Source organism: Acidovorax sp. GW821-FHT10A04 (genome assembly GCF_059415825.1).
Genome location: NZ_JBWKNZ010000021.1, coordinates 1 through 57671, shown reverse-complemented (window position 1 = coordinate 57671; position 57671 = coordinate 1). Strand labels below are relative to the sequence as shown.

The following is a 57671-nucleotide window of genomic DNA, read 5'->3' as shown; positions in this document are numbered from 1 at the left end:
CTTGGCAGCATCTAAATTCAAATTTATGCCTTGAACGTTTTCACGCCCGTAATGGCGTTGCGCACCATGAAAATCGATAACGCCAATATTTCTTGGCCGATAAGTAGAAAATATGACCTGAAGGACGGTTGAATTTAATAGTTGAATCTGACCGGCAAGATTTATTATTACTGAACCGATTTGTTCCGGCTGATTTAGTTGCTCAAGCAATGCTGGCAGTTGTGAGTTTAATCGCGATGTTACTTCTGGTTGTCTTTCTCTGAATTGAGTTGCAAATAGGGCTTTTCTATATCCTCCGAATTGAAACGCTTCGGGTAGAACGGATTGCCAAATGGTCTCTTCAAGCAACTCCGCTGCATTCTTCGATATGTAAGACTTTTCTCTATCGCGTAGTTTAAAGTTTGCCCTTATTTCCAATTGTTTTCTTGAGTCGTTGAACAAGCTTTTGAGATTGGTGGATCCGCCATGAGGCTGAATTTGAAATTCATTGAAAAAATGCTGCCACTCATTTTGCTGGTATCCGCCATAAACTGATTTTAAAAGTCGAATTCCGTCAAAAATACATGATTTGCCAGAGCCATTTTGTCCTGCTATCACTATAGTCTCACCAAGCGGCCCTGTATCGAGTTTGCTAATGCCGCGAAAATTTGAGATTATTAAAGAATTAATTTTCATGTCAAAGTGATAGTGATGATGAGCATGAAAAGTTACATTTTTTATCAATCCGTGTCAAGGAATAATTTGCATTTATATTTGGGTCGTATTTTATTTTAATTATAATAGTGCTTATTGGCAGTCTTGGTGCATGTAGTGCTCATCCTATAGGATGCCATGTTTCTGAATTGTGGTAGCTATACCGTTGTAATTGCCAATCGGAATACAGATTAGTCATGTATGTGGCTTGTGTTGAAAATTCTCTAATTTTTTGCAAGGCGATGCGCAAAGAAATTATTCTAAAGTGCGGGGTTTAATTGGGTTTTCCTACTTTTTATACTTCTTGGCACTCCAATCGCTATAAACAGTGTGCGCCGATTGTCTAAAAATAAAAAAGCCGCACCTCGTGAAGGTGCGGCTTTTGTCGTCATGGAGCAGCCCGCTATGCAGGCCTTGTTAATCAATACCCCAACGTCTTCCCATCCGGATTCCGCGGATCCGAGTACCCGTACATCGCGCCACCGCGCAGCTGGATCGTCTGCGTACGGCCCATCGATGGCTTCACCGCGATGTTGTGGCCACGCTGCTTGAGCAATGCCAGGGTGTCGGGCGACAAACCCTTTTCCACGCGCAGTTCATCCGGGGTCCACTGGTGGTGCACGCGCGGTGCGGCGGCGGCTTCAGCAGGGTTCATGCCGAAGTCGATGGTGTTCACCACCGTCTGCAGCACCGTGGTGATGATGCGGGCGCCGCCGGGGCTGCCGGTCACCAGGGTGGGCTTGCCGTCCTTCAGTACCAGGGTGGGTGTCATGGACGACAGGGGGCGCTTCTTGGCTGCGACCGCATTGGCGTCGCCGCCGACCAGGCCGTAGGCGTTGGCCACGCCGGGCTTGGCCGAGAAGTCGTCCATCTCGTTGTTGAGCAAGATGCCCGTGCCCTTGGCGACGATGCCGCTGCCGAAGTTGGTGTTCAGCGTGTAGGTCACGGCCACGGCGTTGCCGGCCTTGTCCACCACCGAGTAGTGGGTGGTCTGGTCGCTCTCATAAGGCTGGGGCTGGCCGGGCTTGATGCTCTTGCCCGTGCGTGCGGTGTTGCCGTCGATGCCCTTGGCCAGCGACTCGGCGTAGCGCTTGGAGGTCAGGCCCTTGAGCGGGATCTTCACGAAGTCCGGGTCGCCCAGGTACTCGGCGCGGTCGGCGTACGCGAGCTTCATGCTCTCGGCCATGTAGTGGATGGTCTGGGCGCTGTTGGGGCCCCACTGGGCCAGGGGCAGGGGCTCCAGCATGTTCAAAATCTGCACCAGGTGCGGGCCGCCGGAAGAGGGTGGCGGCATGGTCACGATCTCATAGCCGCGGTAGGTGCCGCGCGTGGGCACGCGCTCGGCCACCTTGTACTCGCGCAGGTCCTGTAGGCTGAGGGCGCCGGCGTGCGGTGCCATCTCTGCGGCGATCTTCTGGGCGATCTCGCCTTCGTAAAACGCCTTGGCGCCTTGCTGGCCGATCAGGCGCATGGACTGGGCCAGGTCTTTTTGCACCAGCGGGTCGCCCACCTTCAGGGGCTCGCCGTTCTTCCAGAAGATGGCCTGGGTGGCGGGCCATTTGCCCATGTTCTTCTTTTCCTGCTGCAGGATCTTGGCCAGGGTTTCGCTCACGGGGAAGCCCCGGTCTGCCAGCTCGATGGCCGGGGCGATCACGCGCGACAGCGGCAAGGTGCCCCAGGTCTTGAGCGCATGCTCCATGCCGGCCACGGTGCCGGGCACGCCCACGGCGTAGTGGGTGAACAGCGACTTGCCGTCCACCACGTTGCCCTTGTCGTCCAGGTACATGTCGCGCGTGGCCTTGATGGGCGCCACTTCGCGGAAGTCCAGGGCCACGCTCTTGCCGGTCTTGGCGTCGTGCACCATCATGAAGCCGCCGCCGCCCAGGTTGCCCGCATTGGGCAGGGCCACGGCCAGCGCAAAGCCGATGCCCACGGCCGCGTCCACCGCGTTGCCGCCGGCCTTCAGGATGTCGAGGCCGATCTGCGAGGCCAGTTCCTGTTCGGTGGCGACCATGCCGTTGCGCGCCACCACGGGGTGGAACACGTCCATGTCGAAGTCATAGGCGGCGCTGGCGGCCTGGGCCGCTGCCGTCTGCTGTACTGCCGGCGCGGATGCCGGGACGGCAGTTACGGCCGTCGGGGTGCTGCTGCAGGCGGTCAGGCTGGCCAGGGCCAGTGCGACGCTGCTGGCCAGCAAGGTGTGGCGGATGCTCATTGGTAGGTGCTCCTTGGTTATTGCTTTGTAGGATTTTGGAAGTCAGGCCCGCGAATCGGCACGCGAAAGGGGCCCAGGTTAAGTGTAGGGGTGGCCCGGGCGGCGCGTAATCACCGGGTCATGCCGATTGGGTATGCGCCCCATGCGCGCGCGTCATCCCCCGCCGGCAGGCGCTCCCGCCGGTTGCGGGTCGGGTGAAATCGGTCGGGGATGAGGTCATGGCTGCGCAGTCCTGAAGGGCAGGACGAGTGGGTGCAAGCCCATGACTCTAGGGGTGTTGCGGACCGGAAAAAAGGTCCACGGGGGTGCAATCTGATGGTGCCACGGGGCGTGGCGCCTTGCCATCCAGTCCGTCCACCAAGGGATGGACGTTCGCCACCGGTCTACCGCTTGGTGTGGGCGGGGCGGCTACGGGGCCGGGCGTGTGCAGCGCGCCCAGCCCCGAGGGGGCTGGCTTACGCCAACAGGTCCTTCAACGTGCGTGCGATCACCTTGGTCGCACGGCGCAGGTCTTCCAGGTCCAGACGCTCGTCGGCGCGCTTGGCATGCGATTCGAGCACGGTGCGCGGGCCGGCGCCGTAGATCACGCCGGGAATGCCGCGCTCCACGTACAGGCGCACGTCGGTGTACAGGGGCGTGCCCAGGGCGGGCACGGGCTCGCCCAGCAACTCTTGCGCGTGCTTCTGGATGGCATCGACCAGCGGCTTGTTGCCGGCCAGCGGTGTCATGGCGTTGGCCAGCAGCAGGCGGCGGATTTCCACCGAGATGCCGGCGCGCTCGCCTGCAGCGGTCTCGATCACGCGGCGGATAGCGGCTTCCACCTCCACCGGGTTCTCCTCGGGGATCATGCGGCGGTCGAGCTTGAAGCTCACCTTGCCGGGCACCACGTTGGTGTTGGTACCGCCCTCGATACGGCCCACGTTCAGGTAGGGGTGCTTGATGCCGGCCACGTTGGAGGTGACCTTCAAATACTCCTGGTTCTGCGCGTACAGCGCGTTCAGGATGTGCACGGCGCCCTGCAGCGCGTCCACGCCGGTGTGGGGCACGGCGGCGTGCGCCATCTTGCCGTGCACCGTCACTTCCATCTGCAGGCAGCCGTTGTGGGCGGTGACCACCTCGTACGAGAAGCCGGCCGCGATCATCAGGTCCGGCTTGGTCAGGCCCTTTTGCAGCAGCCAGCCGGGGCCGAGTTCGCCGCCAAACTCTTCGTCGTAGGTGAAGTGCAGTTCCACCGCGCCCTGGGCAGGCTGGGCCACGGCTTCGAGAGCACGCAGCGCAAAGGTGAAGCTGGCGAAATCGCTCTTGCTCACGGCGGTGGCGCGGCCGTACATCTTGCCGTCCACGATCTCGGCGCCGTAGGGGTCGTGCGTCCAGCCTTCGCCGGGGGGCACCACATCGCCGTGGGCGTTCAGGGCGATGGTCGGGCCCTTGCCTTCGCTGCCGTACTTGCGGCGCACGATCAGGTTGGTGATCGACTCCATGCCGTAGGCCTGCACGTCGGCGGCGGGCACGGCGTGCTTCTCGGCCTCGTAGCCAAAGTCACGGAGCAGCTCGGCCGTGCGTTCTGCGTGGGGCGCGTTGTTGCCCGGGGGCGTGTCGGTGGGCACGCGCACCAGCGCCTGCAGAAACTGCACTTCCTCGTCGAAGTGCTGGTCGATCCACGCATCCAGTGCGGCGTAGTCGGTCGTTGGGGTGGTGGTCATGCGGGGGTTTCCTCGGAGAGCTGTTGCAGCACGTGCGTGAAGGCGTCCACGGCCAGCTGCATGTCGTTGTTGGTGGTGGATTCGAGCGGGTTGTGGCTGATGCCGGAGTTCAGGCCGCGCACAAAGAGCATGGCCTGCGGCATGATCTCGTGCAGCTTCATCGCATCGTGCCCGGCGCCGCTGGGCATGCGGAACAGGGGCACGCCCTGGGCGTCCACCGCACGTTCCCAGCGCTGCTGCCAGGCCGGGGCGCTGGGGGCGGCGGCCGCGCGCATGGATTCCTCCAGCGTGTAGCGCATGCCGCGCCGCTCGGCAATGCGGGCCAGCTCGGCCAGCACGTCCTTGGCCAGCGCGTCGCGCTGCGGGTCGTTGGGGGCGCGCAGGTCCAGGCTGAACTGGCAGCGGCCGGGCACCACGTTGATGGAGCCGCCGGGCACGTTGAGCAGGCCAATGGTGCCCACCGAGTCGCCGTCCTTGGCGGCGCGCTGCTCGATGTACAGGGCCAGCTCGGCCACGGCCACGGCGGCATCGCGGCGGCGGTCCATGGGGGTGGTGCCGGCATGGCTGGCCATGCCGATCATCTCGCCCACGTAGCGCACGCCGCCGTTGATGGAGGTGACCACGCCCAGCGGCAGGTCCAGCTCGTTGAGCACAGGACCCTGCTCGATATGCACCTCGATGAAGCCCAGGTACTGCGCGGCGTCTCGCTGCAGCTTGGGAATGTCGTCGATGCACAGGCCGGCATGCTGCATGGCCTCGCGCATGGTCACGCCGTCGGCGTCCTTCTGGTCCAGCCAGGCGTGGTTGAAGTGGCCGATGAGCGCGCCCGACCCGAGGAAGGTGGCCTTGTAGCGCTGGCCTTCTTCTTCGGCAAAGCCGATGACCTCGATGCCGAAGGGCAGGCGCTTGCCGGCGCGGTGCAGTTCGCGCACGCAGGCCATGGGCACGAAGATGCCCAGCCGCCCGTCGTACTTGCCGCCGTTGCGCACCGTGTCGTAGTGCGATCCGGTCATCAGGTATTTGGCTTGGTCAGCGCCAGCGGCAGGGTGGTAGCGGCCCACCACGTTGCCCACGGCGTCCACTTCGACCTCGTCGAAGCCGCAGTCGCGCATCCAGTGGCTGATGCGCTGGGCGCAGGCGCGGTGTGCGTCGGTGAGGTAGGTCACCGTGAGCTGGCCCTTCTCGGCAAACCCGGGGTCCGAGTGCTGGGCCAGGTTCTCCTGCCAGTCCCACACGTCGTTGCCCAGCACGGGCTCGGCGTCGAACTTGTCGTTCAGGCGGATCTCGGCAATGCGGTGGATGTTGCGCAGCGCCTCGGCGCGCTCGAAGTCGGGGTGGTTGTCCAGCCGGCGCGCAAAGGTGGCAATGATCTCCTGCCGCGGCAGGCCCGCGCCGCGCGGCCCGCGCACCGCCAGGATGAAGGGGAAGCCAAAGCGCGCGTTGTAGTCCGCATTGAGCTTCTGAATGCGCGCGAACTCCTCGGGCGTGCACTGGGCCAGGCCCGCCTTGCTCTGCTCGTTGGTCGACTCGGCCGTGAGGCTGTTGGCCACCATGGCCTTGCCGGCCAGTTCCGGGTGGGCGCGGATCAGCGCCAGCTGCGCATCCTGCGGCGCGGTGCGCACGGCCTGGGCCAGGGCGTGGCGCAGGTGCGCCAGCGAGCGGAAGGGGCGCTGCGCCAGGGCCTGTTCGGCGATCCAGGGCGAGTGCTCGTACACGCCGTCCAGCCACTGCAGGGCCTCGGCCGGGGTGGCCGCGTTGAGTTGGTCAAGGGTGAGTGCCATGGTGGTCAGGCCTTGCTGGTGACGGTGGTGTCGTTGAAGGGATGCACCTGGGCCCAGTGGCGCGCGATGTCCACGCGGCGCGCCACCCACACCTTGTCGTGCTGGGCGATGTGGTCCAGGAAGCGCTGCAGCGCCGTGATGCGGCCGGGGCGGCCGAGCAGGCGGCAGTGCATGCCGATGCTCATCATCTTGGGCGCGTTGTCGCCGTCGGGGTCGCCTTCGGCGTACAGGGCGTCGAAGGTGTCCTTGAGGTACTGGTAGAACGGGTCGGCGTGCGAATAACCCTGGGGCAGGGCAAAGCGCATGTCGTTGCAGTCCAGCGTGTAGGGCACGATGAGCTGGGGCGCCACGCTGCCGTCGCTGCGCTGCACCTTCATCCAGAAGGGCAGGTCGTCGCCGTAGTAGTCGCTGTCGTACTCGAAGCCGCCGAAGTCGGCCACCAGGCGGTGGGTGTTGGGGCTGTCGCGCCCGGTGTACCAGCCCGTGGCGCGCTGGCCGGTCATGCGCTCGATGATGGCCATGGCCTCGGCCATGTGGGCGCGCTCCACCTCTTCGGGGATGTGCTGGTAGTGGATCCACTTGAGGCCGTGGCAGGCGATCTCGTGGCCGGCCTGCACGAAGGCCTGGGTCAGCTCGGGGTGGCGCTGCAGCGCGCTCGACACGCCGAACACGGTGAGCGGCAGGCCGCGCTTGTCGAACTCGCGCAGGATGCGCCAGACGCCGGCACGCGAGCCGTATTCGTAGATGCCCTCCATGCTCATGTGGCGCTCGGGGTAGCTGGCGGGGTTGAACATTTCCGACAGGAACTGCTCCGAGCCTGCATCTCCGTGCAGGGTGGCGTTTTCGCCGCCCTCTTCGTAGTTGAGCACGAACTGCACGGCGATGCGCGCCTGGCCGGGCCATTGGGCATGGGGCGGGTTGGGGCCGTAGCCGACGAGGTCGCGGGGGTAGGGGTGGGTGGAGTCGTAGATCATGGTGTGTCTGCTCACGAAACGGAGGTCACGGGGGCGAGCGCCATGGCCAGGTCGCTGGCAGGGCGCTTGCGGTCGAAGGTGAGGCTGGCCTCGACATGCTCGAGGTGCGACTGCATGAGGGCCACGGCCTGGTCCTCGTCGCGCGCGGCCAGCGCGGTGACGATCTCGCCGTGTTCTTCGTGCGAATGTTCTGCGGCGCTGGCCGACTGGTACATCAGCGTGATCAGCGCGCAGCGCGAGATCAGGTCGCCCAGCAGATGGGCCAGCACCTCGTTGCCCATGAGCTCTGCCATGCGCACGTGGAAGTCGCCCAGCAGCTCGGTGCGGCTGCTGGCGTCGGCCGTGCCCATGGCGGCCTTCTCGCTGGCCACGTGGGCGCGCAAAGCCTTGATCTTGGCCGGCGTGACGCTGCGCACGAAGGCGCGGGTCATCTCGGTCTCGAGCATGCGGCGCACGGCGAACACCTGGCGTGCCTCTTCCACCGAGGGGGTAGAGACGAAGGCGCCGCGTGCGGGCTCCAGCGTGACCAGCTTGTTCTGCGCCATCTGGAACAGCGCCTGGCGCACCAGCGTGCGCGAGACGCCGAAGTGGTCGGCAAGCTTCTGCTCGGCCAGCTTGGTGCCGGGCTGCAGGCGGTGTTCAACGATGGCGCGGGTCAACGCCTCGACGATGGCACTGGTGGATGAAGATTCCATGGCGACATGATAGGAGGATTGGCGAAAAGTGTATACACTTTTGGTCTACAGATTGCATTTTTCCTATCCCCATCCTTGAGGAGAATCCCTATGGGCTTGAGCACGCATGTTCTGGACACCATGAATGGCTGCCCCGCGGCCGGCATGGAAGTGGCGCTGTATTCCACCCACGGCGACGCCGCCACGCTGCTGCAGCGCCTGGTGCTCAACCACGACGGCCGCACCGATGCGCCGCTGTTCGACAACGCCAGCCTGCGCGCCGGCACCTACCGGCTGCGCTTTGACGTGGCGGGGTATTTCAAGGCCAAGGGCGTGGAACTGCCCGAGCCGAACTTCCTGAACCAGGTGAGCCTGGACTTCGGCGTTGCACACGAAGACCAGCACTACCACGTGCCGCTGCTGGTGAGCCCGTGGAGCTATTCGACGTACCGGGGTTCCTGATCCCCGGTGGCGGTCAGAGCTGGCCTTCGGTGAGGGTATCGAGTTGGAACTTGCCGCTCTTGTCCCACAGCCAGGTCTCGGTGTAGGTCACCTTGCCCAGGCGCGTGGGCACCGGGTAAGGGGCCGCGGCGCGCACGGTGCGCTCGATCTCCTTGACCACCTCGGGCGCATGGCGCGGGGCGCGCAGCCAGTTCACGCGCGTGACCTTGCCGGTGCGGTCGATGTCCACCTCGATCACGCCGATGGCGTACAGCTGCGGGGGCAGCTTGCCCTTGAAGATGCGCTCGGCGTTCAGGCCATAGAGGTGGGTGGCGCCGTCCTGCCGGTAGGCGCGGGGCGTGGCGGCTGCCGAGGGGCGGGCCGAGCCGGCGCTGGCCGGCACGGGGCCCTTGACGCCCTGGATGTCGGTGCTGGTAGGAGGGCGGGTCTCTGGCGTGGCTGGCGCGGGTGCGGGTTCTGGCGCAGACTTGCAGGCAGCGACCAGGGCGGCACCCGCGGCCATGATGCCTGCCAGCAGCCAGTGGCGGCCTTTGCCGGGACGGTGATTTGGCGGGGTATCGGGCATGGTGGGCGGGTGTAACGAAAGGACGGCGGCAGTGGAGAACTTGCGTTTGTTGCTGGAGGGCCTTGCGGCCGAACCGGCATGTCTGGTGAGCGTGGAGTCTACCCAAGGCTCCGTCCCGCGTGAATCGGGCGCGTGGATGGCCGTGTTCGCACACAGGTTGGTGGGCACCATCGGCGGTGGCCACCTGGAGCACCAGGCCACTGCCGAGGCGCGCCGCCGCCTGGCAGACCCTGGCGCCGCGAACGACCCGGCGCCGATGCGCTTTGCCCTCGGCCCGGCCCTGGGCCAGTGCTGCGGCGGCGTGGTGTACCTCGAATTCGAGCGCCTGGCCGCGCAGGACGTACCGGCCCTGGCCCGGCGCCTCACGGCCGACCTGCACCCGGTGGCGCTGTTCGGCGGCGGCCATGTGGGCCATGCCCTGGCGCGCGTGCTGGCGCCGCTGCCCTTTGCGCTGACCTGGATCGACAGCCGCGACGGGATTTTTCCGGACGCGCCGCCGCCCAATGTGCACTGCGAGCATTCCGAGCCCGTACAGATGGCCGTGCCCACGCTGGCGGCGGGATCGCGCGTGCTCATCATGAGCTTCAGCCATGCCGAGGACCTGGACGTGGTGGCCGCCTGCCTCAGGCGCCAGCGCGAGCAGGGCGACCTGCCCTTCATCGGGCTCATCGGCAGCAAGACCAAGTGGGCCACTTTCACCAGCCGGCTCACGGCACGCGGCTTCAGCGCGCGCGAGCTTGCGCATGTGACCTGCCCCATCGGCGTGCCGGGCATCCCCGGCAAGGAGCCCGAGGTGATCGCCGTGGCCGTGGCGGCACAACTCTTGCAATCAGTGGCGGCAGTCCAGGCGGTGGTGCACAACCCACAGCGAGGGTATTCCCAGGCCTGATTGCTTCTTGATGGACTGGAATTGAGAACAGTTTTTGCATACACTTTCACCCGGGATCTTGCCGGCCGTTGCGGCACCGGTCCCATGGGTCGCAGCGGTGCCCCGGCAAGCATGGTTTGCCAAGGTGCGCGACCCCCTGTTCTGCTCAGAGCGCCCGCAGTGGTGAGCAGGTTGTTCAGGCGGTGTGTCCCCCCACGCCGCCAAGGTTGAGAAAAAAATGGAACACTACCTTCTCGACTGGGCCAACCTGCTGCTGCGCTGGGTCCACGTCATCACCGCCATCGCCTGGGTTGGCTCGTCGTTTTACTTCGTCTTCCTGGACAGCAGCCTCACGCCACCAGAGGACGAAGACCTGAAGAAGCAGGGCGTGAGCGGCGAGCTCTGGGCCGTGCACGGCGGCGGCTTCTACCACCCGGTCAAGTTCGCCGTCTCCCCGCCCGAGCTGCCCAAGCACCTGCACTGGTTCTACTGGGAGAGCTACAGCACCTGGCTCAGCGGCTTTGCGCTGTTCACCCTGTCCTACCTGTGGAGCGCCGGCACCTACCTGATCGACAAGTCGCGCATGGACTGGGCGCCGCCCGCAGCCATCGGCGCGGCGCTGGCCTTCCTGGTCGTGTTCTGGCTGCTGTACGACGGCATCTGCCGCATCTTCGGGCAAAAGAAGAACGGCGACGCCATCGTGGGTGGCCTGGTGCTGGTGCTGGTGTGCATCGCCTCGTGGCTGGCCTGCCACCTGTTTGCCGGGCGCGCGGCCTTCCTGCTGGTGGGCGCGATGATCGCCACCTCGATGAGCGCCAACGTGTTCTTCTGGATCATCCCCGGCCAGCGCACCGTGGTGCGCCAGATCCGCACGGGGCAGAAGGTGGACCCGATCCACGGCAAGCGCGGCAAGCAGCGCAGCGTGCACAACACCTACTTCACGCTGCCGGTGATCTTCGCGATGCTGAGCAACCACTACAGCTTCCTCTGGAGCCACGCGCAGAACTGGCTGGTGCTGATCGTCATGATGTTCGCGGGCGCCGCCATCCGCCAGTTCTTCGTGATGCGCCACGGCTACAAGCTCGGCCGCAACCCCAATCCGCTGCCTTACGCCCTGGTGGGCGTGGCGGCCCTGCTGGGCGCCATTGTCTGGATGCGGCCGGCCCCACCAGCACCGGCACCCGTCGCCGCGGCCAAGCCGGCGGCGGCTGTTGCTGCTGCCCCTGCGGCCCCTGCCGCTTCCGCGGCGGCCCAGGCCGCAGCGGCCACGGCCCCGGCTGCCGCCGCACCCGCCGCGGCGGGCACCGGTGGCGAATTCGCCGCCGTGCAGACGGTGCTGGAGCAGCGCTGCTACCTGTGCCATGGCGCCCAGGTGCAGATGAAGAACCTGCGCCTGGATTCGCCGGCCCTGGTCAAGCAGCACGCCCAGGCGGTCTACCAGCAGGCCGTGGTGCAAAAGCTCATGCCCATGAACAACGCCACGCAGATGACGGACGCCGAGCGCGCCCTCATCGGCCGCTGGTTCCAGGACGGCGCGAAGACGCCCTGATCGACGCGCTGCCTGGGGCAGCGCTGGACCATCAGGCGGCCAGCACGCTTTGCAGCGCGCGCAGCGCGTTGTGCGGCGGCCCGGGCAGCTCGCCGCCGTGCAGCACCACGCCGGTGGAGGCCAGCTTGGCCTCGTGCTTGGCCACGGCGGCCAGGTTGGCCACCTCCTCGGCATGGCGGTACACGCCGGGCTGGATGCGCACCGCGCCGATGGCCAGCGTGGTGCAGGGGAAGAAGCGGCGCACGCCGTGCCGGTCTTCCGAGTGGATGCCGCCCATGGCGCGCGCGCCGTCGTCGAACAGGGTGAGCGCCTCGCGTGCGAACTCGTCCACGATGTGCTTGCAGCGCTGCAGCCAGTTGCTGCTCTGGAAGATGAGCATGAAATCATCGCCCCCCACATGGCCCACGAAGTCGCGGCGCGCGTCGCAGTGCGTGGTGGCCAGGCGCGCCACCAGGCGGATCATCTGGTCGCCACGCCAGTAGCCGTAGTGGTCGTTGAAGGGCTTGAAGTTGTTCAGGTCCGCATAGCAGGCGACGAACTCGGTGCCGCTCTCCAGCAGGCGCTGCATGTGCATGCTGATGGGGATGTTGCCGGGCAGGAAGGTCAGCGGGTTGGCGTGGCGCGCGGCCTCGATGCGCGTCTCGGTCACCGCGCGCACCAGCTGGTCACCCGTGCCCAGGCCCACGTAGCGGCCGTTGTCGGTGACGATGTATCCGTCGCTCAGGTAGCGCTGGTCCTGCGAGGTGAGGATGCCCACGAGCTGGTCCACGTCGCAGTCGAGCTCCACCACGCGCGGTGTGTTGTTGGCAAAGCCGACGCAGGGCTTGCGCCCATGCACCTCGCGAAAGTACAGCGTGGCGTAGTGGTTCATGAACTGCTGGCGGTTGATCAGCGCCACCGGGCGCTGGCCATCCACCACGGCCAGTGCGTGCAGGTCGGTGCGCCCCTGCAGCAGGGCGGCCACCTCGTCGTTGCTGCTGGAGGGCGCCACCGTGGGCGCCTGCAGCACCATCAGGCTGCGCAGGATGCCTGGGCGCGCGGTCTGGCCCAGGTGGGGCAGCACGGCCACGCGGCGGTCCTGCAGCACGTCGAGCGCCGGGCCGTCGATGGCCTCGCGCGGGGTGCGCGCCGGGCGCCCCAGCACCCAGCCCTGGCCGTAGGGGATGGCCAGGTCGCGCAGCGCCCGCAGGTCGTCGCGCGTCTCGATGCCCTCGGCGATCAGCGTGGTGCCGAACACGTCGGCAATGCCCTTGATGGCCTGCAGCATCTGCAGGTTCTCGGGGTGTTCGCTGATGTCGTGGATAAAGTAGCGGTCGATCTTCACGAAATCGGGCTTGACCTCGGACCACAGGCGCAGGCTGGAGCGCCCGTCGCCGAAATCGTCGAGCGCCAGGCGCGCGCCGCAGGCATGCACCTCGCGGATGGCCTCGCGCAGCGCGGGCATGTCGGTCACGCGCTCGTGCTCGGTGATCTCGAACACCAGCATGCGCGCGCTCACGCCAAAGGCGCGCACCGTCTCGCCCAGGCGGCGCTCGCCGCACAGGGCCACGGCATGCACCAGCGCATCGGCGCTGATGTTCACGAACAGCCGGCCGGGCGCGCCGTGGTCGGCCCAGTTCGAGAGGGCGGTGAACACGCACACGAGTTCGAAGTCCTGCAGCAGGCGCTCGCGCCGGGCGGTCTCCAGCAGCAGGTCGGGCGTGTGCAGGGCCGTGCCCTCGGGGCCGCGGATCAGTGCCTCATGCGCAAAGATGCTGCCTTCGCGCAGGTCACCCAGCGGCTGGAAGACGCAGTGCAGGCCCCCTTCGCGCATGAGCCGCGCCAGCGGCCCTGATCCCAGCCGCGCCGCAGGCGACAGCAGCGCCAGCATGCGGTCGAGACGTTCTTGCTTGGGATGCGCCATGGTTGCAATTTGTCACTTCTAGGGGGCTGACCATACCGGCCGCTCGTGACAGATGCGTTACAGGGGTTCGGGTTTCCACCTGTCTGCCCGAGGCCACGCACAATGGGGACCATGTCTGAAATCTCTTCTTCCCCAGCCGGCGCGTTGCCCGATTTCCACACCGATCCCCGCGGCTTTCTGCGGGGCCTGTTCGACGTTGCCGTGCGCAGCGCACAGCCCCTGCACGGCATGCGCGCCTGGCTGCCCGCGCCGCCGCGAGGGCGCACCCTGGTGCTGGGGGGCGGCAAGGGCGCAGGGGCGATGGCCCAGGCGCTCGAAGCCCTGTGGCCGCACGGCGCGCCGCTGTCGGGCCTGGTCGTCACGCGCTACGGCCACACCCCGCCCCGGCCCGAAGGCCTGGTGCAGCGCATCGAGGTAATCGAGGCCGCGCACCCCGTGCCCGATGCCGCCGGCGAGGCCGCGGCGCAGCGCCTGCTGGACCTGACCCAAGGCCTCACGGCCGACGACCTGGTGCTGTGCCTGATCTCGGGCGGGGGCTCCTCGCTGCTCACCCTGCCGGGCGAGGGTCTGACCCTGGAGGACAAGCAGCGCATCAACCGCGCGCTGCTCGAGAGCGGGGCCGACATCGCCGAGATGAACTGCGTGCGCAAGCACCTCTCGCGCATCAAGGGCGGGCGGCTGGCGGCGGCCTGTGCGCCGGCGCGCGTGGTCACGCTGACCATCAGCGACGTGCCGGGCGACGACCCCTCGGTCATTGCCAGCGGCCCGACCGTGCCCGATGCCACCACCTGCGCCGAGGCGCTGGCCATCCTGGTGCGCTACGGCATCGAGGTTCCGCACCAGACCCTGCAGGCGCTGCGCGAGGGTGCGCTGGAAACGCCCAAGCCCGGCGACGCCGTATTCGAAGGCCATGCCGTGCACCTGGTGGCCACGCCCTGGCAGGCGCTGGAGGCCGCGGCCGCGGCGGCGCGCGCGGCAGGCGTGGACGCCGTCATCCTCTCGGACGAGATCGAGGGCGAGTCGCGCGACGTGGGCAAGGTGCACGCGGCCATGGCGCGCTCGGTGGCGCGCCATGGCCAGCCGTTCACCAAGCCCTGCGTCATCCTCTCCGGTGGCGAAACCACGGTCACGGTGCGCCCGCGCGCACCCGACGCCCCGCGCGGCCGCGGCGGCCGCGCCGGCGAGTTCTGCCTGGGGCTGTCCAAGGCGCTGCAAGGCGAGCCGTCGGTCTGGGCGCTGGCTGCCGATACCGACGGCATCGACGGCGTGGAGAACAACGCGGGTGCCTTCGTCGGGCCCGACACCTTGTACCGCGCCCATGCATCGGGCGCCGACATCAACGACGCCCTGCAGCGCAACGACGCCTGGGGCTACTTCGCGGCCCTGGGCGACCTGCTGGTCACCGGGCCCACGCACACCAACGTCAACGACTTTCGGGCGATCCTGGTGCTGTAGCTCGCCAGGCCGCTTGCGCGGCCTTGGCGTCAAAACCTGTGGCGGACGCCCAGGCCGAAGCTGTTGCCGGTGGTGCGCGCCGTGATGCGGTCGTTCATCAGCATGGCATACACATCGGTGCGCTTGGACAGGAAGTGGTCATACCCCAGCGTGAAGGTCTTGCGCGAGACGTCGGTGGCCGACAGCTCGGTCTGGGCCCACGAGGCCAGCACCTTGCCGGTGCCGAACACCGGCACGGACACGCCCAGCTGTGCCGTTTTGGCCTTGTTGGCGCTGTTGTCGGCCTTGGCCTGGCCGTAGCTGGCAAAGGCCTTGACCACGCTGAAGTCGTAGGCGCCGCCGAGCATCCAGTCGCTCTTGGTGGTGCCCAGGTAGGTATTGGGCACGGCAGGGTTGCTGACCTGGTCGCGCTCGTAGAAGCCGGTCAGGGTCAGCGGGCCGTTGAAGTACAGCGCGTTCAGGCCGATGTTCTTCTTGCCGTTGTCGTTCGCGATCTCGCCCACCTGGTAGTGGGCATTGAGCGTGAGCCCACCCAGGCTGGGTGTGCTGTAGATGATCTCGTTGGACCAGCCCGTGTCCGAAGGCGTGGTCGCCGTCCAGCCCGTGCCGTTGAACAACGGCACGTTCATGTGCAGGATCAGCGGCGCGAAGGTGAACGAATCGCCCATGGGGTTCGACAGGATCGAGGGCAGGAAGTTGGGCGCCAGGCCGCGGCCCACGGTCACCGTGCCGAAGCCTCCCGACAGGCCCACGTTGGCATCGCGCGAGAAGAAGGTGTCGTTCACGAAGCGGCCCTGTACGCCGCTGTCCACCTTGATGAACGAGGTCAGCGCGAAGTTGGCCTTGAGGCCGCCGCCGAGGTCTTCGGTGCCCTTGACGCCGAACCACGAGGTGGTCATGCCACCGCTGTTGAGCACGGTGGCGCGGCCGGCATCGCCGGCGTTGCGCAGCGAGCCGACGAACACATCGGTCAGGCCCATCAGCTGGACGGAACTCTGCGCCTGGGTGGCCGCGCTGGCGCACAGCAGCGCGCCGCCGAGCGAGAGGGCAATCAGGTTTGTTTTCATTGTGTACTCCTGGGGTGAGGAAATGGCCGGAGGTCCGGCGCGGGGCTCTGGTACCCGCCGCATGCCGCACCTTGGTGCGCGGGCGGAACCAGCCGACCGGGTTCGCAAGTTCCATGCCCCTGGCTGAACAAGTGCTTACAGAAAGCGGACACCGCGCAGGGCCGTGCGCGTGGCACCGGTTTGATCTTGCTCAATGCGCCCGCCAGCCACGCGCGGCACAGTTCGGGCCATGCTGCCCTCATCCCTTTTCTCCCTGCCGGCCCAGGTCCAGATGGCTGCGGCCGGTGACATGCTCAGGCACCGCCACCAGACCCTGGCCACCGTGGCCCACCTGGAGCGTGGGCGGGTGCTGCTGGGGATCTGCGAGCACGGGCAGATGCGCCACCAGCTCGGCGTGGTGGAAGCCCCCTTCTGGCTCGACGCTGCATCGGCGCTGTTGGGCGAACCCTGTGCCATGGACATGGTGGCCCAGACCCCGGTGCACCTGCGCCATGTGCCGGTGGAGGCCTTTCGCAGCCATTGCGCCGAGCTGCCGCCCGCCGCGCAGGCCCTGCTGCGCAACCTGGCCACGGGCTACCTGCAGCAGTCGGGCCTGGCCGTGAGCCGCCTCGCGCAGGACGCCCAGGCCCGCTGCGCGCAATGGCTGCTGCAGAACGCCGAACCCGACACGGGCGGCGCCATGAGCGTGACCCTGCACCAGCGCAAGCGGCTCATCGCCGCCCAGCTGGGCATCGCCCCCGAGACCTTCTCGCGCGTGATGCGCCACCTGCGCGAGCATGGCCTGGTGGCAGGCACCGGCAACGTGCTCAGGCTGCCCCAGCCGATGGCACTGCAGTCGGTCGCAGGCGGCTGAGACCCCGCAAAAGAAGGCCTGAAAAAGGTCGCCAGGAGAGCCTCTCTCAGGGTTTTTCCTTGGGGGCATGTGAGGGTTCCACCCAAGCCCTTGCGGGCGGGTGCTGCGTATATTTGTTGGGAGCCCTGTTGTTTCCTACAGCTTCCTCCATGCCCGCCTCCTTCATCGTCCGTACCTGCAGCCCTCCAGACCGGGACAGCGCATGACGCCACCTGCCAACCCCGTCGCTGCCGCGCAAGAGCCTGCCTGGAGCCTGCCAGGCCCTCTGGTGCTGCGGCTGATGGTGGTGGCTGCGCTGGTGGTGGTGCTGGCCAGTGCGGCATCGGTGTGGCTGGTCTCGCGTGCCGCAGGCCAGGAGGCCATGCGCCGCGTGGTCGGCCAGCAGACCGACGAAGTCGAGGTGGTGGCGCGGCTGTTGGCCAGCAAGATCGAGCAGAGCCAGAAGGTGCTGCGCACGGTGGCCCAGGGCATCACCCCGGCCATGCTGGAGTCGCCGTCCTCGCTGGACTGGCTGCTGCAGCAGGGCCTGCCTGCGGTAGGCTTCTTCGACGCACTGCACGTGGCCCGCAAGGACGGGGAGCTGCGCCTGAACATCCGCTCGGGCCAGTTGGTCAAGGCGGCCGAGCTGGACCCGGCCGAGCGCGATGCCCTGCGCCGCACGCTGATCGACGGCAAGCCCCAGGTGTCGGAGCTGATCGCCGGGCGCACCAGCCAGGCGCGCATCATGTTCACGCTGCCGCTGCACAGCGAGGAGGGGGCCGTGCTGGGCGTGGTCGCCGGTGCGCTCAAGCTGCAGTCGCAGGGCCTGCTGCCGCAGTCCATGGCGCTGCCGGCGCGCGACGACTCGCGCCTGCTCGTCTTCACGCGCGACGGCACCATCCTCTCGCACACCGACCCGGCGCGCATCATGGGCCAGGTGCGTGACGAGCCGGGCCTGGCACCCGTGTTCGCCGAGTGGCTGCGCCGCGCGCAGCCCGTGGTCGGGCGCGGTACCACCGAAGTGCAGCCCGAGCACATCGTGAGCGTGGCCGGCATGCCGTTGCCGCAGTGGTTCGTGGCCCGGGTGAGCAACTCGCAGGCCCTGTTGGCGCCGCTGCAGGGCGCCCAGCGCGAGGCCTGGTGGCTGGCCGCCGCGGTGATCGCCCTGGGCGTGCTGCTGCTGGCCGCCGCCATGGCCTGGATGGCACAGCCCCTGGCCCAGCTGTGCCGCGGCGCGCTGCAGCTGCTGCGCCACGACCAGCAACCTGGCGCTGCGCGAGGCACCGTCGAATGGCCCGCCGGCCGGGGCGAAGTGGGCGCGCTGGTGCGGGCGTTCGACGGGCTGGCCCAGCAAAAGCGCCAGCAGGACCACCTGCACACGCTGCTGCACGGCCAGTTCCAGGCCATCCTGCAGAACGCGTCGGTAGGCATCGTCATCACGCGCCATGGCGTGCTCGAAGTGGTGGGGCGCCAGGCCTGCCTGATGCTGGGCTATGCCGAGAGCGAGCTGCAGGGGCGGCCGGCGCGCACGCTGTACGGTTCGGACGCCGACTACGCCCGCCTGGGCGAGCGCGTGCAGTCGGCCTTTGCGGCGCACGGCACCTTCGACGGCGACGTGTGCTTCGTGCGCAAGGACGGCAGCCCCGTCTGGGCGCGCGTGCAGGGCCGCAAGGTGGACTCCGAGGCGCTGGGCGGTGGCACCGTGTGGATGCTGGAAGACATCACCGCCGCGCGCGAGGCCCAGTACCAGCAGGCCTGGGAACTCACGCACGATGCCCTTACGCAATTGCACAACCGCTCGGCCTTCGACCACCGGCTGGCCCTGCTGCTGGCCGAGCGCTCGGCACGCACGCGCACCGCCGATGCAGCACCGGCGGCCGCTGCAGGGGACGACGCACCCGACGACGGGGTGGTGCTGTTCATGGACCTCGACCATTTCACGCTGGTCAACGACGTGGCTGGCCACGATGCGGGCGACGATGTGCTGCGCCACGTGGCCCGGCTCATCGAGACCCAGGTGCGCCAGGTGGGCTGGTCCGCGCGCCTGGGCGGCGACGAGTTCGCCGTGGTGCTGCCCGGTTGCACGCTGGCACGCGGCCAGGCCGTGGCCGAGCAGTTGCGCGCCACGGTGCAGGCCTGGGAGCCGTCCTACCAGGGGCGCAGCTTCACGCTCGGGGTGAGCATCGGCCTGGTGGTGCTGGACTCCCACCTGCACGACGTGGCCTCGGTGCTGTATGCCGCCGACATGGCCTGCTACGACGCCAAGCGCGCCGGCCGCAACCGGGTCGAAACCCGGCATGCGCGTGACATGACGTCCTCAGGCCGCATGGCCCTGGGACCGTACTGAATCTCCCTCAGTCGCTGATTCGTCCCAGCGCGCGCAGCACGTTCTCGGCCGTGGCGGGCGCCGTCAGCCGAACCGGGGCCAGGTGGTCCTCGCCCGCACCACGTGTGGCCGCCACGGCATTGCGCAGCGCCTCGTAGACGCTGATGGCCAGCATGAACGGGGGTTCGCCCACGGCCTTGCTGCCGCCCACGTTGTCCTCGCGGTTGGCCTCGGGCCACAGGTTCACGCGGAAATGCGCGGGGATGTCGCCCGTGGCCGGGATCTTGTAGGTGCTGGGGGCGTGGGTGGCCAGGTAGCCCTTGTCGTTCCACACCAGCTGCTCGGTGGTGAGCCAGCCCATGCCCTGCACGAAGCCGCCCTCGATCTGCCCGATGTCGATGGCCGGGTTGATGCTGTGGCCCACGTCGTGCAGGATGTCCACGGCGATCACGCGGCTCTCGCCGGTGAGGGTGTCGATCACCACCTCGGTGCAGGCCGCACCGTACGAGAAGTAGTAGAACGGCCGGCCCGTGAGGGTGGTCTTGTCGTAGTGGATCTTGGGCGTGCGGTAGAAGCCGTCGCTCCACAGCTGGATGCGGTTGGCGTACGCCTCCTTGACCACGTCGTCGAAGGCGCGAACCTTCTTGGGCGAGATCACCTGCCCGCCCGCGAACTGGATCGCACCCGCGCCGCAGCCATCGAGCCCGCAGACATAGGCCGCCAGGTTGTCGCGCACGTGGCGCGCGGCGAACTGGGCCGCGCGGCCGTTCAGGTCGGTGCCGCTCGAAGCGGCGGTGGCGCTGGCGTTGGGCACCTTGCTGGTGTCGCTGGCCGTGACCAGCACGCGCTGCAGCGGTACGCCCAGCTCGTCGGCCACGATCTGCGCCACCTTGGTGTGCAGGCCCTGGCCCATTTCGGTGCCGCCGTGGTTCACCTGCACGCTGCCGTCGGTGTACACGTGCACCAGCGCGCCGGCCTGGTTGAACAAGGTGGCCGTGAAGCTGATGCCGAACTTGACCGGCGTGATCGCCAGGCCGCGCTTGAGCACGGGATTGGTGGCGTTCCAGGCGGCGATGGCGGCCTGGCGCTCGCGGTAGTTGGCGTCGCGCTCCAGCTGGGGCATGAGCTCGTGCAGGATGTTGTCCTCCACGGTCATCTGGTAGTGGGTGACGTTGCGGCCTTCGCTGGCGTCGCGGCCGTAGAGGTTGCGCAGGCGCACGTCCTGCGCGTCCAGCCCCAGTGCGCGCGCGATGTCGCCCAGGATGGCCTCGATCACGATCACGCCCTGCGGGCCGCCGAAGCCGCGGAACGCGGTGTGGCTCTGGGTGTTGGTCTTGCAGCGGTAGGAGGCGATCTCCACGTCGCTCAGGTAGTAGGCATTGTCGCTGTGGAACACGGCCCGGTCGGCCACGGGGCCCGAGAGGTCGGCCGAGAAGCCGCAGTTGGCCGCCATGTGCAGGTTCAGCCCCGTGATGCGGCCCGTGCCGTCGAAGCCCACGTCGTAGCGGTAGGCAAACGGGTGGCGCTTGCCGGTGACCATGAAGTCCTCGTCCCGGTCCAGGCGCAGCTTGATGGGGCGGCCCAGCTTGTGTGCGGCCACGGCGGCCCACACGGCCAGGTGCCCGGCCTGCGTCTCCTTGCCGCCAAAGCCCCCGCCCATGCGCCGGCACTCCACGCGCACCGCATGGTTGTCGATGCCCAGGGCGTGCGCCACCCAGTGCTGCACCTCGCCGGGGTGCTGGGTGCTCGAATACACCCACCACTGCTTCTGTTCCAGCGGCATGGCGTAGGCAATCTGGCCTTCGAGGTAGAAGTGCTCCTGCCCGCCTACCTCGAAGGTGCCTTCCAGGCGGTGCTCTGAGCCGGCCAGGCCCGCCGCCGCATCGCCGCGGCGCACGAACACCGGGGGCAGCACATAACTTTCGGCCGCCAGCGCCTCTTCCACCGTGAGCACGGCGGGCAGCGGCGTGATGTCGAGCTTCACGGCGCGCACGGCGCGGCGCGCCTGCATCACCGTGTCGGCCACCACCAGGCCGATGACCTGGCCGATGTGCTGCACCGTGTCCATGGCGAACACCGGCTCGTCGTGCGCGAAGGCGGCCAGCATCTTGTCGCCCGGCACGTCGGCGGCCAGCACCACGCCGCGCACGCCGGGCAGGGCCAGGGCGGCGCTCGCGTCCACACCGTTCAGGCGGCCGTGGGCCACGGTGGAGAGGATGGGCGAGGCGTAGAGCGTGCCCTTGATTTCGGGCAGGTCGTCGATGTAGTGGGCCGCGCCCGCCACCTGGGCGCGCGCGCTTTCATGGATGTGCGAATGGCCCATCGCGCGCAGGGTCGCGGGGGGCGTGGCCGCCAGCGGCGCTGCTACGGGCTGGTCGGCGTGCGCGTCGGCGGCCACCACCACGGGGTCGTCCACTGCATCGCGGCTCAGGGGAAGGGTGTCACGCTGGTTCATACGGCGGCCTCCAGTCGGAAGTTTTCCACGCTCACCGCATCCTGGCCCTGGCTTTCGAGCCAGAAGCGCTGCAGCAGGCTGGCCAGCACGGTGCGGCGGTAGGCGCCGCTGGCGCGCATGTCGGAGATGGGGCTGAACTCGGCCTGCAGGGCGTCGGCGGCCTGCTTCACCGTCTCGGCCGACCAGGGCTGGCCGGTGAGGGCGGCTTCTGTTTGCCGCGCCCGGGCTGGCGTGGCGGCCACGCCGCCCGCACCGATGCTGGCACGGCGCACCACGCCGGCCTCGATGTCGAGGTTGACGACCAGGCACACGGCCGATATGTCGTCGTCGAAGCGCTTGGAGATCTTGTAGGCACGCAGGAAGTTGGCCCCCACGCTCGGCACTGGCGTGTCCTCGCTGCCCCCCAAGGGGGCGCTCGCCGCCTTGGGGCGGCCCGGCGGCGGCTCGGCTTCGGTGACCGCAGGGCGCGGCACCACGATGCGCACCAGCAGCTCATCGGGGGCCATCACGTTCTGGCGGTAGCCGGTGTACAGGTCTTCGAGCGCCAGCGTGCGCTCGCCGCGCGTGCTGGCCAGCACGATCTGCGCGCGCAGCGCGATCAACAGCGGCATGGAGTCGCCGATGGGCGAACCATTGGCCACGTTGCCGCCCAGCGTGCCCGAGTTGCGCACCGGCAGGCCCGCGAAGCGCGTGGCAAAGCTGTGCAGCTGCGGCCACTGGCGCACGAGCGCGGCAAACGCATCGGTCAGCGACACGGCGGCGCCGATGGTGATCTGGTGCGCGTCTTCACCGAGCTGCAGCAGCTCGGCCGCGCGCGTCACGTCCAGGATCTGTGCGTACTGCTTGTGCATCTTGGTGACCCACAGCCCCACGTCGGTGCAGCCGGCCACCACCTGGGCGCCGGGGTGCGCGGCGCGTGCGGCCAGCAGGGCTGGCAGGGTGGTCGGGGCCAGGTAGGCCGTGCCGTCCGCTGTCAGGGACTGCAGCTGTGCCAGCTGGCGCAGCAACTGGGCTTCGTCCACGGCCACGGGGGGCAGGGCGGCCATCTGCTGGGCCGCGTCGAGGATGGGGCGGTAGCCCGTGCAGCGGCACAGGTTGCCCGAGAGTTCTTCCTGCGCGAGTTCGCGCGTGATGGGCTGGCCGTGGCACACGTGGTTCTGGTACATGCCGAACAGGCTCATCACGAAGCCCGGCGTGCAAAAGCCGCACTGCGAGCCGTGGCACTGCACCATGGCTTCCTGCGCGGGGTGCAGGGTGATGGCTTTCTCTGCCGACGGGGCCGGGCCGGCGGGGCGGATCAGCGGGTCTTCGGCCAGGTCTTCCACCGTCCACAGCGCCATGCCGTCGACCGAGTGGGCCAGGCGGATGCAGCTGTTCACGGCGCTGTAGTGCAGCTTGCCGTCGCGCTCCTCGCCCAGCACCACCGCGCAGGCACCGCAGTCGCCCTCGCCGCAGCCCTCCTTGGTGCCCGTGCAGCCCAGGTCCTCGCGCAGCACTTCGAGCAGCGTGCGGTCGGGCGGTACGTCGTGCAGCGCCGCGGTCTGGCCGCGGCGGATGAAGCGGAGAGGTCGGTGGGTCATCATCATCGTCATGCGTGGGGTGCTCGAAACGGGCCAATGGGTCAAAACCAGAGCGTATGCGCGCCTGCGAGGGAACGCATATGCGAGAGCGTATAACGGGGATGCCTGCCGCGCTATGGGGCGGCTCGGCTCGGCGCCTGCTGGATACACTGCCGCTGCACCATTGTTCACCGTTTTGTCCCGCCTGCAACCGTCCATGCCTGCCGCCACGCCACCCCGCAAATCCGCCGCTGCAAAGGCCGTGCCCGCCGCCACCCTGGACCAGCCGGTGTACGAGGCCGTGCTCGACGCCGTCATGCACGGCCGGCTGCGCCCCGGCGAACGCCTGGGCGAGCCCGCGCTGTGCGAGCGCTTCGGCGTGAGCCGCACGGTGGTGCGCCAGGCCCTGCACCGGCTGGCCGAGTTGCGCATCCTGGACATCGTGCCCAACAAGGGGGCCACGGTGGCCCGCCCCGGCCCCAGGGAGACGCGCGACATCTTCGCCGCGCGCCGCGTGGTCGAGGCCGGCATCGTGCGCATGGTGGCCGCGCGCATCACGCACGGCGAGGTGCAGCGCCTCACGCAGCGCATGCGCGCCGAGCACGAGGCCCTGCACCAGCAGGACCATGCGCGCTGGGTGGCGCTGGCGGGGGGCTTCCACCTGGCGCTGGCGGAGCTCTCGGGCAATGCAGAGCTGCAGCGCATCCTGACCGAACTCATGACGCGCTGCTCGCTGATCGTCGCGCTGTACGAGGCGCCCGGCGAGTCCACCTGCGAGCACGAGGAGCACGAACAGCTGGTCGAGTGGCTGGCCCTGCGCGATGGCGACGCCGCCGCCGCTGCCATGGACCGCCATCTGCTGGCGCTGGAGGCCCGGCTGCGCCTGCCGGACGAAGGTACACCGCTGGGTTGAAAAATCGTATACGTTTATTATGCGAAATGGAATTTATCCGTTAATCAGGATAAAATTTCGTATACGATTTGTTTTATAAAAGGCCATGGACATCGATTTCTCGCAGCTGGAGGCCTACCAGCGCTACAAGCTCATGGCCAGCCTGATTGTGCCGCGCCCCATCGCGCTGATCACCACGCTGGGCGAAGACGGCACTGTCAACGCGGCGCCGTTCAGCATGTTCAACATGCTCGGCGAGGACCCGCCGGTGGTCATGGTCAGCATCAACCGCCTGAAGGACGGCCTGCTCAAGGACACGGCGGCCAACATCCTGCGCACTGGCGAGTTCGTGGTGCACATCACCGACGAAGCCATGGCCGCGCAGATGCATGCCTGCGGCGACAGCCTGCCGCCCGATGAAAGCGAGCTGGCGCACGCCGGCCTCACGCCTGTGCCCTCGCGCAGCGTGGCGCCGCCGCGCATCGCCGAAGCCCCCGTGGCCTTCGAGTGCGTGCTGCACGAAACCCTGGAGACCGCGAGCCGCTACGTCTTCATCGGCCGCGTGCAGTGGCTCGGCGTGCGCGATGGCCTGGTGGACACCGAACGCTGGCGCGTGCGCCTGCAGGACTTCCACCCCGTGGGGCGCTTCGGCGCGAGCTTCTACGTGAAGACCGGCGAGCGCTTCGCCATCGGTGCGGACACGCCTGCGCAGGCACGCAGCACCGCCATCGACGAGATATGACCATGGCCGCTGCGACGTTCAGCGAGCAGGACCACGCCGCGATGCGCCTGGCCATCGCGGCCTCGCGCCAGGCGCTGGCTGCGGGCGACAACCCCTTCGGCGCCACGCTGGCCTCGCCCGCTGGCGAGGTGCTGTTCACCGCACGCAACAACCAGAACACCACCCGCGACTGCACCGGCCATGCGGAGCTGGTGCTGGTGCGCGAGGCCTCGGCCGCGCTCGGCCCCGAGGCCCTGCGCGGTGCCACCGTCTTCGCGAGTGGCGAGCCCTGTGCCATGTGCGCGGGCGCCATGTTCTGGGCCGGCATTGCGCGCGTGGTGTATGCCGCGAACCAGCAGGACATCGCGCAGGCGCTGGGCGGGCCGCAACTGGCCACGCCGTGTGCTGAACTGCTGGCGCATGCGCGCCCGCCCGTGGCCGTGCAACACGGCCTGCTGCGCGACGAGGCCGCGGCCGCATTGCGCGGGGCCTGACTGCGCTGCAGGGGCGGGGCCTGCGGCCCTGCACAGGGATTTCCAGGGGCACGGCGCAGTGGGTGTGCGGTGTACAGTGCGCCGACACTTTTTTCCCCACCCCACAACGCCCCCACTGCCCACACCGTGCAGCGCAACGCATCCATCGCGCAGAGCGGCATACGTGATGGCGTATGACAAGAATGCAGGCCCCTGTATGCGAGACCACGCCCTTTTCGACAAGATAGACCTCCATCTCATAAGGGTCTTGCACACCGTGTTGACTGAACGCAGCGTATCGAGGGCAGCCATCCGCCTGGGCATGCACCAGCCGGCGGTGTCGGCCGCGCTCAAGCGGCTGCGCGACCTGGCGGGCGATCCGCTCTTGGTGCGCTCGGGCGCCAGCATGATGCCCACCGACGCGGCACTGCGCATGGTGGAGCCCGCGGGCGCCATCCTGCGCTCGGCCGAGGCCCTGTTCTCCGATGCCCGGGGCTTCGATCCGCGCACGGCCACCCGCACCTTCCGCGTGGCCGCCAGCGACTACCTGGACCCGCTGTTCCTGCCCCAGCTCGTGGCGCGCATCAAGGTCGAGGCCCCGCTGTGCCCGATCGAGATCCTGCCCCTGTCGGGCGACACGCACTACCACGCCCACTTGGCACAGGGCGATGTGGACGTGGTCATCGGCAACTGGCCGCAGCCCCCGGACGACCTGCACATGGGCCGCCTGTTCGGCGACGAGGTGGTGTGCCTCGTGAACCGCGACCACCCCGCGGTGCGCCGCGGCTGGGACGCCGAGAGCTGGCTGGCGGCCGAACACATCGCCCCCACGCCCACCCACCCTGGCGCGCGCGGCGTGATCGACCTGCACCTCGATGGCCTGGGCCTGGCGCGCAACATCACCGCGCGCTGCGCGCATTTCAGCGCCATCCCCCCCATCGTGGCATCGAGCTTGCTTGTGATGACCACCGGGCGCCAGTTCTGCGAGCGCTATGTGGACCACCTGCCGCTGGCCATCCTGCCGAGCCCCGTGGAGTTTCCGCGCCTCATGTACTACCAGCTGTGGCATGCCCGCACACACCACTCGGCGGCCGCCGTGTGGCTGCGCGAATGCGTGAAAGGCGTGGCTGCATCGCTACGAAAAGAATAGCTTTGCGATCATGCTGATCAAGCGATGGCAGGCAGTTTTATCCCTATAACGACCCACCAAACTGAGAGACAATCCACCGCATGAGTTCACCACCTCTTTCCAATGCCCCGGGCTTGGCGCCCCGGCTGCAGCTCACAGGCATCACCAAGCGCTATCCCGCCGTGGTGGCCAACAGCGGTGTCTCGCTCACGGTGCAGCCGGGCGAGATCCATGCCGTTCTGGGCGAGAACGGCGCGGGCAAGTCCACGCTGATGAAGATCATCTACGGCTCGGTCAAGCCCGACGAGGGCAGCGTGCACTTCAACGGCCAGGCCGTGCAGGTGCGCAACCCGCAGGAGGCGCGGGCCCTGGGCATCGCCATGGTGTTCCAGCACTTCAGCCTGTTCGACACCCTCACCGTGGCCGAGAACGTCTGGCTGGGCCTGGACAAGAGCCAGGACCTGGCCGAGGTCACGCAGCGCATCACCGCCAAGGCCGCCGAGTACGGCCTCGACATCGACCCGCTGCGCCCGGTGCACACGCTGAGCGTGGGCGAGATGCAGCGCGTGGAGATCATCCGTGCGCTGCTCACCAACCCCAAGGTGCTGATCCTCGATGAGCCCACCTCGGTGCTCACCCCCCAGGCGGTGGAAAAGCTCTTCGTGGTGCTGCGCAAGCTCGCCTCCGAAGGCTGCAGCATCCTCTACATCAGCCACAAGCTGCACGAGATCCGTGCGCTGTGCACCGCCTGCACCGTGCTGCGCGGCGGCAAGGTCACGGGCGTGTGCAACCCGGCCGAGGAATCGAATGCCTCGCTCTCGCGCCTGATGATCGGCGCCGAGCCGCCGGCGCTCGAGCACCGCGAGGTGCAGACCGGTGCCACCGTGCTCAACGTGCAGGGCCTGTCGCTGCCGCGCGCCGACCAGTTTGGCGTGGACCTGGTGGACCTGTCCTTCGAGGTCAGGGCCGGCGAGGTGGTCGGTATCGCCGGCGTCTCGGGCAACGGGCAAAAGGAACTGCTCTACGCCCTGTCGGGCGAAGACCAGCGGGCCACGCCCGCCAGCATCCAGGTGGCGGGGCAGAACGCGGGCCGCATGGGCCCCGCCCGCCGCCGCGCCCTGGGGCTGCATTTCGTGCCCGAGGAGCGCCTGGGCCGCGGTGCCGTGCCCACCATGGGCCTGGCGCACAACCTGCTGCTCACGCGCACCAACTCGGTGGCGGGCAGCGGCTGGATCAAGGTGGGGGCGCTCGAAGCCCATGCGCGCGCCATCATCGAGCGCTTCCAGGTCAAGGCCGGTGGGCCGCACTCGGCAGCCAAGTCGCTGTCGGGCGGCAACCTGCAGAAATTCATCGTGGGCCGCGAGATCGATGCCAAGCCGCGGCTGCTCATCGTCTCGCAACCCACCTGGGGCGTGGACGTGGGCGCGGCCGCGCAGATCCGCGGTGCCATCCTGGCGCTGCGCGATGCGGGCTGTGCCGTGCTGGTGGTCAGCGAGGAGCTGGACGAATTGTTCGAGATCTGCGACCGCCTGCATGTCGTGGCCAAGGGCCACCTCTCGCCCTCGGTGCCGCGTGCCGAGGCCACCGTGGAGCGCATCGGCGAATGGATGAGCGGGCTGTGGCATGCCGACGTGCAGTCCCACCTGGGACACGCAGGACGGGCTTCGGCCATGGGAGGACTGCAGCATGCTTAAACTCGAACCGCGTCCCCAGGCCTCGCGGCTGTGGACCTTCGGCTCGCCGCTGCTGGCGCTGGCCTTCACCGTGCTGATCGGGGTCATCCTCTTCGCGGCCCTGGGCAAGGACCCCGTGCGTGCGCTGCAGATCTTCTTCTGGGAGCCGATCAAGACGCCGTACGCCATCGGCGAACTCATGGTCAAGGCCACGCCGCTGCTGCTCATCGCCCTGGGCCTGGCCGTGTGCTTTCGCTCCAATGTCTGGAACATCGGCGCCGAGGGGCAATTCGTCATCGGCGCCGTGGTGGCCGGCGGCGTGGCGCTGCTGGCCGACAAGACCACCGGCCCCTGGATCGTGCCGGCCATCCTCGTGGCCGGCGTGCTCGGCGGCATGGCCTGGGCTGGGCTCACGGCATTGCTGCGCGACAAGTTCAACGCCAGCGAGATCCTGGTCAGCCTGATGCTGGTCTACGTGGCCACGCTGGTGCTGGGCTACCTGGTGTACGGCCCGTGGAAGGACCCCATGGGCTACAACTTCCCGCAGACCAAGACCTTCGAGCGCGTGACGCAGATCCCGCGCCTGATGCAGGGCTCGCGCGTGTCCATCGGCCTGCTGCTGGCCCTGGCCGGCGCGGCCGCGCTGTGGGTCTTCCTGTTCCGCACGCGGGCCGGCTTTGCCCAGCAGGTGGGCGGCCTGGCACCGGCGGCGGCGCGCTATGCGGGCTTCTCGTCGCGCCGCGCCCTGTGGGTGGCGCTGCTGGTCTCCGGCGGGGCCGCAGGCCTGGCCGGTGCGCTCGAAGTGGCCGGCCCCATCGGCCAGCTCACGCCGTACGTGCCGGCGGGCTACGGCTTCGCGGCCATCATCGTCGCCTTCGTGGGGCGGCTGCACCCGGTGGGCATGGTGCTCTCGGCCATCCTGATGAGCATGTTCTACATCGGCGGCGAGCTCGCGCAGTCGCGCCTGGGCCTGCCCAAGTCGCTCACCGGCGTGTTCCAGGGCCTGCTGCTGTTCACGCTGCTGGCCTGCGACACGCTGATCGCCTACCGCGTGCGCTGGGTGGGCCACCAGGGGGTGAAGGCATGAACCGCACACCTCGTATCCACCACATTTTCGGGCAGGGGGCTTGATATGGAATCCTATGCACTGCTCATAGGTGCCACGCTGAGTGCCGGCACCGTCCTGGCCATCGCGGCCCTGGGCCTGTTGATCAACGAGAAGGCCGGCATCGTCAACCTCGGTGCCGAGGGCATGATGCTGTGCGCCGCCATCGCCGGTTTCGCCACCGTGGTGCACACAGGCAACAGCTGGCTGGGCTTCGCGGCCGGCATGGCCGCCGGTGCAGTGCTGGCCGCCATCTTCGGCGTGCTGGTGATCTGGCTCAACACCAACCAGTACGCCACGGGCCTGGCACTGAGCCTGTTCGGCGTGGGCTTCTCGGCCTTCCTGGGCATCAGCTACGTGCAGGCCAAGCTGCCCGAGATGCCCAAGTACGCCATCCCCGGCCTGTCCGAGGTGCCGCTGCTCGGGCCCGCGCTGTTCCAGCAGCACCCAGTGGTCTACCTGACCATGCTGCTGGTGGCCGCGCTGATCTGGTTCCTGTACCGCTCGCGCGCCGGCCTGGTGCTGCGTTCGGTGGGCGAATCGCCCGAGTCGGCCCATGCGCTGGGCTACCCGGTGCGCCGCATCCGCCTGGCGGCCGTGGTGGCCGGCGGCGCACTGTGCGGCCTGTCGGGGGCCTACATCTCCACCGTCTACACGCCGCTGTGGGTCGAGGGCATGGTGGCCGGCCGCGGCTGGATCGCGCTGGCGCTGACCACCTTCGCCACCTGGCGCCCGGCGCGCGTGCTGCTCGGCGCCTACCTGTTCGGCGGCGTGACCATGCTGCAGTTCCACCTGCAGGCCACGGGCGTGCAGGTGGCCAGCCAGCTGCTGAGCATGCTGCCCTACGTGGCCACCATCGTGGTGCTGGCCCTGATCTCGCGCAACCCGGCGTGGATCCGCATCAACATGCCCGCCTCGCTGGGCAAACCTTTCTACCCTGGCTCGTGAAGATGGGCGGATGCCTTCACATGGCGCACGGCCTCGGCTTGGATCTTGCATCCTGCCGGGTGCCAAGGCCTTGCCGGTCGCATCTCCCCCAAAAACCTTTGGTTACCGCCCGGTAGATCGCCCCATAATCACCGTTTTCGTCCCCAACCTTGCAAACTCCTTCTTTCTTATAAGGAACCGACATGACTGATCTGCAGAAACGCTCCATGCTCAAGATGGCTGCGCTGACCGCCGTTGCGGCCGCCGCGCTGGCGGGCTGTGGCAAGAAGGAAGAGCCGGCACCGGCGCCTGCTGCCGCACCGGCCCCCGCGCCAGTGGCATCGGCCCCCGCGCCCAAGCCCGAGCCGCTGAAGATCGCGTTTGCCTATGTCGGCCCCGTGGGCGACGGCGGCTGGTCGTTCGCCCACGACAACGGCCGCAAGGCCATCGAGAAGGAATTCGGCGACAAGGTCGTCACCAGCTTCGTCGAGAGCGTGCCCGAATCGGCCGATGCCGAGCGCGTGCTGCGCGACCTGGCCGGCCAGGGCAACAAGCTGATCTTCGGCACCACCTTCGGCTACATGGAGTCGATCCAGAAGATCGCCCCCGACTTCAAGGACGTGAAGTTCGAGCACGCCACCGGCTACAAGACCGCCGACAACGTGCGCACCTACGACAGCCGCACCTATGAAGGCGCCTACATGGCCGGCGTGATCGCCGGTGCCATGACCAAGAGCAACACCCTGGGCGTGGTGGGCTCGGTGCCGATCCCTGAAGTGATCCGCAACATCAACAGCTTCACGCTGGGTGCGCAATCGGTCAACCCCAAGATCAAGACCAAGGTGGTCTGGGTCAACGAATGGTTCAGCCCACCCAAGGAAACCGAAGCCGCCACCTCGCTGATCAACGGCGGCGCCGACGTGCTGTTCCAAAACACCGACTCGCCCGCCGTGCTCAAGACCGCCCAGGAAAAGGGCAAGCGTGCCTTCGGCTGGGACAGTGACATGACCGCCTACGGCCCCAAGGCCCACCTGGCATCGGCCGTGATCAACTGGGGCCCGTACTACATCAAGGCCACCAAGGACGCACTGGAAGGCCAGTGGGCCACGGGCCAGAGCTGGTGGGGCGTGAAGGAAGGCGCGATCGACATCGTCTCCATCGCCGAAGACGTGCCTGCCGACACCAAGGCCAAGGTCGAAGCGGTCAAGAAGGGCCTGGCCGACGGCAGCTTCCAGATCTGGAAGGGCCCGATCGTGGGCCAGGACGGCAAGGAAGTGGTTGCCAAGGACGCCGTCGCCGACGACAAGTTCCTGAGTGGCGTGAACTTCTACGTCAAGGGCGTGGAAGGCAAGATCCCCGGCGGCGACAAGAAGTAAGCCGCCATTGATCGGGCCACCACGGCCCGGTCCACGAAAGGGAACGTGCGCAGCACGTTCCCTTTTTCATTGGGGCCGTACAGAATGTCCACAGGGCTGCACGCCGGGCCCCGAACAACAAGAACCATTCCCATGATCGAAACCACCCTCTGGCACCCGGTGGCCCTGGCGCACGCGGTACAGCAGGCTCCCCTGGCCGTGCAACTGCTGCAGCACGCCCTCGTGCTCTGGCGCGATGGTGCCGGCCAGGTGCAGGCCTTCACGGACCGCTGCCCGCACCGGGGTGCGCGCCTGTCCCTGGGCCGGGTGCACGGCGGCCGCATCGAGTGCCCCTACCATGGCTGGCAGTTTGCAGCCAGCGGGCAGTGTGAGCATGTACCGGCGCTGCCGCAGTTCACGCCGCCCGCAACGCACTGCGCTCTGCGCCATGGCGTGGTGGAGGCCTACGGCCTCATCTGGGTGCGCATCGGTGCGGGCGATGCTGCGCTGCCCGCCTTCGAGGCCGAGGGCGACGAGCGCCTGCGCAAGCTCGATTGCGGCCCCTACGACGTGGCGACCAGTGCCCCGCGCATCGTCGAGAACTTCCTGGACATGGCGCACTTCGGTTTCGTGCACGACGGCTGGCTCGGCACCCGCGAGGCCACGGCCATCGACGACTACCGTGTCGAGCCCACGCCCACGGGCCTGCGTGCCACGGGCTGCAAAGCCTGGCAGCCGCAGTCCAACCTGCACTCGACGCTGCCGGCCCAGGTCGAGTACACCTACGAGGTGACCGGCCCCTACACGGCGGTGCTGACCAAGGTGCCCGAGGCCGGCACCACGGCCGTGGCCGGCTGGCGCGAGTCCATCGCGCTGTTCGTGTGCCCGCTCACTCCGGAGACCAGCCGCGTGTGGTTCCGCCTGGCCGTGGCCGACTTCGAATCGCCCGACGAGAAGCTGCAGGCCTTCCAGCACACCATCTTCACCCAGGACCAGCCCGTGCTGGAGTCCCAGACACCGCAACGCCTGCCGCTGGACCTGCGCGCAGAGTTGCATACCGCCGCCGACAAGGCATCATCCGCCTACCGCCGCTACCTGCGCGCCAGCGGCATCACCTTTGGAGTTTGCTGATGTTCAAAGTCCCCCCCATCCCCGCCGCGCGCATCCCCGAGCTGCTGCGCGCCATGCCCAAAGCCGAGCTGCACATCCACATCGAGGGATCGCTGGAGCCCGAGCTGATCTTCGCGCTGGCGCAGCGCAACGGCCTGTCGCTGCCCTATGCCGATGTGGAGGCGCTGCGCAGCGCCTACGCCTTCACCAACCTGCAGAGCTTCCTCGACATCTACTACGCGGGCGCCAGCGTGCTGCTGCACGAGCAGGATTTCTACGACATGGCGCGCGCCTACCTGGTGCGCGCCGCGGCCGACAACGTGCTGCACGCCGAGCTGTTCTTCGACCCCCAGACCCACACCGAGCGCGGCGTGGCGATGGAAACGGTGATCAACGGCCTGCACCGCGCCTGCGTGGACGCGAAGGCCGACCTGGGTATCAGCGCCACGCTGATCCTGTGCTTCCTGCGCCACCTGAGCGAGGAGTCGGCTTTCGAGACGCTGGAACAGGCCCAGCCGTTTCTGGACAAGATCGTCGGCGTGGGTCTCGACAGCAGCGAGGTCGGCAACCCGCCCGAGAAGTTCGCGCGCGTGTTCGCGCGCTGCCGCGAGCTGGGCCTGCATCTCGTGGCCCACGCGGGCGAGGAGGGGCCGCCGGCCTATATCTGGAGCGCGCTCGACGTGCTCAAGGTCGAGCGCATCGACCATGGCGTGCAGGCCGTGCACGACGCCGCGCTGATGCAGCGCCTGACGCAGGACCGCATTGCGCTCACCGTGTGCCCGCTGTCCAACCAGAAGCTGTGCGTGTTCCCCAACCTGGCCGACCACAACCTGGCGAAACTGCTCGACGCGGGCCTGGCCGCGACCGTCAACTCGGACGACCCGGCCTACTTCGGCGGCTACATCAACGACAACTTCACCGAGGTGTTCGCCGCCACGGGCATGACGGTGCGCCATGCCTACCAGCTGGCGTTCAACAGCTTCGAAGCCAGCTTTGCGGGCAATGCCGACAAGCGGGTGTGGGAGCACAAGCTCAAGGAGCGCTTCGAGCGCTTCATGGAGCACGACTATTGATCCGGGGCGCTCGCACCAGAGGAGTGCAAAAATTCAGGGTAAACCCTATAATTCAATTTTCTGTAAGCATTTGTTGGCTCCCATGAGGTGCTGGCACTGCTGAATGCGGCCCCTGGGGGCCGCATTTTTTTGCGCAACCCACGCCCCTTCCTGGCCGGAGCCTTCCCCATGTTTCTCAATCAGCTGTCCATCGGCAAGCGCCTGACCCTGGTGCTCGGTGTGATCCTTGCCCTGTTCCTGCTCAGTTCCATCGTGGCCGTGGTCCGCCTGGGCCAGCTCGGTACCGAGATCGACACCATGGTCAACGACAACATCAAGGTCGAGCGTGCCGGAGCCGACTGGCTGCGCCACACCACTTCGGGTGTGCAGCGGGCCGCCGCCATCGCCAAGAGCAGCGACGCCTCGCTGATCCCCTACTTCGCGCCCGCCACGGCCACCTCCATCAGCGAAACCAACGAACTGCAGAAGTTCATTGAATCGAAGATGGACACGTCCGCTGAAAAGGAACTGTTCACCAAGGTCGGTGAACTGCGCAAGGCCTACTTGGCCGCCCGCGAAGAGGTGAGCAAGTTCAAGCAGGCCGGCGATGCCGAGAACGCCAGCAAGGTGTTCAGCGAGCGCTTCGAGCCCACCTCGCGTGACTACCTGGCCGGGGTGCAGCAACTGGTCAGTGCCCAGCGCTCCGATCTGGATGCCGCCGGCAAGCGCGCCGAGGAACTGCGTTCCCAGACCACCGTGCTGCTGTACGTGTGCACGGCCATCTCCCTGGTGCTCGGGGCCCTGCTGGCCTGGCTGCTGGCCACCAGCATCACGCGCCCGCTGCGCAAGGCGGAAGCGATCGCCGAGTCCATCGCCAACATGGACCTGACCGGTGCCCCCCAGGCCAGCTACGCCAATGACGAGACCGGCCACCTGCTGCGCTCGCTCGATGTCATGCGCAGCGCGCTGCACGGCTCGCTGCAGCAGGTGCGCGGCGTGGTGGACAGCATCTCCACCGCCAGCGCGCAGATCGCCATCGGCAACCAGGACCTGAGCGCGCGCACCGAACAGACAGCCGCCAACCTGGAAGAGACGGCAAGCTCCATGGAAGAGCTCACCAGCACCGTGCGCCAGAGCGCCGACTCGGCCGTGCAGGCCAACCAGATGGCCGCGTCGGCCGCCCAGGTGGCGCAGCGCGGCGGCGAGGTCGTGGCCCAGGTGGTGAGCACCATGGACGCGATCAACGCCAGCAGCAAGAAGATCAGCGACATCATTGGCACCATCGACGGCATCGCCTTTCAGACCAACATCCTGGCGCTCAACGCCGCCGTGGAGGCGGCGCGTGCCGGCGAGCAGGGCCGGGGCTTTGCCGTGGTGGCCAGCGAAGTGCGCAGCCTGGCGCAGCGCAGCGCCGAGGCCGCCAAGGAGATCAAGACCCTGATCGGCCAGTCGGTCGAGAAGGTGGAATCGGGCGCTGCGCTGGTGCAGAACGCCGGCAGCACCATGGACGAGATCGTGGGGTCCGTGCGCCGCGTGACCGACATCATCGGCGAGATCAGCGCCGCGGCATCGGAGCAGAGCCAGGGCATCAGCCAGGTGAACGTGGCCGTCAGCCAGCTCGACCAGATGACGCAGCAGAACGCTGCGCTGGTGGAGGAATCCACGGCTGCGGCCGAGAGCCTCAAGGACCAGGCCGCGCGCCTGTCGGACGTGGTCGGCGCCTTCCGGCTGGGCACACCCTCGGGCGCATTGCGCCTGCATTGAGCGCCAAAAGCGCGCAACTGGTTACAATACCCACCCGCAAAGGCTGCTGTCCCGGCAGCCTTTTGCTTTTTCTGCCATCGGGACCATGTAGAGGACTACCATGTATAAAAACCTCGCCACCGCACTGCGTGCGGTCTGTGTGAGTGCGCTGTTCGGCGCCGTTTCCGTCTCCCCCGCCTTTTCCCAGTCCAGCAAGACCGCGCCTGCAGCGCCCGTCAAGGCCGGCTTCGTCTATGTCTCGCCCATCACCGAGGCCGGCTGGACCAGGCAGCACGACGAGGGCCGCAAGGCCGTGGAAGCGGCGCTGGGCAAGGACGTCAAGACCACCTTCGTCGCGGACGTGGCCGAGGGGGCCGACGCCGAGCGCGTGATCCGCGACCTGGCCGCCACCGGCCACCAGATCATCTTCACACCGAGCTTCGGCTACATGGAGCCCACGCTCAAGGTCGCGCAGGACTACCCGAACGTGAAGTTCGAGTCCATCACCGGCTACAAGACGGCCGCCAACGTGGCCGCCGCCAACGCGCGCTATTACGAGGGCCGCTACCTGGCCGGCATCGCCGCCGGCCGCATGAGCAAGACCAGCGTGGCCGGCTATGTGGCGGGCTTTCCCATTCCCGAGGTGCTGCAGGGCATCAATGCCTTCACCCTGGGCATGCGCTCGGTCAACCCCAAGGCCACCGTCAAGGTGGTCTGGCTCAATGCCTGGTTCGATCCGCCCAGGGAGCGCGATGCCGCCATGGTGCTGTTCAACCAGGACGTGGACGTGATCGCCTTCCACACCGGCTCCACCGCCGTGATGGCCGCCGCCCAGGAGCGCGGCAAGATGGCCGTGGCCTACCACTCCGACATGCGCGGCACGGGGCCCGATGCGCAGATCGTCGCCGTCACCCACCAGTGGGGCCGCTACTACACTGAGCGCGTGCGCGCCGTGCAGGCCGGCACCTGGAAGAGCACCACCGTCTGGGGCGGCGTGCGCGAGGGCCTGATCCGCGTGGGCGACTTCGGCCCCAAGGTGCCGCAGGCCGTGCAGCAGGAAGTGCTGGCCGCGCAAAAGGCCGTGGGCGCAGGCACGCTACACCCCTTCCGTGCTGGCAAGGTAGCGGTGCGCGACAACGAAGGCCGCGAGGTCATCGCCGCAGGGCAGGTGCTCAGCGACGAGCAGATCCTCAAGATGAACTGGCTCGCCGAAGGCGTGCAGGGCAAGCTCAGCCACTGAACCTCGCATACCCATTATGGGCGGCTGCATATGCAGCGGCACGCCTGTGCCGCTAAGCTAGCCCCCATGGATGTCTACCGTTCTGCTCTTTTGCGTTTCGCCGACGATGGCTCGGCCCTGTACGACGAGGATGGCCTGCTGGCCATCGCCCCCGATGGTGCGGGCCGCCAGCGTGTGGTGGCCGCGGGCGCGTGGAATACCCTGGCGCCCACCTACGGGCAGGGCGCGGTCGAGCACCTGCCGGCCCGCCTCATCGCGCCGGGCTTCGTCGACATGCACATCCACTTCCCCCAGACGGATGTGATCGGCGCGCCGGCCGCGGGCCTGCTGCCCTGGCTGGAGAACTACACCTTCCCGCACGAGTCGCGCTTCGTCGACCCGGCCTATGGCGCCCAGGTGGCCGGCTTTTTTGTGGACGAGTTGCTGCGCAACGGCGTGACCACGGCGCTGACGTTTGCCACCTCGCACCCGGCGAGTGTGGACGCACTGTTCACCGAAGCGCAGAACCGCCAACTGCGCCTGATCACCGGCAAGGTGCTGCAGGACCGTCACTCACCCGACGGAGTGCGCGACCTCACCGAGCAAAGCCTCATCGACACCGAGGCGCTGATCCGGCGCTGGCACGGCGTGGACCGCCTGGGCTATGCCATCACGCCGCGCTTCGCGCCCACCAGCACGCACGAGCAGTTGCAGGGCGCGGGCGAACTGGCCGCGCGCCACCCCGACGTGTGGATCCAGTCGCACGTGGCCGAGAACCTCGACGAAGTGCGCTGGGCGCGCGAGCTGTTCCCGGCCTCGCGCAGCTACCTGGGCGTGTACGGCGACTACGGCCTGATGCGCGAGCGCGCGGTGTACGCCCACTGCATCCATTTCGACGACGACGACCGCGCGCTGATGCGCGACACCGGCACCGTGGCCGCCGTCAGCCCCACCAGCAACCTGTTCCTGGGCAGCGGCTTCTTCGACTATGCGGGCGCCGACCGCGTGGGTTTCGGCTATGGCTTGGCCAGCGATGTGGGCGGCGGCACCAGCTTCAGCCCGTTTCGCACCATGCTGGCCGCCTACTACGTGGGGCGCGAAGGGCAGACCAAGCAGGGCCTGAGCCTCTCGCCCCAGCAGCTGTGGTGGCAGCACACGGCAGGCGCCGCCAAGGCCCTGGGCCTGGGCGGCGTGGTGGGCAACCTGCAGCCCGGCTGCGAGGGCGACTTCGTCGTGATCAACCCCGCCGCCACCCCGCTGCTGGCGCGCAAGACGGCCCAGGCCGGCAACCTGGACGAACTGCTGTTCGCGATGATCGTTCTGGGCGACGACCGCCTGGTCGAGCGCACGGTGATCAGCCAGTCAGTCCCGGATTTGCAGGCTGCAGGCACCTGACGGGCGGCCTGGCATCCGGGACCATGCTGCGTACCGTGTCCTGCGCCGCTCCCTGGCTGGCCCTCGCGGCGGGCCTGCTGGCGGGCGAGCCCGTCCGGGCCCAATTGGCGAGCGACAGCACCGCCGCACAGCGGGTGCAGGAAGCCTGCCGCTCCGAGGTCTCGAAGTTCGAGGAGGCCATCGGTTTCATTCGCCGCTCGCAGGGCAACCAGGCGGCCGCGGACCTCAAGGAGAAGCTGCTGCCCGCCCAGCTGGAGCGCGACATCCTGTTCAAGGAAGGCTACTGCGGCCTGGCGCGCCACATCCGCGAGAAAAAGCTGAGGTGACACTTGCGCCGCTCTGGTGGGCTGGCAGGCGGCGCGCATGAAAAAGCCCGGCTCCGAGGGCTGCTGCGCAGGGCCGGTGGCAGCGTCCTGCCTAGAATACGGCGCAGGAGTTAACCAATGAGCATCAAAAGCGACAAATGGATCCGCCGCATGGCGGCCGACCACGGCATGATCGAACCCTTCGAGCCCGGCCAGGTACGCGAGGCCGAGGGCCGCAAGATCATCAGCTATGGCACCAGCAGCTATGGCTACGACATCCGCTGCGCGCCGGAATTCAAGGTCTTCACCAACATCCACAGCACGGTGGTGGACCCGAAGAACTTCGACGAAAAGAGTTTCGTGGACTTCCATGGCGACAGCTGCATCATCCCGCCCAACAGCTTTGCGCTGGCACGCACGGTCGAGTATTTCCGCATTCCGCGCAACGTGCTCACCATCTGCCTGGGCAAGAGCACCTATGCGCGCTGCGGCATCATCGTCAACGTCACACCCTTCGAACCCGAATGGGAAGGCTATGTGACGCTGGAATTTTCCAACACCACGCCGCTGCCGGCGCGCATCTACGCGGGCGAGGGCTGCGCGCAGGTGCTGTTCTTCGAGAGCGATCCCGACGACGTCTGCGAAGTCTCGTACAAGGACCGTGGCGGCAAATACCAGGGCCAGGTCGGCGTGACCCTGCCCAAGGCCTGACCGCCCAGGGCGCATGCGCGCCGCCGGCGGTCCTGTCCTACAGGGCCAGGGCACTTCGGCTGAAGTGCAAGTGTTGGTAAGTTTCCTAGCATGGGTGCATGCCTGCGGATGTTCGCAGGGTCCGTGTGAAGGAGTCCAACATGATCGACTTTGTTGACCCGTCCGCACCCCGCACGATGGCGGGTGCCGACCTGCCCCACCTGGCTGGCTCCCGCGCTGCCCGCCATGACCAGCACGGCGAGGCCGAGATCCATTACTGGCCGTGCGAAGTGCTCGATGCCTTCATCCTGCAGATGGCCAAGCGTGGCCACTGTGTGAACACGGCCATGATGCTCGGCCACCCGCCGTATGCGCAGGAACAGCTGGCGATCGCACGCCAGCACCGTGACAGCGAACTGGACGGGCTCGCCGCCCGTCTGGGAGACTATTTCAGCATCGGTCCGGCTTCGGGCTCCACGCACACCCTGTTGCGCCCCTGGCCCTTGGCCTCATAGAGCGCGGTATCGCTGCGGCGCATCATCTCGTGGGCGCTGTCCTGCCCCGGGCGCAGGCTGGCAATGCCCGCGCTCACCGTGATCCGCCCCACCAGAGGATCGTCCTGAGCCGCCATGCCGTCCACGATGGACTGGGCGATCGCGCGGGCGCCATCGAGGTCGGTGTCGGGCAGCACCACTGCAAACTCCTCGCCGCCGAGCCGCGCGATCACGTCCGACGCTCGCAGGCGCTGCTGCAGCGTCAGCGCCAGTCGGCGCAGCACCTCGTCACCCGCTTCATGCCCGAAGCTGTCGTTCACGCGCTTGAAATGGTCCACATCCACCGACACCAGGCTCAGGGGCCGGCCGCTGCGGCGCGCCAGGGCCAGCGCAAACTCCATCCTGCTGTCGAACCCCCGGCGGTTGAGCAGGCCGGTCAGGGCATCGGTGCGGGCCTGCAGGTCCAGCGCGCGGTTGGCGGCCTCCAGCTCCAGGGTGCGCACCCGCACCTTGTCTTCCATGGCTTCATGGGCCGCCATGAGGCGCTGCGTCATGCCGCTCAGGGCCGATGACAACTGGTGCACCTCGCGGTTGTGGGTGACCAGCGGAATCGTGGCCCCCGGCTTTCCCGATTCCACGAGGCTGGCCGCATCGGCCAGGACATAGAGGTCTTCGCTCAGGCGGCGGACCGCGATCCAGGCCAGGCCGGAGGCCAGCACGGCCGCCAGCAGGCCGATCACCACGGCCATGTGCACGGCACGGTTGGCTTCCGCGAACGCGACCTCCACCGGCTCCCGCGCCACGATGTGCCAGCCCAGGTCGCTGGGGGCGTTGCGGGCTTCCATGCGCACGCTGGAGGTCAGGTAGTTCTTGCCGTCGGCCCAGGGCACCACGCTGGCGGGCCGGGTGCCCGACTCCCGGGTGGCCACGGTCAGTGGCACGGGCAGGCGCTGGCCGCCGGCTTCGAGCGGGCTGCGGTACTCCGGCGGCGAGAAAATGAGCTTGCCCGTGCGGTCGAACACGAACAGGTCCACCGAGGCGCCCTGGATGCCAACGGGGGCCAGGCTTTGCAGCACCTCGCGCGTCCACTCCCAGCTGCCGTGCATGCCCAGCACGCCGACTGTCGTCTGCCCTGTGCGGATGGGGGCGGCAAAGTCCACGAAGCGGTGGGGTTCCCCCGAGGTGTTGGGTGGCAGCAGGGTCTCCAGCAGCTTGGCCGGGTGCACGTCGCCCACATGCAGTTGCGCAAGCCCGGCGATGAACCAGGGCCGCTCGCGCACGCTTTCGCCCTCCAGCAGCCCCTTGGTCGCGGCCCGCACCACCCCCTGGACATCGGCCACGCCGATCCACAGGCTGTGCGGATCGATGGACTGGCTGCGTGCCAGCAACTGGCGCACCTCGACCGAGCCCAGGCCGTGCTCCCAGATGCCTGGTGCATCGGCCAGCACCTGCACCACACGGCTGCGTTCGTACAGGCCCTGGGCGAGCTGCCGGCTGGCGTTGTCGGCCACGGTGTGCAGCGCCCGGCTGGCGTCGCGCTGTATGCGCAGCTGGAGCAATTCGCCAAAACCCAGGGACAGCAGCACGGCCAGCCCGACAACGAGCACCGCGAACACCAGCGAAATCTGCGTGCGCAGGCTCTGGCCGTGAAACCGGGTGGGATGGGTCATGGTAGTGGGGTGGTCCCTGGCGGGGAATGTGCGCCCGCTCCCATGTTCCCGTCAATGCCCCGGGGGCGCGGTGTTGGCGGAGCGCAGCACCAGGCGGGCAGCCGCCAGGTCCCAGCCGGCCCAGCCGCAGCTCTTGAACAGCACGGGCCCGGTGCGGGCGCGCGCAGCACCTGCCTGCCGCACCACGTCCCGCAGCGTGGGCAGGCGCGCGACATCGAGCCCGGCCTGCAGCAGGTCGCCGGCCTCGTGCCCGGCATCGGCCGTGTCCACCACCACCGTGCCCTGCTGTGCCATCCAATGGCACAGCCCGGGCGAGAGTTCGGCCATGGTGGGGGTGTAGGCACCGACCGCCGCCACGAAGGCATCGGGCCGGGGCCGGGCGTCCAGCACCACCGCCGTGCCCGGGGTGCACGCCGCCACCAGAGGGCAGTGGGCCAGGGCCGCATCGGCGTCCTGCACGACCCGGGCCTTTGCGCCCAGGGCGCGGGCCGCCTGTGCCAGGGCCTCGGCACTGGCCGCGCTGCGCGATGCGACCCAGACCTCGCGCACGCCGAGCACCTCCACGAAGGCCTGCACATGGGCCAGGCCCTGTACGCCGGCACCCACGACGAGAAACGGGCCCTGCGGCACCGGCGCCAGGCGCTGCGCTGCCAGCAGCGAGACGGCCGCCGTGCGCCGGGCTGTGACGGTGGGGCCGTCCAGCACCACGCGGCGCTCGCCGCTGGCCACGTCGAACACCACCACATCGCCCTGGATGGTGGGCTGGCCGCGCGCCGCATTGCCCGGGGTCAGGGTGATCAGCTTGGCCATGGCCACCGTGCGGTCGCTGGCCGGCATCACGAACAGCGTGCTGCCGCCCGCGAGCGGCAGCACGCTGCGCGGCGGCACGGCGATGCCTTCGTCCTGCAGCAGGGCTGCGATCTCGTCGGCCAGCGCGGCCCAGGGCAGCAGGCCGGCCGTGGCCTCGGGGCCGAGCATGGGGGCGGGGGATGAAGGCGGTACGGAATGCATCGGCAGACTGTACACAGCCCGGGCGCGTGTCGGCACGGGCCGGCCCCCGGTTCAGTGGGTGGCGCCAGCCCCGAGCGCGATGTCCTGCTGCGCCAGCACAGCCGCCCACAGCGCGGCATGCAGGCCGCGCACCATATCGCGCAGTGCCATGTGGGGCGTGCCCTGGCCGGGCAGCCAGGGCACGTGCACGAAGCCGCCGCGCATGCCTGCCGCTCCCTCGGTGGCCAGCAGGTGCATGAGGCCGTAGAGCACGTGGTTGCAGACGAAGGTGCCGGCGGTCTGCGACACCTCGCAGGGCACACCGGTGCGCTGCACGGCGCGCAGCATGGCCTTGATGGGCAGGCTGGCAAAGTAAGCCGCCGGGCCGCCCGGCACGATGGCGCCGTCGATGGGCTGGGCGCCCCGGTTGTCGGGAATGCGGGCGTCGTCCACATTGATGCCGATGCGCTCGATCGACAGGGCCGCCCGGCCGCCGGCCTGCCCCAGGCACACCGAAAGGGCAGGGCGCAGCTGCCGGTGCAGCGCAGCCAGGCGCTCCAGGGCCTGGCCGAACACGGTGGGCAGTTGCGCCGAGACCACCGTATGCCCGCCAATGCACTGGCCCTGCAGCGCCTGGGCCAGCAGCCAGCTCGGGTTCACGGCATCGCCGCCGAACGGGTCGAAGCCCGTGAGCAGGATGACGGGGTTGCTGGCGTCCGAAGGCAGGTGGTGGGGATGGGGCAGCATGGGCAGGGAGGGTGGTGGGGCGGCGACAGCCTGCATGGTAGCGCGCTGGTTTCCTACCTGCATCCGGTGTTCGCGAGGGCGCGCCGCGCGTAACATGCGGTCCATGCCCCCATCCGGTGGGGGCGCTGGAGAATCGACGATGAAATGGGAAGGCAATCGGGAATCCGACAACGTGGAGGACCGCCGGGACGAGGGCGGCGGTGGGGGCGGCGGCTCGCCCATCTTCGGCGGCCGCAGCATCGGCATCGGTACCATCGTGATCGCCCTGGTGGGCGGCTGGGTGCTGGGCATCAACCCGCTGACCATCCTGGGCCTGCTCAGTGGCGGCGGGCCGCCCGCGCAGGTACAGCAGCAACCGCAGGGGCCGGCACACCGCCCGCCGGCCGACGACACCATGGCGCGCTTCGTGTCCACCGTGCTGGCCGATACTGAGGACGTGTGGCAGGGCGTGTTCCGCCAGGGCGGCGGCACCTACCAGGAGCCGCGGCTGGTGCTGTTCCGCGGCTCTACCCCCACGGCCTGCGGTGCCGGCCAGGCGGCCATGGGCCCGTTCTACTGCCCGGCCGACCAGAAGGTCTACATCGACCTGGGCTTCTACGAAACCCTCAAGAACCGCCTGGGCGCGCCGGGCGACTTCGCCCAGGCCTACGTGATCGCGCACGAGGTGGGGCACCACGTGCAGAACCTGCTGGGCATCAGCGGCAAGATGGACCAGATGCGCGGCCGCGTGAGCAAGACCGAGTACAACGCCCTGTCCGTGCGCCTGGAGCTGCAGGCCGACTGCTTTGCCGGCGTGTGGGCGCACCATGCGCAGGCCGCCCGCAAGATCCTGGAGCAGGGCGATGTGGAGGAGGCCATGAACGCCGCTGCCAAGATCGGCGACGACGCCCTGCAGCGGGCCGGTGGCGGCCGGGTGGTGCCCGAGAGCTTCACCCATGGCAGCAGCGCCCAGCGCCAGCGCTGGTTCAACAACGGCCTGCAGAACGGCAGCGTCAAGGGCTGTGACACCTTTTCCGCGCGCAACCTGTGATGGGCCCTGAGCCGTCCTCCGCTGCGGTTCGCGAGGGGACGGCCGGCGCCGGGCCCGCCGTGTCGCCCCCCTCGGGCGCGGTGGCGGCCTGGTCGGCCGCTGCGGTCACGGTCCCGCATGCCGTGGGCCTGGGGCTGTTGGCCTTCGCGCCGTTGGCCGGCGGTTATTCGCTAGCGGCCCTGGCCCTGTGGTCGGCCGCCTTGCCCGGCCTGCTGCTGACCGTGCTGGCGCCGCGCCCAGGTGTCGTCTACGCGCCGACCACCGTGGTGGCCCTGCTGTTCGCCGCCGTGGTGGCCACGGCCCACGGCGCGGCGGGCACCCTGGGCCTCACGGCGCGCCAGGTGCTGGCCGTGAGCGGTGCCACCGTGGCGCTGGCGTTCGGCTTCCAGTGGCTGCTGGGGGTGCTGCGGCTGGCCTCGGTGGCGCGTTTTCTGCCGATTTCGGTGACCCATGGCTTTGCTGCGGGCGTGGGCCTGTCCATGGTCGTGGGCCAGCTGCGCAATGGCCTGGGCGCCGGCATCGGCTGGGGCTGGGACCTGCGCACGGCATGGCATGCTGCGGCGGCCCTGGCGGTGGTGGGCCTGGCGGTGCTGCTGCGCCGGCGCTGGCCCCGCATGCCGGGCCTGCTCACGGCCGTGGTGATGGTGGCGCTGGCGGTGGCCGTGGCCGGCCTGTGGGGTGTGGGCATGGGCGCCGTGTTCGCACCGGCCGTCACGCAAAGCGCCTTCGCCGGGCCGCTGTGGCCCGACTGGACGGGCATTCCCTGGCTGGAGCTGGCGCACCGGCACGGCTCGGCGCTGGTGGTGCTGGCCCTGCTGATGGCGCTGGTCAACAGCCTGGAGATCCTGGTCTTCAACCAGGAGCTGGAGCTCGACCATGGCCTGCGCGGCAACCCCAACCTGGCGCTGCGGCGCGAGAGCGTGCTGGGCGTGCTCTGCGGCCTGGCGGGCATGATCCCGGCGTCCACCAGCGCCTCGCGTTCGCGCATCGTGCTTGCGCAGGCCGGTGCCTCGGCCAGCGCACCGCGCTGGCATGCGGGCATCATGCTGGCCGTGGCGCTCACGGGCGCCTGGTGGCTGCACTGGGTGCCCATGGCCTGCCTGGCAGGCGGGCTGGTGCTGGCCGGGTTGATGCAGGTGCCCGGCCTGCTGTGGTCGCCAGGCTATGCGCGCCGCTCCAGCGTGACCTGGGCGCAAAGCTGGCTGGTGGCGCTGGTGTTCGCCGTCATGGGCGGCGTGGGGGCGCTGGTGGCCGGGCTGGTGGTGGCCACCTTCGTGCTGCTGCGCGATTCGGCCTCCAAGGTGTTGCGCCATGTGCGGCTGGACGGGCAGATGCGGTCGCGCCGCCTGCGCCGTGCGGGCTCCGACACCTGGCTGGCGCCGCGCATGAACCAGGTCGCGGTGTTCGAGCTGCAGGGCGTGATGTCCTTTGGCGTGGCGGCGCACCTGGCCGAGCAGGTGCGGCTGATGCTGCAGCCCCGCCACCGCTGGGTGGTGCTGGACGCCAGCCGCGTGCCAGCCTGGGACAGCACCGCCCTGGCGCAGCTGCGGGCCCTGGTGCGCGACCTGGGCCTGCAGGGCGTGGCCTGCGCCGTGGCCGCGCTCGACCGGGTGGCGGCCGAGCATGTGGGCTCCGGCGTGCGCAGCTTCGCCGATGGCGACCGGGCCCTGGAATGGGCCGAGGCGGCGATCCTTGCCGAACGGCCCGAGCATGAACGGCCTGTCTATCCCGAGCAGGACAGGCTCGGCGAAATTGGCGAAGGCATCGCCACGGAGGCCCGGCTGGCGCTGGAGGCCCTGCTGGAAGCGCTGCCCATGGCGGCCCATGGTGTGGTGTTCAACGCCGGCGATACCGACCGCGACCTGCTGGTCGTGCAGTCGGGCCATATCACGCTGGTGACCCAGTGGCCGCCCGAGCGGGGCCTGCGCCTGGCCACCGTGGGGCCGGGCATGGCGTTCGGGGAGATGGCCTTCCTCAATGGCGCTGCCCGCACCGCCAGCGCCGGGGCGGAGCTCGGTCCCGCGCAGCTGGTGCGGTTGTCGCGGGCGCACTTCGATGCCTGGGCCCACCGCTACCCCGAAGCCGCGCTGACCGTGATGAACAACATTGCCCAGATCGGTGCGCGCCGCCTCGCGGTCACCACGCGCCAGCTGCGCGCGGTGCTGGAGTAGGGCTTGCCGACAGGCATCGGCCCCCGGAAATTACCATCTGTGACTTGATGGTTATTGGTTTGGTGCTATCGAAATAAAAGCACCAAACCCAGTCTTGTGGCGGCATGCCTCGGTGAATTCACCCTTGCTTACCACCCCCATGGTGTGTTTGGGCCACCGGTGCGACAATAGAGGGCTAAATGACAAGTTCTTTTTCCAATCTTTCGCTGGCCGAGCCGCTGGCGCGTGCCGTGGCCGAAATGGGCTACGAGTCCATGACGCCCATCCAGGCACAGGCCATTCCGGTGGTGCTCACCGGCCAGGATGTGATGGGTGCCGCCCAGACCGGCACTGGCAAGACGGCGGCGTTCTCGCTGCCGCTGCTGCAGCGCCTGCTCAAGCACGAGAGCAGTTCCACATCACCCGCCCGCCACCCCGTGCGTGCGCTGGTGCTGCTGCCCACGCGCGAACTGGCCGACCAGGTGGCCCAGCAGATCGCGCTGTACGCCAAGTACACCAAGCTGCGCAGCACCGTGGTCTTCGGCGGCATGGACATGAAGCCCCAGACCATCGAGCTCAAGAAGGGCGTCGAGGTGCTGGTGGCCACGCCGGGCCGCCTGCTGGACCACATCGAGGCCAAGAACGCGGTGCTCAACCAGGTCGAGTACGTGGTGCTCGACGAGGCCGACCGCATGCTGGACATCGGCTTTCTGCCCGACCTGCAGCGCATCCTGTCCTACCTGCCCAAGCAGCGCACCACGCTGCTGTTCTCGGCCACGTTCTCGCCCGAGATCAAGCGCCTGGCCGGCAGCTACCTGCAGAACCCCATCACCATCGAGGTGGCTCGCCCGAACGAGACGGCCTCCACGGTGGAACAGCGCTTCTACAGTGCCAACGACGACGACAAGCGCCGTGCCATCCACCAGGTGCTCAAGACCCGGGGGCTCAAGCAGGCCTTCATCTTCGTGAACAGCAAGCTCGGTTGCGCCCGCCTGGCGCGCAGCCTGGAGCGCGAAGGCCTCAAGACGGCGGCCCTGCACGGTGACAAGAGCCAGGACGAGCGCCTGAAGGCCCTGGAAGCCTTCAAGAAGGGTGAAGTCGACCTGCTGGTGTGCACCGACGTGGCCGCGCGTGGTCTCGACATCAAGGACGTGCCCGCGGTGTTCAACTTCGACGTGCCGTTCAACGCCGAAGACTACGTGCACCGCATCGGCCGCACCGGCCGTGCCGGCGCCTCGGGCCTGGCGGTCACGCTGGTGTCGGGCAGCGATGCCCGCCTGGTGGCCGACATCGAGAAGCTCATCAAGAAGAAGATCGATCTCGAAGCCATCGAGTACGACGAAGACCAGCCGCGTGGCCGCATCAACGATGGCCGCCGTGCCTGGCGCGAAGCGGGCGAGACCGGTGATGGCCGTGACGCCATTGCCTCCGGCCCGCGCCGCGAGCGCGAACGCGAACACCGCCCTGGCCGTGAAACCCGCGAGCCGCGCGAGCAGCACCGGGGCTTCCGTCCTGCAGTGGCATCGCGCGACCCGTTCTTCGAAAAACCCTACGAATCCAGCGCGGCTGCCGACGCAGCCCCCGCCTGGGAATCGGCCCGATCGGCCCCGCGCAGCAGCGTGTCCGCCAACATCAAGCCCAAGCGCAAGGTCGCGGCGCTGTTCAAGGCCGCAACCGCCGTCGTCGCCACCACGGACTGACGCACGCGTCGGTGGGCGAAGCTCCAAGGGCTGCTGCGGCAGCCCTTGCCACGTCTGGCGCTCCCTTGGCGCTCCCGCAGCGCTGCAGGGCCGTCGACGGCCGCGGCTCAGCCCGGTGCCTGCGACTGCTCGCAGTGCACCTGCAGCAGCTCGCGGTCGGCCAAGGTGGTGCCAAAGCGCATGGCGCTCAGGCAGCCGCCCCAGACGCAGCCCGTGTCCAGCGCCAGGGTGTCGCTGCGGTCCAGCAATCCCAGCGTGGACCAGTGGCCGAAGGCCACCAGGCTGCCTGCCGCCCGCCGGCCCGGCACGTCGAACCAGGGCATCAGGCCCTCGGGGGGCGTGTCCGCGCTTTCGGTGCTCTCGAAGTCCATCACCCCGCCCGCCGAGCAAAAGCGCAGCCGTGTCATCGCATTCACGATGGTGCGCAGCCGGTCCATGCCGGTGAGCGCCGGGTCCCAGCGGTCCGGGCCGTTGCCGTACATCTGGTGCAGGAAGTCCGGCAGCCCCGGGCCGCGCAGCACGTCCTGCACTTCGCCCGCCAGCGCCAGGGCCTCGTCCACGGTCCATGCGGGCAGCAGGCCGGCATGCACCATGGCCAGGCGCTCTCCCGCGTGGACGTGGGTGCGCATCAGGGGCTGCTGGCGCAGCCAGCCGAGCATGGCATGGCGGTCCTGCGCCTCGAGCACCTGGCCCAGAGTGTCCTTGCGCGAGGGCTTGCGTGCCCCATGCGCCGTCGCCAGCAGGTGCAGGTCGTGGTTGCCCAGCAGCGGGCGCAGCGCATCGCCGTGCCGCATGCAGCGGCGCAGGGCCGCCGCTGATTCGGGCCCCCGGTTCACCAGGTCGCCCAGCAGGTAGACCGTGTCGCGGCTGGCGGAAAAACCGATCTCGTCCAACAGGCGTCCGAGCGCGCTGTCGCAACCCTGGATATCGCCTATGCAGTAAAGTGCCATCGTGTTCCCATTTGTAGAACCATGGATTTTCTGCTGATTGCGCTGCTCACGCTGCTCAATGGCGTCTTTGCCATGTCCGAGCTGGCACTGGCGTCGAGCCGCAAGTCGCGCCTGGCGGCCCTGGCGGCCGAGGGGGACAAGGGCGCGCAGGCCGCGCTCGAACTGCTGGACAACCCGACCCGGTTCCTGTCCTCGGTGCAGGTGGGCATCACCTCCATCGGCATGCTCAACGGCATCATCGGCGAGGCCGCGTTCAGCGATGACCTGGCGCGCTGGCTGCAGGCGCTCGGTGCGCCCGAGCGTGCCGCCGGCATCGCCGCGACTGCGCTGGTGGTCACGGTCATCACCTTCATCACCATCGTCTTCGGTGAACTGGTGCCCAAGCGCATCGGCCAGCTCTACCCCGAGACCGTGGCCCGCTTCGTCGCGCGGCCCATGGCCGGCGTGGCGACGGTGGCCAAGCCCTTCGTGCGCCTGCTGTCGCTGTCCACCCAGGGTGTGCTGAGCCTGCTGCGCATCGACAACAATGCCGGCCGCGCCGTGACGGAAGAGGAGATCGTGGCCAGCCTGGAGGAGGGCCGCGATGCCGGGGTGATCGAGCACCACGAGCACCAGATGGTGCGCAACGTGTTCCGCCTCGATGACCGGCCGCTGACCTCGCTGATGGTGCCCCGCACCGACGTCCAGTGGCTGGAAGCACGGCTGAGCGTGGCCGAAGCCCTGCAGATGGCGGGCACCGGCGGCGGCCATGGCGCCCACTCCTGGTATCCGGTGGGCCGGGGCTCGCTCGACGAGGTGGTGGGCCTGATCAGCGTGGCGCGCCTGCTGGAACTGGGCGTGCAGGCCCCAGGCTCCATCGAGCAGTACGCGCTGCCGGCAGCCTTCCTGCCCGAAACCCTGAGCGGCATGGAACTGCTCGAACAGTTCCGCGCGCGCTCCGGCCGCATGGTCTTCGTGGTGGATGAATATGGCGTGGTGCAGGGCATCATGACGCCGCGCGATCTGCTGGAGGCGATCACCGGGGAGCTTCAGCCGGGCGCCGCCATCGACGCCTGGGCCACGCAGCGCGAGGACGGCGCCTGGCTGCTCGATGGCCTGATGCCGGTCAGCGAACTCAAGGCGCGCCTGGATATTCGCGAGTTACCCGGCGAGGAGCGGGGCCGTTACAACACACTGGCGGGATTGCTCATGGCCGAATCAGGCCATTTGCCTGCCGTGGCCGAGCGCATTGCCTGTGCCGGGTGGATATTCGAGGTGCTTGGCCTGGAAGGCAAGAGAATCGACAGGGTATTGGCACAAATGGAACAGCCTGACCCATCCGGGTGATTACCTGGACAACTGGATATATTTTCGTCCGTGCGGTTGTTTCAACGGCTTGTCACGATTTTTTTGGCCAACCCGGCAAAATTTGCCCATTATTCCTATAATGGGGCCTCCTTTGTCCACCCAGCAACCCAACATACCATGACAACCAGCTACAAAGAACTCCTCAAGCAACGCGATGCCCTGGAACAGCAAATCGGTGAAGCGCGCAAGCGCGAGCTGTCCGATGCCGTGTCGCAGGTGCGTGCTCTGGTGGCGGAGTTTGGCCTGACCGCGCAGGACGTGTTTCCCAGCGGCCGGGCACGCAGCGCCAGTGCGGGTACCAAGGTGGCGCCCAAGTACCGTGACCCAGCCACGGGCCAGACCTGGACAGGCCGTGGCAAGGCACCGAAGTGGATTCAAAACGAAAACCGCGAGAAATTCGCCATTTGATGGGTTGAATCATCGATTGCGGGGCGGCCCTTTGCCGGGCCGCATAAAAAAGAGCCCGCAGCCGCGGGCTTTTTGCATGGCGTGCACCCTGTGGGGGCGGGTCGGATGCTGCTGCGACGGCCGCAGCGGCAGCACTGCTCAGTGGGGAGCCGCGGCTATTTCGCGCAATACCTGGGCCGTGAATTCATCGGCCGGAAAAAATGACTCCACCGCCAGCTCCTGCAAGGTCACGTCCACCGGCGTTCCAAATATGGTGGTGGTGCTGATAAACGAAAGCGTTCCCCGGGCACTTTGAAAGCAGAAGGGCATTACCACACCCAGCATTTCACCGTCGAGCACCAGGGAACTCGATTCATCGGGCGCCGGGTATTCGAGCAGTTCGGCCTGCAGGGCGATCAGCACTGGGTCGGCCGTGGCCTGTATCTGCTGGCGCAGGCGCTCGAACAGATGGGCCCGCCACTGCGCAAGATTGGCGATGTGCGGGGCCAGGCCCTTGGGGTGCAGGCTCAGGCGGAACACGTTCACCGGCCCTTCCAGCAGTTCGGGGCTCACATGGTTGGCCAGCAGCGCCTGGGCGGCACGGTTGGTGGCCACCACGTTCCAGCAGCGGTCCAGCGCCAGCGCCGGGCAGGGCTCGTGCCCCTTGAGAACCAGCTCCACGGCCTGGCGTGCGGCGGCCAGGGCCGGGTCGTCCAGCGCGCGCTCGCGGTACATGGGCGCATAGCCGGCCGCCACCAGCAGCGCATTGCGCTCGCGCAGCGGGATCGCCAGGCGCTCGCACAGGCGCAGCACCATCTCGCGGCTGGGGTTGGTGCGTCCCGTCTCCATGAAGCTCACATGGCGGGTGGAGATGTCCGCCTCGTCGGCCAGCTCCAGCTGGCTCAGGTGGCGCTGCTGACGCCAGGTGCGCAGGTAGTCCCCGAACGAAGCGGGGCCCGGCGTGCTGCCGCGGTGGCCGGCGGCCGCAGGCCGGTGGGGCAGGGAGGGGCGTGGGGCGTGGTGTGGGCTGGTCATGCCCTGCATCCTAGAGGCATATCGCACGCGGGCCATTACCTCGCAGGTCATCGACGCCGTGAGCGGTCGCGGCCACCATGGAGGCTCTTGCACTTCAACACAACCCAAGGAGTCCATCATGTCCTATCTGTCCTCTCCCTCGTTCCTGCGTGCCGTGGTGTGGTTCGATGCTGCCACGGGGGTACTGCTCGCCGCCCTGCACCTGGCGCTCACCGAGCCGCTGTCGCAGTGGCTCGGCTTGCCGGCAGGCCTGGTTTCGGCCAGCGGTCTGGCGCTCATGGGCTTTGCGCTGCTGGCGGCCGTGATTGCGGGCCAGCGCCACACGCCGCGTGGCCTGCTCGGGTTGCTGGTGGCGGGCAATGCCGCCTGGGCGCTGGCCAGCCTGGGCCTGTTGCTGTCCTCGGCCGTGGCCCCCACGGGCTGGGGCCAGGCCTACCTGGTCGTGCATGTGGTGTCGGTGGGCCTGCTGGCCGAACTGCAGTGGTTCGGCATGCGCCGCCTGCCGTCGATGGCCACTGCTGCCTGAAGGCCGGCACGCACGCGCATCGGCCGCAGGGGCTGTGCCCTGCACGGGGCATGAGAGGGGGGCGTTGGCCCCCCTTTCGGCGTATAGGCGCCCACCGCTTTCATGCGCATGCATACCCCCACCGTTTCATCCGCCACGCGGGACTGACAGAATAGGCCTTGTCGCATCACAGGAGTCAGCCATGGCCACATCGACCAAGTCGTCGCCCCAGCCCGCCCGCCACGCTTTTGCCAGCACGCTCAAGAACTTCAAGACCGCGTCCGGCAAGACCGGGCAGTTCTATTCGCTCCCTGCGCTCGCCAAGGAGTTTCCCTCGATCAACCGCCTGCCGGTATCCATCCGCATCGTGCTCGAATCGGTGCTGCGCAACTGCGATGGGCGCAAGGTCACGGCCGAGCATGTGCGCCAGCTGGCGCACTGGGGCCCCACGGCCGAGCGCAAGGACGAGATCCCCTTCGTGGTCTCGCGCGTGGTGCTGCAGGACTTCACCGGCGTGCCGCTGCTGGCCGACCTGGCCGCCATGCGCAGCGTGGCCGCCAAGCTGGGCAAGAACCCCAAGAAGATCGAACCCCTGGTGCCCGTGGACCTGGTGGTGGACCACTCCATCATGGTCGACTACTACGGCAAGAAGAATTCGCTGGACCTCAACATGAAGCTCGAGTTCCAGCGCAACCGCGAGCGCTACGAGTTCATGAAATGGGGCATGCAGGCCTTCAGCACCTTCGGCGTGGTGCCGCCGGGCTTCGGCATCGTGCACCAGGTGAACCTGGAGTACCTGGCCCGTGGCGTGCACAAGACCAAGGCCGGCGTGCACTACCCCGACACCCTGGTCGGCACCGACAGCCACACCACCATGATCAATGGCATCGGCGTGGTCGGCTGGGGCGTGGGCGGCATCGAGGCCGAGGCCGCCATGCTGGGCCAGCCCGTGTACTTCCTCACGCCCGACGTGGTGGGCTTCGAGATGACGGGCCAGCTGCGCGAGGGCGTGACCGCCACCGACCTCGTGCTCACCGTGACCGAACTGCTGCGCCAGCACAAGGTGGTGGGCAAGTTCGTCGAGTTCTTCGGCGAGGGCACGCGTACGCTGGCCCTGCCCGACCGGGCCACCATCGGCAACATGGCACCCGAGTACGGTGCCACCATGGGCTTCTTCCCGGTGGACGAGAAGACCATCGATTACTTCCGGGGCACGGGCCGCACCAAGGCCGAGATCGAAGCCTTCGAGGCCTACTTCAAGGCCCAGGGCCTGTTTGGCGTGCCGCTGGCCGGCGAGATCGATTACTCGCAGGTCGTGCGGCTCGACCTGGGGACAGTCACCCCCAGCCTGGCCGGCCCCAAGCGCCCGCAGGATCGCATCGAGCTGGGCAAGGTCAGCAGCCAGTTCGTCGACCTGTTCAGCAAGCCCAATGCCCAGAACGGCTTCAACCGCCCGGCCGAGCTGCTGCACACCCGCCACCACATCCACCGCGGCCAGGAGATGGTGCAGGAGGCCGCACCCAAGGACAAACCCGCACCCGCGGGCGCCCCCCGCTCGGTGGCCGAGATGGAGGGCAACAAGCCCGCGCTGGCCACCGCCCATGCCGATGCGGCCGCAGCCATGCCCACCAAGGGGGCCGATCCCACGGTGGGCAATGGCGACGTACTGATCGCCGCCATCACCAGCTGCACCAACACCTCCAACCCCAGCGTGCTGCTGGCCGCCGGCCTGCTGGCCAAGAAGGCGGTGGAGGCGGGCCTCAAGGTGCAGCCGCACATCAAGACCTCGCTGGCCCCGGGCTCGCGCATCGTCACCGACTACCTCACCGAGACCGGCCTCTTGCCCTACCTGGAGAAGCTGGGCTTTGCGCTGGCCGGCTACGGTTGCACCACCTGCATCGGCAATGCGGGCGACCTCACGCCCGAACTCAACGAGGCCATCACCGGCAACGACCTGATCTGCGCGGCCGTGCTCTCGGGCAACCGCAACTTCGAGGCGCGCATCCATCCCAACCTCAAGGCCAACTTCCTGGCCAGCCCGCCGCTGGTCGTGGCCTATGCCATTGCCGGAACGGTGCTCAAGGACCTCATGACCGAGCCCGTGGGCAAGGGCAAGGGCGGCAGGGACATCTACCTGGGCGACATCTGGCCGACGAGCGACGAGGTGCACCAGCTCATGAAGTTCGCGATGAACGGCAAGGCCTTCCGCGAGAACTACGCCAAGGTCGCCACCGACCCCGGCAAGCTCTGGGAAAAGATCAAGGGCGTGAGCGGCAACGCCTACACCTGGCCCGCCAGCACCTACATCGCCGAGCCGCCGTTCTTCGGGCAGTTCACGCTCGAACAGGGCGCTGCGACGGCCTCTGCCGTGCATGGCGCACGCATCATGGCGCTGTTCGGCGACTCCATCACCACCGACCACATCTCGCCCGCAGGCTCCATCAAGGCCACCTCGCCCGCCGGCCAGTGGCTGCAGCTCAACGGCGTGCAGAAGGCTGACTTCAACAGCTACGGCGCGCGCCGCGGCAACCACGACGTGATGATGCGCGGTACCTTCGCCAACGTGCGCATCAAGAACCTCATGCTCCCGCCCACGGCCGATGGCTCGCGCGAAGAGGGCGGGGTGACGGTGTTCCAGAACGAGGGGCCCCTGCAGGGCGAGAAGATGTTCATCTTCGACGCCGCCATGCAGTACATGGCGCAAAAGACGCCCACGGTGATCTTTGCCGGCGAGGAGTACGGCACCGGATCGAGCCGCGACTGGGCCGCCAAGGGCACGCAGCTCTTGGGCATCAAGGCCGTGGTGGCGCGCAGCTTCGAGCGCATCCACCGCTCCAACCTGGTGGGCATGGGCGTGCTGCCGCTGCAGTTCAAGGGCTCCGACTCGTGGGAGTCGCTGGGCCTTACGGGCAACGAAACCATCAACGTGCTGCCCGACCCGGCGCTCACGCCCCAGAGCGATGCCACCCTGGTGATCCGCCGCACCGACGGTTCCAGCCAGGAGGTGGTGGTCACGCTGCGCATCGACACCCCCATCGAGGTGGACTACTACCAGGCGGGCGGCATCCTGCCCTTCGTGCTGCGCCAGTTGCTCGAAGGCTGAGCGGGTGCAGCGGGCGGACGCGGCCTGGAGCCCGCGCCCGCCCGCCAGGCCACCACCAGCCGGCTGGTGGCAGCGATTGTGGCGCACATGCTGCGCGCGTTTCGCCCGATGACCGCTGGCGCTTACAGCCCGATACACTGGTGAGGTGCAGCTGACGCCCTATCCCCCACAGCTCCTATGAAACCCCCAGTCCACCGCTCAGAGCGGATGCTCGTCTCGGACGCTCCCGCCGCCACGGTGGTCCTGGCCGTGGGGGTGCTGGCGCTGGTGATGGTGTCCCTGGGCGGCATCCTGGGCGAGGGAAGCGACCGCCAGCATGGCCTGGAGCCCTTTATGGAGCTGGTGGCCATCCTGCTGGCGCTGCTGGTGGTGTCCGTGTCCCTGCATGTGCTCGACGAACAGGGCCAGGGCCGTGCCAACGTGCTGGTCGCCGGGTTCGGCGTGGCCGCGGTCTGCAATTTCCTGCACGGCGTGCTGGCCCATGCCACGCCGCAACCGGCGTCCGCCCTGGTCACCGACATGGCGCTGTGGCTGGGCGCCTGGGTGCGCGTGGCCGAGTGCGCCGCGCTGCTGCTCACAGCACTGCATGCCTCCCTGCCCGGGCCTGCCCGGGTGTGGGCGGTGGCTGCGGGCGCGTTTTCCCTGGCGCTGGTCTGGGCGGCCGTGGGGCCGCTGGCCCGTGGGTTTGCCCAGGCGTCGGGCGGCATGCTGCCAGCGCTGATGGCCGCCGTGCTGTGCCTGGGACTGGTGGTGGCTGCCGTGCGCCTGCACCGCGACGCGGCGGCGGGCGACAACCGCACGCGCGGGCGCCTGCTGGCCTGGGCGGCGGCCGCCTTCGCGGTCGCAGAACTCCTGGTGGGCCTCTCCGGCGCAGGGCAGCTCGGCTGGGCCGACATGCTGGCACATGGTGCGCGCGTGGTGGGCTACGCGCTGCTGTACCAGGCCGTGTTCGTGGTCGGCATGCGCCAGCCTTTCGAGCGATTGCACCAGGCCGAAGCCCAGCTGCGCGAGAGCGAGACACGGCTGCAGCTGCTGGGCCGCAACCTGCCGCTCAGCGTGCTCTACCAGGTGGTGCGCGAGACCGACGGCCGCATGCACTTCGTGCACATCGGCGATGCCATCGAGCGCCTGAACGGCCTGCGCGCCGAAGACGTCCTGCGCGACCCGGGTGTGCTGTACCAGCAGATCCTCCCCGAAGACCTCCCCATGCTGGAGGAGGCCCGGGAGCAGTCGCTGCGCACCATGGGGCCCATGGAGGCCAATTTCCGCATGCGCGTGTCCTCGGGGGCCGTGCGCTGGATCCACCTGAGTTCCTCGCCCCGGCTGCTCGAGGGCGGGCGCGTGATCTGGGACGGCGTGCAGAGCGACATCACCGCCGAGCGCGAGGCCGAGCAGGCCGCCCACGCGCACGAGGTGCAGATGGCCAACATGCTGCGCCAGGTGCCTGGCGGGGTGGCACGGCTGGACCGCGACCACCGGGTGCTCTATGTGAACGAGCAGCAGGCCCGTTGGCTGCACCGCACACCGGAGCAGTTGCAGGGGCAATTGCTGCAGGACGTGATCCCCACCGCGGTCATGGCACGCATGCAGCCCCAGCTGAAAAAAGCCTTTGCCGGCGAGACGGCGGTCTTTGAAAACCGCATCGATGGCCTGGATGGCGCCCAGTACCGCCACACCACCCTTGTGCCCGAGTCCATCACCGACCAGGGCGTGATGGCGGTGGTGGTGTTCGCCTACGACCTGACCGAGCTCAAGCGCATCGAGAACGAGCTGGCCCAGCAGAAGGCCCACCTGGCGCGCGTGGTGAACGCCATACCGGACATGGTCTTCCTCAAGGATGCGGACGGCGTCTATGTCTCCTGCAACCCGGTGTTCGAGCGTTTCGCGGGCAAGCCCGAGCGCGAGGTCATCGGTTGCACCGATTTCGACATTTCGCCCGCGGCCGCGGCCGAGCAGTTCCGGGCCTACGACCGGCGCGCCATGCAGGCCTGGCAACCCCTGGTCTATGAAGAACAGCTGACCTTTGCCGAAGATGGCTACCAGGGGTACTTCGAGACCATCAAGACGCCCATCCGCGACCTGCATGGCCGGGTCACGGGCGTTCTCGGGGTGTGCCGCGACATCACCGACCGCAAGCGCGCAGAGCAGGAGATCGAGCGGCTGGCGTTCTACGACGCGCTCACGGGCCTGCCCAATCGGCGCCTGCTGCTGGACCGCCTGCAACGCTCCATTGCCGCCTGCCAGCGCAGCAAGAACCTGGGTGCCCTGCTGTTCATCGACCTCGATAACTTCAAGGACCTCAACGACACCCTGGGCCACGACATGGGCGACCAGCTCCTGTCCCAGGTCGCCACCCGCCTGGTGGGCAGCGTGCGCGAAGCCGACACCGTGGCCCGCTTTGGTGGCGACGAATTCGTCGTCATGCTGGACAACCTGAACCCCGAGCTGCAGGACGCCGCCGCCCAGGCCGAAACCGTCGCAGAAAAACTCCTGGCCAGCCTGAACCAGCCCTTCGCCCTCGGAGGCCAGCAGCACTACAGCACCCCCAGCATCGGCATCACCCTGTTTGGAGACGAACGCCTGTCGGTCGATGAACTCCTCAAACGGGCCGACCTGGCCATGTACCAGGCCAAGGCCGCCGGGCGCAACACCCAGCGCTTCTTCGACCCGGACATGCAAGCGGCCGTCAACGC

The 57671-nt window shown here is 68.2% G+C and carries 46 protein-coding genes (1 of these 46 running past the window's edge); 30 read left to right on the top strand and 16 right to left on the bottom strand.

Going from position 1 to position 57671, the window contains the following annotated elements; translation table 11 throughout:
* The 6 genes from AC07PF_RS30580 to AC07PF_RS30555 all read right to left on the bottom strand — a co-directional run.
* Positions 1-675, bottom strand: partial view of an AAA family ATPase gene (locus AC07PF_RS30580; protein WP_494614414.1) — the 5' end (the start) only. The gene continues 1422 nt to the left of window position 1, outside the view; 675 of the gene's 2097 nt are visible here — the first part of the coding sequence; the start codon lies at positions 673-675; its stop codon lies beyond the left edge, outside the window.
* A gap of 439 nt (positions 676-1114) precedes the next feature.
* On the bottom strand, positions 1115-2908 hold the full coding sequence (gene ggt, locus AC07PF_RS30575) for a gamma-glutamyltransferase (RefSeq protein ID WP_494614413.1): 1794 nt from the start codon (positions 2906-2908) through the stop codon (positions 1115-1117).
* 455 nt (positions 2909-3363) lie between these two features.
* Positions 3364-4611 carry a M20 family metallopeptidase gene (locus AC07PF_RS30570; protein ID WP_007847932.1) on the bottom strand — a complete coding sequence of 416 codons (1248 nt, stop codon included), beginning with the start codon at positions 4609-4611 and terminating at the stop codon, positions 3364-3366.
* Positions 4608-6392: a 2-oxo-4-hydroxy-4-carboxy-5-ureidoimidazoline decarboxylase gene (uraD, locus tag AC07PF_RS30565; RefSeq protein WP_494614412.1), complete on the bottom strand. Its 1785-nt coding sequence runs from the start codon at positions 6390-6392 to the stop codon at positions 4608-4610. Before uraD ends, AC07PF_RS30570 begins: the two co-directional genes overlap by 4 nt.
* Before the next feature lie 5 nt (positions 6393-6397).
* Entirely contained in the window at positions 6398-7366 is a 969-nt protein-coding gene (gene puuE, locus AC07PF_RS30560; protein WP_494614411.1) for an allantoinase PuuE, read from the bottom strand.
* 11 nt (positions 7367-7377) lie between these two features.
* Entirely contained in the window at positions 7378-8061 is a 684-nt protein-coding gene (locus AC07PF_RS30555; protein WP_007847924.1) for a GntR family transcriptional regulator, read from the bottom strand.
* Between the two features lie 90 nt (positions 8062-8151).
* On the opposite strand from AC07PF_RS30555, the gene uraH reads away from it, so the two are divergent.
* Entirely contained in the window at positions 8152-8502 is a 351-nt protein-coding gene (gene uraH / locus AC07PF_RS30550) for a hydroxyisourate hydrolase (protein WP_494614410.1), read from the top strand.
* A 13-nt stretch (positions 8503-8515) separates the two neighbouring features.
* On the opposite strand, the gene AC07PF_RS30545 is transcribed toward uraH, so the two are convergent.
* Complete coding sequence (locus AC07PF_RS30545) at positions 8516-9067, bottom strand: energy transducer TonB (RefSeq protein ID WP_494614409.1); 552 nt, start codon at positions 9065-9067, stop codon at positions 8516-8518.
* Between AC07PF_RS30545 and xdhC the strand changes: the two genes are divergently transcribed.
* On the top strand, positions 9066-9956 hold the full coding sequence (xdhC, locus tag AC07PF_RS30540; RefSeq protein WP_494614408.1) for a xanthine dehydrogenase accessory protein XdhC: 891 nt from the start codon (positions 9066-9068) through the stop codon (positions 9954-9956). The two genes, AC07PF_RS30545 and xdhC, sit on opposite strands and share 2 nt — an antisense overlap.
* A gap of 217 nt (positions 9957-10173) precedes the next feature.
* Positions 10174-11484: a urate hydroxylase PuuD gene (locus tag AC07PF_RS30535; RefSeq protein WP_007847914.1), complete on the top strand. Its 1311-nt coding sequence runs from the start codon at positions 10174-10176 to the stop codon at positions 11482-11484.
* Between the two features lie 31 nt (positions 11485-11515).
* Here AC07PF_RS30535 and AC07PF_RS30530 read toward each other — a convergent pair whose 3' ends face one another.
* The gene (locus AC07PF_RS30530; RefSeq protein ID WP_007847911.1) at positions 11516-13387 is read right to left on the bottom strand and encodes an EAL domain-containing protein; all 1872 of its coding nucleotides are present in this window, start codon (positions 13385-13387) and stop codon (positions 11516-11518) included.
* 111 nt (positions 13388-13498) lie between these two features.
* On the opposite strand from AC07PF_RS30530, the gene AC07PF_RS30525 reads away from it, so the two are divergent.
* Positions 13499-14842 carry a glycerate kinase type-2 family protein gene (locus tag AC07PF_RS30525; RefSeq protein WP_035201812.1) on the top strand — a complete coding sequence of 448 codons (1344 nt, stop codon included), beginning with the start codon at positions 13499-13501 and terminating at the stop codon, positions 14840-14842.
* Positions 14843-14871: 29 nt separating this feature from the next.
* Here the strand turns inward: AC07PF_RS30525 and AC07PF_RS30520 are convergent, their stop codons facing one another.
* Positions 14872-15909, bottom strand: a complete 1038-nt coding sequence (locus AC07PF_RS30520; RefSeq protein ID WP_007847906.1) for a porin — start codon at positions 15907-15909, stop codon at positions 14872-14874.
* Between the two features lie 229 nt (positions 15910-16138).
* On the opposite strand from AC07PF_RS30520, the gene AC07PF_RS30515 reads away from it, so the two are divergent.
* Complete coding sequence (locus AC07PF_RS30515) at positions 16139-16762, top strand: Crp/Fnr family transcriptional regulator (RefSeq protein ID WP_007847903.1); 624 nt, start codon at positions 16139-16141, stop codon at positions 16760-16762.
* A gap of 202 nt (positions 16763-16964) precedes the next feature.
* Positions 16965-19088, top strand: coding sequence for a sensor domain-containing diguanylate cyclase (locus AC07PF_RS30510; protein WP_007847901.1), 2124 nt, complete (start codon positions 16965-16967; stop codon positions 19086-19088).
* Positions 19089-19095: 7 nt separating this feature from the next.
* On the opposite strand, the gene xdhB is transcribed toward AC07PF_RS30510, so the two are convergent.
* Together xdhB and AC07PF_RS30500 are read right to left on the bottom strand one after the other, a co-directional pair.
* Complete coding sequence (gene xdhB / locus AC07PF_RS30505) at positions 19096-21522, bottom strand: xanthine dehydrogenase molybdopterin binding subunit (protein ID WP_494614407.1); 2427 nt, start codon at positions 21520-21522, stop codon at positions 19096-19098.
* Positions 21519-23105: a xanthine dehydrogenase small subunit gene (locus AC07PF_RS30500; protein ID WP_494614453.1), complete on the bottom strand. Its 1587-nt coding sequence runs from the start codon at positions 23103-23105 to the stop codon at positions 21519-21521. Before AC07PF_RS30500 ends, xdhB begins: the two co-directional genes overlap by 4 nt.
* Before the next feature lie 193 nt (positions 23106-23298).
* Here AC07PF_RS30500 and AC07PF_RS30495 point away from each other — a divergent pair, with 193 nt between their 5' ends.
* The 16 genes from AC07PF_RS30495 to AC07PF_RS30420 all read left to right on the top strand — a co-directional run bounded on the left by AC07PF_RS30495 (position 23299) and on the right by AC07PF_RS30420 (position 39385).
* Positions 23299-23994 (top strand): GntR family transcriptional regulator, encoded by a 696-nt coding sequence (locus AC07PF_RS30495; protein ID WP_494605141.1) that lies wholly within the window; start codon positions 23299-23301, stop codon positions 23992-23994.
* Positions 23995-24079: 85 nt separating this feature from the next.
* On the top strand, positions 24080-24715 hold the full coding sequence (locus tag AC07PF_RS30490; RefSeq protein ID WP_494614406.1) for a flavin reductase family protein: 636 nt from the start codon (positions 24080-24082) through the stop codon (positions 24713-24715).
* A gap of 2 nt (positions 24716-24717) precedes the next feature.
* Positions 24718-25188: a nucleoside deaminase gene (locus AC07PF_RS30485; RefSeq protein WP_494614405.1), complete on the top strand. Its 471-nt coding sequence runs from the start codon at positions 24718-24720 to the stop codon at positions 25186-25188.
* Between the two features lie 196 nt (positions 25189-25384).
* Positions 25385-26317, top strand: a complete 933-nt coding sequence (locus AC07PF_RS30480) for a LysR family transcriptional regulator (RefSeq protein WP_081497236.1) — start codon at positions 25385-25387, stop codon at positions 26315-26317.
* 80 nt (positions 26318-26397) lie between these two features.
* Positions 26398-27990, top strand: coding sequence for an ABC transporter ATP-binding protein (locus AC07PF_RS30475; RefSeq protein ID WP_494614404.1), 1593 nt, complete (start codon positions 26398-26400; stop codon positions 27988-27990).
* A complete protein-coding gene (locus AC07PF_RS30470) occupies positions 27983-29056 on the top strand; it encodes an ABC transporter permease (protein WP_494614403.1) in 1074 nt (357 codons plus the stop codon). Before AC07PF_RS30475 ends, AC07PF_RS30470 begins: the two co-directional genes overlap by 8 nt.
* A gap of 45 nt (positions 29057-29101) precedes the next feature.
* Positions 29102-30022 carry an ABC transporter permease gene (locus AC07PF_RS30465; protein WP_057201413.1) on the top strand — a complete coding sequence of 307 codons (921 nt, stop codon included), beginning with the start codon at positions 29102-29104 and terminating at the stop codon, positions 30020-30022.
* A gap of 182 nt (positions 30023-30204) precedes the next feature.
* Entirely contained in the window at positions 30205-31377 is a 1173-nt protein-coding gene (locus tag AC07PF_RS30460; protein WP_007847870.1) for a BMP family ABC transporter substrate-binding protein, read from the top strand.
* Positions 31378-31509: 132 nt separating this feature from the next.
* A complete protein-coding gene (locus AC07PF_RS30455; RefSeq protein ID WP_494614402.1) occupies positions 31510-32487 on the top strand; it encodes an aromatic ring-hydroxylating dioxygenase subunit alpha in 978 nt (325 codons plus the stop codon).
* On the top strand, positions 32487-33539 hold the full coding sequence (locus AC07PF_RS30450) for an adenosine deaminase (protein ID WP_494614401.1): 1053 nt from the start codon (positions 32487-32489) through the stop codon (positions 33537-33539). Before AC07PF_RS30455 ends, AC07PF_RS30450 begins: the two co-directional genes overlap by 1 nt.
* A 168-nt stretch (positions 33540-33707) precedes the next feature.
* Positions 33708-35282 carry a methyl-accepting chemotaxis protein gene (locus AC07PF_RS30445; RefSeq protein WP_007847863.1) on the top strand — a complete coding sequence of 525 codons (1575 nt, stop codon included), beginning with the start codon at positions 33708-33710 and terminating at the stop codon, positions 35280-35282.
* 100 nt (positions 35283-35382) lie between these two features.
* A complete protein-coding gene (locus tag AC07PF_RS30440; RefSeq protein ID WP_494614400.1) occupies positions 35383-36501 on the top strand; it encodes a BMP family ABC transporter substrate-binding protein in 1119 nt (372 codons plus the stop codon).
* A gap of 66 nt (positions 36502-36567) precedes the next feature.
* A complete protein-coding gene (gene guaD, locus AC07PF_RS30435) occupies positions 36568-37875 on the top strand; it encodes a guanine deaminase (RefSeq protein ID WP_494614399.1) in 1308 nt (435 codons plus the stop codon).
* Positions 37876-37898: 23 nt separating this feature from the next.
* Entirely contained in the window at positions 37899-38201 is a 303-nt protein-coding gene (locus AC07PF_RS30430; protein ID WP_494605129.1) for a hypothetical protein, read from the top strand.
* Between the two features lie 117 nt (positions 38202-38318).
* On the top strand, positions 38319-38891 hold the full coding sequence (dcd, locus tag AC07PF_RS30425) for a dCTP deaminase (protein ID WP_007847855.1): 573 nt from the start codon (positions 38319-38321) through the stop codon (positions 38889-38891).
* A 140-nt stretch (positions 38892-39031) separates the two neighbouring features.
* Complete coding sequence (locus AC07PF_RS30420) at positions 39032-39385, top strand: hypothetical protein (RefSeq protein ID WP_494614398.1); 354 nt, start codon at positions 39032-39034, stop codon at positions 39383-39385.
* Here the strand turns inward: AC07PF_RS30420 and AC07PF_RS30415 are convergent.
* The 3 genes from AC07PF_RS30415 to pcp all read right to left on the bottom strand — a co-directional run bounded on the left by AC07PF_RS30415 (position 39316) and on the right by pcp (position 42771).
* Positions 39316-41034, bottom strand: a complete 1719-nt coding sequence (locus AC07PF_RS30415; RefSeq protein WP_494614397.1) for a sensor domain-containing diguanylate cyclase — start codon at positions 41032-41034, stop codon at positions 39316-39318. The two genes, AC07PF_RS30420 and AC07PF_RS30415, sit on opposite strands and share 70 nt — an antisense overlap.
* Positions 41035-41085: 51 nt before the next feature.
* The gene (locus tag AC07PF_RS30410) at positions 41086-42012 is read right to left on the bottom strand and encodes a delta(1)-pyrroline-2-carboxylate reductase family protein (RefSeq protein WP_494614396.1); all 927 of its coding nucleotides are present in this window, start codon (positions 42010-42012) and stop codon (positions 41086-41088) included.
* An 84-nt stretch (positions 42013-42096) separates the two neighbouring features.
* The gene (gene pcp / locus AC07PF_RS30405; protein WP_186457794.1) at positions 42097-42771 is read right to left on the bottom strand and encodes a pyroglutamyl-peptidase I; all 675 of its coding nucleotides are present in this window, start codon (positions 42769-42771) and stop codon (positions 42097-42099) included.
* Between the two features lie 139 nt (positions 42772-42910).
* Between pcp and ypfJ the strand changes: the two genes are divergently transcribed.
* The 3 genes from ypfJ (at position 42911) to AC07PF_RS30390 (ending at position 47651) form a co-directional block, all read left to right on the top strand.
* Complete coding sequence (gene ypfJ / locus AC07PF_RS30400) at positions 42911-43801, top strand: KPN_02809 family neutral zinc metallopeptidase (RefSeq protein WP_007847847.1); 891 nt, start codon at positions 42911-42913, stop codon at positions 43799-43801.
* Entirely contained in the window at positions 43801-45972 is a 2172-nt protein-coding gene (locus AC07PF_RS30395) for a SulP family inorganic anion transporter (RefSeq protein ID WP_494614395.1), read from the top strand. Before ypfJ ends, AC07PF_RS30395 begins: the two co-directional genes overlap by 1 nt.
* Before the next feature lie 179 nt (positions 45973-46151).
* Complete coding sequence (locus AC07PF_RS30390) at positions 46152-47651, top strand: DEAD/DEAH box helicase (protein ID WP_494614394.1); 1500 nt, start codon at positions 46152-46154, stop codon at positions 47649-47651.
* Positions 47652-47758: 107 nt separating this feature from the next.
* Here AC07PF_RS30390 and AC07PF_RS30385 read toward each other — a convergent pair whose 3' ends face one another.
* Positions 47759-48601, bottom strand: coding sequence for a symmetrical bis(5'-nucleosyl)-tetraphosphatase (locus AC07PF_RS30385; protein ID WP_007847844.1), 843 nt, complete (start codon positions 48599-48601; stop codon positions 47759-47761).
* A 21-nt stretch (positions 48602-48622) separates the two neighbouring features.
* Between AC07PF_RS30385 and AC07PF_RS30380 the strand changes: the two genes are divergently transcribed.
* On the top strand, positions 48623-49927 hold the full coding sequence (locus AC07PF_RS30380; RefSeq protein ID WP_494614393.1) for a hemolysin family protein: 1305 nt from the start codon (positions 48623-48625) through the stop codon (positions 49925-49927).
* A gap of 138 nt (positions 49928-50065) precedes the next feature.
* Positions 50066-50356 (top strand): H-NS histone family protein, encoded by a 291-nt coding sequence (locus AC07PF_RS30375; protein ID WP_007847842.1) that lies wholly within the window; start codon positions 50066-50068, stop codon positions 50354-50356.
* Between the two features lie 138 nt (positions 50357-50494).
* Here the strand turns inward: AC07PF_RS30375 and AC07PF_RS30370 are convergent, their stop codons facing one another.
* Complete coding sequence (locus tag AC07PF_RS30370; protein WP_494614392.1) at positions 50495-51370, bottom strand: helix-turn-helix domain-containing protein; 876 nt, start codon at positions 51368-51370, stop codon at positions 50495-50497.
* Between the two features lie 118 nt (positions 51371-51488).
* Between AC07PF_RS30370 and AC07PF_RS30365 the strand changes: the two genes are divergently transcribed.
* The 3 genes from AC07PF_RS30365 to AC07PF_RS30355 all read left to right on the top strand — a co-directional run.
* The gene (locus tag AC07PF_RS30365; RefSeq protein ID WP_494614391.1) at positions 51489-51896 is read left to right on the top strand and encodes a hypothetical protein; all 408 of its coding nucleotides are present in this window, start codon (positions 51489-51491) and stop codon (positions 51894-51896) included.
* 181 nt (positions 51897-52077) lie between these two features.
* The gene (locus tag AC07PF_RS30360; protein ID WP_494614390.1) at positions 52078-54978 is read left to right on the top strand and encodes an aconitate hydratase; all 2901 of its coding nucleotides are present in this window, start codon (positions 52078-52080) and stop codon (positions 54976-54978) included.
* Between the two features lie 177 nt (positions 54979-55155).
* A partial coding sequence (locus tag AC07PF_RS30355) for a sensor domain-containing protein (RefSeq protein ID WP_494614389.1) occupies positions 55156-57671 on the top strand: 2516 nt, incomplete at its 3' end.

Bases quoted from the DNA above. Each gene is read 5' to 3' on its own strand.
- AC07PF_RS30500 (WP_494614453.1), bottom strand. From the start codon at position 23,105: ATGATGACCCACCGACCTCTCCGCTTCATCCGCCGCGGCCAGACCGCG.
- AC07PF_RS30515 (WP_007847903.1), top strand. From the start codon at position 16,139: ATGCTGCCCTCATCCCTTTTCTCCCTGCCGGCCCAGGTCCAGATGGCT.
- AC07PF_RS30445 (WP_007847863.1), top strand. From the start codon at position 33,708: ATGTTTCTCAATCAGCTGTCCATCGGCAAGCGCCTGACCCTGGTGCTC.
- AC07PF_RS30470 (WP_494614403.1), top strand. From the start codon at position 27,983: ATGCTTAAACTCGAACCGCGTCCCCAGGCCTCGCGGCTGTGGACCTTC.
- AC07PF_RS30525 (WP_035201812.1), top strand. From the start codon at position 13,499: ATGTCTGAAATCTCTTCTTCCCCAGCCGGCGCGTTGCCCGATTTCCAC.
- AC07PF_RS30475 (WP_494614404.1), top strand. From the start codon at position 26,398: ATGAGTTCACCACCTCTTTCCAATGCCCCGGGCTTGGCGCCCCGGCTG.
- AC07PF_RS30520 (WP_007847906.1), bottom strand. From the start codon at position 15,909: ATGAAAACAAACCTGATTGCCCTCTCGCTCGGCGGCGCGCTGCTGTGC.
- AC07PF_RS30490 (WP_494614406.1), top strand. From the start codon at position 24,080: ATGGACATCGATTTCTCGCAGCTGGAGGCCTACCAGCGCTACAAGCTC.
- AC07PF_RS30535 (WP_007847914.1), top strand. From the start codon at position 10,174: ATGGAACACTACCTTCTCGACTGGGCCAACCTGCTGCTGCGCTGGGTC.
- dcd (WP_007847855.1), top strand. From the start codon at position 38,319: ATGAGCATCAAAAGCGACAAATGGATCCGCCGCATGGCGGCCGACCAC.
- uraH (WP_494614410.1), top strand. From the start codon at position 8,152: ATGGGCTTGAGCACGCATGTTCTGGACACCATGAATGGCTGCCCCGCG.
- pcp (WP_186457794.1), bottom strand. From the start codon at position 42,771: ATGCTGCCCCATCCCCACCACCTGCCTTCGGACGCCAGCAACCCCGTC.
- AC07PF_RS30410 (WP_494614396.1), bottom strand. From the start codon at position 42,012: ATGCTCGGCCCCGAGGCCACGGCCGGCCTGCTGCCCTGGGCCGCGCTG.
- AC07PF_RS30395 (WP_494614395.1), top strand. From the start codon at position 43,801: ATGGGCCCTGAGCCGTCCTCCGCTGCGGTTCGCGAGGGGACGGCCGGC.
- ypfJ (WP_007847847.1), top strand. From the start codon at position 42,911: ATGAAATGGGAAGGCAATCGGGAATCCGACAACGTGGAGGACCGCCGG.
- AC07PF_RS30380 (WP_494614393.1), top strand. From the start codon at position 48,623: ATGGATTTTCTGCTGATTGCGCTGCTCACGCTGCTCAATGGCGTCTTT.
- AC07PF_RS30530 (WP_007847911.1), bottom strand. From the start codon at position 13,387: ATGGCGCATCCCAAGCAAGAACGTCTCGACCGCATGCTGGCGCTGCTG.
- AC07PF_RS30390 (WP_494614394.1), top strand. From the start codon at position 46,152: ATGACAAGTTCTTTTTCCAATCTTTCGCTGGCCGAGCCGCTGGCGCGT.
- puuE (WP_494614411.1), bottom strand. From the start codon at position 7,366: ATGATCTACGACTCCACCCACCCCTACCCCCGCGACCTCGTCGGCTAC.
- AC07PF_RS30495 (WP_494605141.1), top strand. From the start codon at position 23,299: ATGCCTGCCGCCACGCCACCCCGCAAATCCGCCGCTGCAAAGGCCGTG.
- AC07PF_RS30485 (WP_494614405.1), top strand. From the start codon at position 24,718: ATGGCCGCTGCGACGTTCAGCGAGCAGGACCACGCCGCGATGCGCCTG.
- AC07PF_RS30555 (WP_007847924.1), bottom strand. From the start codon at position 8,061: ATGGAATCTTCATCCACCAGTGCCATCGTCGAGGCGTTGACCCGCGCC.
- ggt (WP_494614413.1), bottom strand. From the start codon at position 2,908: ATGAGCATCCGCCACACCTTGCTGGCCAGCAGCGTCGCACTGGCCCTG.
- xdhC (WP_494614408.1), top strand. From the start codon at position 9,066: ATGGTGGGCGGGTGTAACGAAAGGACGGCGGCAGTGGAGAACTTGCGT.
- guaD (WP_494614399.1), top strand. From the start codon at position 36,568: ATGGATGTCTACCGTTCTGCTCTTTTGCGTTTCGCCGACGATGGCTCG.
- AC07PF_RS30420 (WP_494614398.1), top strand. From the start codon at position 39,032: ATGATCGACTTTGTTGACCCGTCCGCACCCCGCACGATGGCGGGTGCC.
- AC07PF_RS30430 (WP_494605129.1), top strand. From the start codon at position 37,899: ATGCTGCGTACCGTGTCCTGCGCCGCTCCCTGGCTGGCCCTCGCGGCG.
- AC07PF_RS30460 (WP_007847870.1), top strand. From the start codon at position 30,205: ATGACTGATCTGCAGAAACGCTCCATGCTCAAGATGGCTGCGCTGACC.
- xdhB (WP_494614407.1), bottom strand. From the start codon at position 21,522: ATGAACCAGCGTGACACCCTTCCCCTGAGCCGCGATGCAGTGGACGAC.
- AC07PF_RS30440 (WP_494614400.1), top strand. From the start codon at position 35,383: ATGTATAAAAACCTCGCCACCGCACTGCGTGCGGTCTGTGTGAGTGCG.
- AC07PF_RS30450 (WP_494614401.1), top strand. From the start codon at position 32,487: ATGTTCAAAGTCCCCCCCATCCCCGCCGCGCGCATCCCCGAGCTGCTG.
- AC07PF_RS30570 (WP_007847932.1), bottom strand. From the start codon at position 4,611: ATGACCACCACCCCAACGACCGACTACGCCGCACTGGATGCGTGGATC.
- AC07PF_RS30455 (WP_494614402.1), top strand. From the start codon at position 31,510: ATGATCGAAACCACCCTCTGGCACCCGGTGGCCCTGGCGCACGCGGTA.
- AC07PF_RS30480 (WP_081497236.1), top strand. From the start codon at position 25,385: ATGCGAGACCACGCCCTTTTCGACAAGATAGACCTCCATCTCATAAGG.
- AC07PF_RS30360 (WP_494614390.1), top strand. From the start codon at position 52,078: ATGGCCACATCGACCAAGTCGTCGCCCCAGCCCGCCCGCCACGCTTTT.
- AC07PF_RS30370 (WP_494614392.1), bottom strand. From the start codon at position 51,370: ATGACCAGCCCACACCACGCCCCACGCCCCTCCCTGCCCCACCGGCCT.
- AC07PF_RS30375 (WP_007847842.1), top strand. From the start codon at position 50,066: ATGACAACCAGCTACAAAGAACTCCTCAAGCAACGCGATGCCCTGGAA.
- AC07PF_RS30415 (WP_494614397.1), bottom strand. From the start codon at position 41,034: ATGACCCATCCCACCCGGTTTCACGGCCAGAGCCTGCGCACGCAGATT.
- AC07PF_RS30510 (WP_007847901.1), top strand. From the start codon at position 16,965: ATGACGCCACCTGCCAACCCCGTCGCTGCCGCGCAAGAGCCTGCCTGG.
- AC07PF_RS30385 (WP_007847844.1), bottom strand. From the start codon at position 48,601: ATGGCACTTTACTGCATAGGCGATATCCAGGGTTGCGACAGCGCGCTC.
- AC07PF_RS30545 (WP_494614409.1), bottom strand. From the start codon at position 9,067: ATGCCCGATACCCCGCCAAATCACCGTCCCGGCAAAGGCCGCCACTGG.
- AC07PF_RS30465 (WP_057201413.1), top strand. From the start codon at position 29,102: ATGGAATCCTATGCACTGCTCATAGGTGCCACGCTGAGTGCCGGCACC.
- AC07PF_RS30365 (WP_494614391.1), top strand. From the start codon at position 51,489: ATGTCCTATCTGTCCTCTCCCTCGTTCCTGCGTGCCGTGGTGTGGTTC.
- uraD (WP_494614412.1), bottom strand. From the start codon at position 6,392: ATGGCACTCACCCTTGACCAACTCAACGCGGCCACCCCGGCCGAGGCC.